At 43.7% G+C, this 57,671-nt stretch carries 47 protein-coding genes and 2 other annotated features; of the genes, 5 read left to right on the top strand and 42 right to left on the bottom strand.

The features are described 5' to 3' along the window. Window positions 1-116: 116 nt before the first annotated feature. From GB992_RS01145 to ezrA, 42 genes are all read right to left on the bottom strand, one after another. On the bottom strand, window positions 117-2,486 hold the full coding sequence (locus GB992_RS01145) for an endonuclease MutS2 (RefSeq protein ID WP_161000906.1): 2,370 nt from the start codon (window positions 2,484-2,486) through the stop codon (window positions 117-119). Window positions 2,487-2,507: 21 nt separating this feature from the next. Beyond that, entirely contained in the window at window positions 2,508-3,035 is a 528-nt protein-coding gene (locus GB992_RS01140; RefSeq protein WP_161000872.1) for a CvpA family protein, read from the bottom strand. Window positions 3,036-3,143: 108 nt separating this feature from the next. Next, a complete protein-coding gene (locus GB992_RS01135; protein WP_017261181.1) occupies window positions 3,144-3,461 on the bottom strand; it encodes a DUF1292 domain-containing protein in 318 nt (105 codons plus the stop codon). A gap of 81 nt (window positions 3,462-3,542) precedes the next feature. Further along, on the bottom strand, window positions 3,543-3,977 hold the full coding sequence (ruvX, locus tag GB992_RS01130; protein WP_161000871.1) for a Holliday junction resolvase RuvX: 435 nt from the start codon (window positions 3,975-3,977) through the stop codon (window positions 3,543-3,545). Beyond that, window positions 3,974-4,240 (bottom strand): IreB family regulatory phosphoprotein, encoded by a 267-nt coding sequence (locus tag GB992_RS01125; protein ID WP_161000870.1) that lies wholly within the window; start codon window positions 4,238-4,240, stop codon window positions 3,974-3,976. The genes ruvX and GB992_RS01125 overlap by 4 nt, the downstream gene beginning before the upstream one ends. Window positions 4,241-4,543: 303 nt before the next feature. Continuing rightward, window positions 4,544-7,189 (bottom strand): alanine--tRNA ligase, encoded by a 2,646-nt coding sequence (gene alaS / locus GB992_RS01120; RefSeq protein WP_161000905.1) that lies wholly within the window; start codon window positions 7,187-7,189, stop codon window positions 4,544-4,546. A gap of 333 nt (window positions 7,190-7,522) precedes the next feature. Beyond that, window positions 7,523-8,899, bottom strand: a complete 1,377-nt coding sequence (locus GB992_RS01115) for a DEAD/DEAH box helicase (protein ID WP_161000869.1) — start codon at window positions 8,897-8,899, stop codon at window positions 7,523-7,525. A gap of 44 nt (window positions 8,900-8,943) precedes the next feature. Continuing rightward, a complete protein-coding gene (locus GB992_RS01110; protein WP_161000868.1) occupies window positions 8,944-9,885 on the bottom strand; it encodes a DHH family phosphoesterase in 942 nt (313 codons plus the stop codon). A gap of 79 nt (window positions 9,886-9,964) precedes the next feature. Next, complete coding sequence (dinB, locus tag GB992_RS01105; RefSeq protein ID WP_161000867.1) at window positions 9,965-11,104, bottom strand: DNA polymerase IV; 1,140 nt, start codon at window positions 11,102-11,104, stop codon at window positions 9,965-9,967. A gap of 151 nt (window positions 11,105-11,255) precedes the next feature. Next, window positions 11,256-11,720, bottom strand: a complete 465-nt coding sequence (gene yajC, locus GB992_RS01100; protein WP_238331018.1) for a preprotein translocase subunit YajC — start codon at window positions 11,718-11,720, stop codon at window positions 11,256-11,258. Between the two features lie 75 nt (window positions 11,721-11,795). Then, window positions 11,796-12,803 carry a Holliday junction branch migration DNA helicase RuvB gene (gene ruvB, locus GB992_RS01095; RefSeq protein ID WP_017261190.1) on the bottom strand — a complete coding sequence of 336 codons (1,008 nt, stop codon included), beginning with the start codon at window positions 12,801-12,803 and terminating at the stop codon, window positions 11,796-11,798. 66 nt (window positions 12,804-12,869) lie between these two features. Beyond that, window positions 12,870-13,472: a Holliday junction branch migration protein RuvA gene (ruvA, locus tag GB992_RS01090; RefSeq protein WP_161000865.1), complete on the bottom strand. Its 603-nt coding sequence runs from the start codon at window positions 13,470-13,472 to the stop codon at window positions 12,870-12,872. An 88-nt stretch (window positions 13,473-13,560) separates the two neighbouring features. Beyond that, window positions 13,561-15,624, bottom strand: coding sequence for a DNA mismatch repair endonuclease MutL (gene mutL / locus GB992_RS01085; RefSeq protein WP_161000864.1), 2,064 nt, complete (start codon window positions 15,622-15,624; stop codon window positions 13,561-13,563). Window positions 15,625-15,677: 53 nt separating this feature from the next. Beyond that, window positions 15,678-18,305, bottom strand: a complete 2,628-nt coding sequence (mutS, locus tag GB992_RS01080; protein ID WP_161000863.1) for a DNA mismatch repair protein MutS — start codon at window positions 18,303-18,305, stop codon at window positions 15,678-15,680. A 242-nt stretch (window positions 18,306-18,547) separates the two neighbouring features. Continuing rightward, on the bottom strand, window positions 18,548-20,110 hold the full coding sequence (rny, locus tag GB992_RS01075; protein ID WP_161000862.1) for a ribonuclease Y: 1,563 nt from the start codon (window positions 20,108-20,110) through the stop codon (window positions 18,548-18,550). 143 nt (window positions 20,111-20,253) lie between these two features. Further along, window positions 20,254-21,042, bottom strand: a complete 789-nt coding sequence (locus GB992_RS01070) for a hypothetical protein (RefSeq protein WP_161000861.1) — start codon at window positions 21,040-21,042, stop codon at window positions 20,254-20,256. Further along, a complete protein-coding gene (locus GB992_RS01065) occupies window positions 21,032-21,889 on the bottom strand; it encodes an ATP-binding cassette domain-containing protein (RefSeq protein WP_161000860.1) in 858 nt (285 codons plus the stop codon). Before GB992_RS01065 ends, GB992_RS01070 begins: the two co-directional genes overlap by 11 nt. Next, window positions 21,861-22,256: a GntR family transcriptional regulator gene (locus GB992_RS01060; RefSeq protein ID WP_161000859.1), complete on the bottom strand. Its 396-nt coding sequence runs from the start codon at window positions 22,254-22,256 to the stop codon at window positions 21,861-21,863. Before GB992_RS01060 ends, GB992_RS01065 begins: the two co-directional genes overlap by 29 nt. Before the next feature lie 109 nt (window positions 22,257-22,365). Further along, complete coding sequence (locus tag GB992_RS01055; RefSeq protein ID WP_161000858.1) at window positions 22,366-24,168, bottom strand: FtsX-like permease family protein; 1,803 nt, start codon at window positions 24,166-24,168, stop codon at window positions 22,366-22,368. Window positions 24,169-24,181: 13 nt separating this feature from the next. Next, window positions 24,182-24,940: an ABC transporter ATP-binding protein gene (locus GB992_RS01050; protein ID WP_161000857.1), complete on the bottom strand. Its 759-nt coding sequence runs from the start codon at window positions 24,938-24,940 to the stop codon at window positions 24,182-24,184. 179 nt (window positions 24,941-25,119) lie between these two features. Continuing rightward, window positions 25,120-26,241, bottom strand: a complete 1,122-nt coding sequence (gene recA, locus GB992_RS01045) for a recombinase RecA (RefSeq protein WP_161000856.1) — start codon at window positions 26,239-26,241, stop codon at window positions 25,120-25,122. Between the two features lie 90 nt (window positions 26,242-26,331). Beyond that, window positions 26,332-27,582 (bottom strand): competence/damage-inducible protein A, encoded by a 1,251-nt coding sequence (locus GB992_RS01040; protein WP_161000855.1) that lies wholly within the window; start codon window positions 27,580-27,582, stop codon window positions 26,332-26,334. Between the two features lie 154 nt (window positions 27,583-27,736). Further along, window positions 27,737-28,321 (bottom strand): CDP-diacylglycerol--glycerol-3-phosphate 3-phosphatidyltransferase, encoded by a 585-nt coding sequence (gene pgsA, locus GB992_RS01035; RefSeq protein ID WP_161000854.1) that lies wholly within the window; start codon window positions 28,319-28,321, stop codon window positions 27,737-27,739. 21 nt (window positions 28,322-28,342) lie between these two features. Beyond that, window positions 28,343-29,287, bottom strand: a complete 945-nt coding sequence (locus GB992_RS01030) for a helix-turn-helix domain-containing protein (RefSeq protein ID WP_161000853.1) — start codon at window positions 29,285-29,287, stop codon at window positions 28,343-28,345. Window positions 29,288-29,391: 104 nt separating this feature from the next. Further along, entirely contained in the window at window positions 29,392-30,714 is a 1,323-nt protein-coding gene (gene yfmH / locus GB992_RS01025) for an EF-P 5-aminopentanol modification-associated protein YfmH (RefSeq protein ID WP_161000852.1), read from the bottom strand. A gap of 56 nt (window positions 30,715-30,770) precedes the next feature. Next, a complete protein-coding gene (gene yfmF / locus GB992_RS01020) occupies window positions 30,771-32,033 on the bottom strand; it encodes an EF-P 5-aminopentanol modification-associated protein YfmF (protein WP_161000851.1) in 1,263 nt (420 codons plus the stop codon). Window positions 32,034-32,460: 427 nt separating this feature from the next. Beyond that, on the bottom strand, window positions 32,461-33,318 hold the full coding sequence (locus tag GB992_RS01015) for an amino acid ABC transporter substrate-binding protein (RefSeq protein ID WP_284142922.1): 858 nt from the start codon (window positions 33,316-33,318) through the stop codon (window positions 32,461-32,463). Between the two features lie 43 nt (window positions 33,319-33,361). Further along, a complete protein-coding gene (locus GB992_RS01010) occupies window positions 33,362-34,000 on the bottom strand; it encodes an amino acid ABC transporter ATP-binding protein (protein WP_161000849.1) in 639 nt (212 codons plus the stop codon). A gap of 12 nt (window positions 34,001-34,012) precedes the next feature. Further along, a complete protein-coding gene (locus tag GB992_RS01005) occupies window positions 34,013-34,660 on the bottom strand; it encodes an amino acid ABC transporter permease (protein ID WP_161000848.1) in 648 nt (215 codons plus the stop codon). 202 nt (window positions 34,661-34,862) lie between these two features. Next, window positions 34,863-35,094: a binding site (T-box leader), on the bottom strand. Between the two features lie 83 nt (window positions 35,095-35,177). Then, window positions 35,178-35,705 (bottom strand): rod shape-determining protein MreD, encoded by a 528-nt coding sequence (gene mreD / locus GB992_RS01000; protein WP_161000847.1) that lies wholly within the window; start codon window positions 35,703-35,705, stop codon window positions 35,178-35,180. Between the two features lie 16 nt (window positions 35,706-35,721). Beyond that, window positions 35,722-36,570 (bottom strand): rod shape-determining protein MreC, encoded by an 849-nt coding sequence (gene mreC / locus GB992_RS00995; protein ID WP_017261210.1) that lies wholly within the window; start codon window positions 36,568-36,570, stop codon window positions 35,722-35,724. Window positions 36,571-36,747: 177 nt separating this feature from the next. Then, complete coding sequence (locus tag GB992_RS00990; protein WP_161000846.1) at window positions 36,748-37,761, bottom strand: rod shape-determining protein; 1,014 nt, start codon at window positions 37,759-37,761, stop codon at window positions 36,748-36,750. A gap of 127 nt (window positions 37,762-37,888) precedes the next feature. Next, a complete protein-coding gene (locus GB992_RS00985; protein ID WP_017261212.1) occupies window positions 37,889-38,365 on the bottom strand; it encodes a JAB domain-containing protein in 477 nt (158 codons plus the stop codon). A gap of 51 nt (window positions 38,366-38,416) precedes the next feature. Further along, entirely contained in the window at window positions 38,417-39,748 is a 1,332-nt protein-coding gene (locus tag GB992_RS00980; RefSeq protein ID WP_161000845.1) for a bifunctional folylpolyglutamate synthase/dihydrofolate synthase, read from the bottom strand. A gap of 180 nt (window positions 39,749-39,928) precedes the next feature. Beyond that, window positions 39,929-42,589: a valine--tRNA ligase gene (locus tag GB992_RS00975; RefSeq protein ID WP_161000844.1), complete on the bottom strand. Its 2,661-nt coding sequence runs from the start codon at window positions 42,587-42,589 to the stop codon at window positions 39,929-39,931. A gap of 114 nt (window positions 42,590-42,703) precedes the next feature. Then, window positions 42,704-42,927, bottom strand: a binding site (T-box leader). Between the two features lie 86 nt (window positions 42,928-43,013). Next, window positions 43,014-43,511 (bottom strand): thiol peroxidase, encoded by a 498-nt coding sequence (tpx, locus tag GB992_RS00970; protein ID WP_017261215.1) that lies wholly within the window; start codon window positions 43,509-43,511, stop codon window positions 43,014-43,016. A 437-nt stretch (window positions 43,512-43,948) separates the two neighbouring features. Next, the gene (locus GB992_RS00965; RefSeq protein WP_161000843.1) at window positions 43,949-46,201 is read right to left on the bottom strand and encodes a glycoside hydrolase family 65 protein; all 2,253 of its coding nucleotides are present in this window, start codon (window positions 46,199-46,201) and stop codon (window positions 43,949-43,951) included. A 67-nt stretch (window positions 46,202-46,268) separates the two neighbouring features. Then, entirely contained in the window at window positions 46,269-47,630 is a 1,362-nt protein-coding gene (locus GB992_RS00960; RefSeq protein ID WP_161000842.1) for an SLC45 family MFS transporter, read from the bottom strand. A gap of 268 nt (window positions 47,631-47,898) precedes the next feature. Next, window positions 47,899-48,876: a LacI family DNA-binding transcriptional regulator gene (locus GB992_RS00955; protein ID WP_161000841.1), complete on the bottom strand. Its 978-nt coding sequence runs from the start codon at window positions 48,874-48,876 to the stop codon at window positions 47,899-47,901. Window positions 48,877-48,912: 36 nt separating this feature from the next. Next, complete coding sequence (gene thiI / locus GB992_RS00950; protein ID WP_161000840.1) at window positions 48,913-50,130, bottom strand: tRNA uracil 4-sulfurtransferase ThiI; 1,218 nt, start codon at window positions 50,128-50,130, stop codon at window positions 48,913-48,915. Between the two features lie 84 nt (window positions 50,131-50,214). Next, window positions 50,215-51,363: a cysteine desulfurase family protein gene (locus tag GB992_RS00945; RefSeq protein ID WP_161000839.1), complete on the bottom strand. Its 1,149-nt coding sequence runs from the start codon at window positions 51,361-51,363 to the stop codon at window positions 50,215-50,217. 260 nt (window positions 51,364-51,623) lie between these two features. Continuing rightward, window positions 51,624-53,345, bottom strand: a complete 1,722-nt coding sequence (ezrA, locus tag GB992_RS00940) for a septation ring formation regulator EzrA (RefSeq protein WP_161000838.1) — start codon at window positions 53,343-53,345, stop codon at window positions 51,624-51,626. Between the two features lie 198 nt (window positions 53,346-53,543). Between ezrA and GB992_RS00935 the strand changes: the two genes are divergently transcribed. From GB992_RS00935 to GB992_RS00915, 5 genes are all read left to right on the top strand, one after another. Beyond that, window positions 53,544-54,014, top strand: a complete 471-nt coding sequence (locus GB992_RS00935; RefSeq protein WP_161000837.1) for a GAF domain-containing protein — start codon at window positions 53,544-53,546, stop codon at window positions 54,012-54,014. A gap of 205 nt (window positions 54,015-54,219) precedes the next feature. Then, a complete protein-coding gene (gene rpsD, locus GB992_RS00930) occupies window positions 54,220-54,828 on the top strand; it encodes a 30S ribosomal protein S4 (protein WP_017261223.1) in 609 nt (202 codons plus the stop codon). 148 nt (window positions 54,829-54,976) lie between these two features. After that, window positions 54,977-55,459: a YueI family protein gene (locus tag GB992_RS00925; RefSeq protein ID WP_161000836.1), complete on the top strand. Its 483-nt coding sequence runs from the start codon at window positions 54,977-54,979 to the stop codon at window positions 55,457-55,459. Between the two features lie 137 nt (window positions 55,460-55,596). Then, complete coding sequence (locus GB992_RS00920; RefSeq protein WP_161000904.1) at window positions 55,597-56,871, top strand: replication-associated recombination protein A; 1,275 nt, start codon at window positions 55,597-55,599, stop codon at window positions 56,869-56,871. 394 nt (window positions 56,872-57,265) lie between these two features. Then, window positions 57,266-57,541, top strand: a complete 276-nt coding sequence (locus tag GB992_RS00915; protein ID WP_161000835.1) for a hypothetical protein — start codon at window positions 57,266-57,268, stop codon at window positions 57,539-57,541. The last annotated feature ends 130 nt before the right edge of the window (window positions 57,542-57,671 follow it).

Raw genomic sequence — 57,671 nt, 5'->3', positions numbered from 1 at the left:
TCACTAACTTTTTGTACGTAAACACAGTGTACTCTTTTTTGGGGAACACGCAATTCTTTTGCTTATCTCTACAAACTGACCACTTCACGCAGTCAATACGCCTTTAGTTGTCTTCACTAACCAAGTTTGACAACGGTTGCGCCATCACCACCGGCGTTTGCTGGTGCAAAACCAAAGCTTTTGACCCGCGGATTAGACCGCAAATACTCTGTTACTCCTTGGCGCAGTGCACCAGTTCCTTTACCATGGACAATCGTCACCTCACCAAGATTAGCCAACAACGCTGAATCGATAAAGCGATCCACTTCACTCATTGCGGCATCGTAACGGTGACCCCGCAAGTCTAATTGTGCCTGCGCGCGTGCACCGATATTACTATGAACTGCTGTACGGCTGGCACGTTGTTCCTTTTCATTGGCGGTTGGTTCATTAGACTTTTCAAGATCTGAATCGTCTACTTTCATCTTAAGCGCACCCATTTGAACTTCCCATTCATGCGCACTCAATTGACGATTGATCGTCCCATGTTGGCCATAAGATTTGACTACCACAGCATCCCCAGGATGGAACGTATGCTTTTTTCTCGCACGTGCCAATACTTTATTGTTAGCCAGTGACGGATCTTGTCTCAACGCATTAAGCTTTCCTTGGGCGTCAATGAGCTCGTTCTCGCGAACGCCAGCTCCCTGCTTCACTTCCATTTGACGCAGGTGATGAATGATCTTGTCGGACTGTTTCTTGGCATCTGCCACAATGTGATTTGCTTCTTGTTTTGCCACATCCAGCTGATGCGTTTTTTGCTCCGTGAATCGATCAAATTGAGCAGTCAACTCGGTCTGTAACTTTGTCGCGTCAGCTAATTGTTCAGCCAACGCAGCTGCCTCATCCGTAGCTTGTTTACGTTGGGCAACAAGATCCCCAATCATCGCATTCAAATCTTGGCTATCTTGACTCGTCAACTCACGCGCCGCCGCGATAATATCTGAACGCAATCCTAATCGCTGCGAAATTTCCAATGCATTTGAACGTCCTGGAATGCCTAATAGTAACCGATAAGTTGGCTGTAATGTCTCCGCGTCAAACTCCATGCTAGCATTCGTTGTCCGTGGCCGATCATAGCCATAAGCCTTTAATTCAGGATAGTGGGTAGTGGCCACCACGTCCGCGCCAATCGTTCCAAATGCATCTAGGATAGCAATCGCTAGCGCGGCGCCTTCTTTAGGATCCGTCCCGGCGCCGATTTCGTCTACCAACACTAAACTGTTTGACGTTGCTTGATTTAGTATCTGAATCAAATTGTCCATATGCGAGCTAAACGTACTTAGCGACTGTTCAATGGACTGCTCGTCACCAATATCAGCAAAAACATTGTCAAACACAGCGACATGACTTCCCTCAAATGCCGGAATAAATAGGCCGGATTGCGCCATTAATTGGCTTAGTCCCAATGTTTTCAAAGTAATCGTTTTACCGCCTGTATTAGGTCCGGTGATAATGATCGCATCGTAATCGTCGCCAAGTGTGATGTCATTAGGTACGGCTGTTTCAGGATCTAATAATGGATGCCGTGCTTGCCTTAAGTTAATGTGTCCATCTATGCTCAATTGTGGCTCTGTCGCATTTAATTGATGCGCATAACGGGCCTTAGCATTTACAAAATCTAGATGTCCCAACACATCCGCATTTGCCAAGATATCTTCACGGTGTGGTGTTAGCACGGCCGATAATTCTTGTAAAATACGGGCCTCTTCATTACGTTCCTGAACCTGGCTCTGTCGCAAACGATTGTTTAAGTCCACCACATCTTCTGGTTCAATATATAAGGTTTGACCGGATTGACTTTCATCATGAACGACACCGCCCAAACGTCCGCGATACTCTGTTTTGACCGGAACAACGTAACGATCATTACGCATCGTGATAATTGGCTCACTCAAATACCGGGCCTGCTTGCCACGAACGTAATTTTGCATACGAGACCGAATTAGGTCTTCGGTGCTCTTAATGCGGCGACGAATTGCGGCCAGTTCCTCACTTGCAGCATCACTAACCCGACCATCTGGCTCAATCGCAGTGTTTAACTGACGCGTTAGGTCAGGCAATGCAACAATTTGTTTGGCCGTCTCATTGAGTTGTCGCAGCTCAGTTCCGTCCTCCGCCAATTGACTGAAGAAAGTTCTGACGCTCATTGCAGTTTGCAAAACACGACCAACTGCAGCTAATTCAGTTCCGTTTAGGGCCGCGTCAATGGCCAATCGTTTCATGTGCGGGGTCAAATCAGCCAGTTCTGGCAACGGAATACCGCCTTTAAGCCTAAGAATGTCCGTGGCATCCTTTGTTTCGTCCAAACGTCGCTGAATGATACTGGGATCCGTTGCCGGCTGTAATTCAGCAAGCTCTCTATGACCAATCGGCGAGCTTAACATACCGGTCATTTTTTCTTTTACTTTATCAAATTCGAGGGTTGTGAGCCCACGTTTATTCATCAATTTATATTCAGTCCTTTTCTACCGAGTCAGCCACCATTGAAAGATCTTTTCTGACAGCAGTGGTGTTTGGTGCAAAATCCAGTGACTTACTGGTGAATGTAATAATTGATCATGTATCCATACTGCCGGCCAGACAGAAGCAATTGCGAGACCAAAAAAGATTAATACATACATCAGTAACCCGGCAATCAACGCACCACTCAGGGCGTTGATACCGTGAATCACCGGGATATTGGTAAATAATTTTAACGATCGCGTTAACCAGCGAAGAAGAAGCAAACCAACAATCATCAATAGCCAAAAGGCCAAACCGGCGGACCAAAAATGATTTACGTGGCTATTCAATAGCTGATCATTAGCGGTTGGTTGATGATTCATCGGCAACAAATGGGCCAGCCAACCCGCCACTGTTGGCGTTAATAGTTTGACAATGATAATGACAAACACATAGCCAACTGTCGTGGCAACTTCAACGACAAAACCACGCCGATACCCTCTGCCCAACGCGATAAGCAGTAATAATATAACAATTAACGATAACACCATACTGTTACGCTCCACCTATTTCTAGATTTAAGTCAGTTAACGCAAGCAGCGCTGCACTCCTCATGAATAGGAATACAGCGCCGTCATTAAACACAAGTCAGTTACAAGTTAATTCGACATGTTTGAGTCATCATCGAGGAAAGTATTTAACATTTCCTCAACCATGTCCCATTCGTCGTCATTCTCAATCGGTGATAGTTCGCCTTCTGTAGAACCATCTTCCTCAGGATCAAATGCATATGCCTGAATGTCCACTTCTTCATCATCTGCCGCGCTGGCTGGATAAAGTAAAATGTATGATTTGCCATAATCGTCTGACTTAAACGTAAATAAAACATTGTAAAGTGTCTCATTGCCATTATCGTCAACTAATGTAATTTGTTGTTCGTCGTTGTCTTCTGCACCACTGTGTTTTGTTTCTGCCATTTTGGTTCCTACTTTCTTTATTGCGATATGAAGAATTTTTACAAAATTAAACGACTGATTGTCACCTTAGACATCCGACAATCATGCCTGTGTCAGTTTACCATGACCGTCTAAATAATTCTGCAAAATTAGAGCAGCAGCTAACTTATCGATTACTTGTTTACGCTTTTTACGTGAGGTATCTGCTTGTTCAACGAGCATTCGTTCTGCCTCAACCGTTGTCAACCGTTCATCGACAAAGTCAACCGGTTGGTGAAAACGCTCAGTGAGTAACTCACCATAATGCTGCGACGCCGCCACACGTGGTCCAAGCGTGTTGTTCATATTTTTCGGTAATCCCAGCACAAAGCCCTGTGTCCCATGAGCCTTGACCAACGCTTCAATTCGATCTAAACCGAATTCACCCTCATCTTCATTGATGCGGACAATTTCAACACCTTGCGCGGTCCAACCAAAAGCGTCACTGACTGCAACACCCACGGTGCGTGAACCAACATCTAATCCCATTAATTTCATTTATTGTTGTTATCCGCCTTTAAATATGAACGTACTAGTTCTTCAATAATTTCGTCGCGCTCATGCTTCCGAATCAAATTGCGAGCATCATTCAAACGCGGAATGTATGCTGGATCCCCCGATAACAAGTATCCGACAATCTGATTGATCGGGTTATAGCCCTTTTCTTCAAGTGCAGCATACACCGTTGTTAACGTATCATGCACGTCTTTTTGTTGCTGATTATTAAAATCAAAGAACATGGTTTTATCTGTCGTACTCATCTGTATCCCTCCATGGTCAATCAACCCAACGGACTTCCGCGTGCAGTTACAGACCATTACCGTGAGCCTTAAAATCTACACACTCCGATTAATAACTATTCTACTGAAACATTAGCCAAATAACAATTATCCAGCCCATTGTAACCGTATTGTCAAATAAACAGCCCCAAACTGAAACAAAAACAGAAACTAACGATGATTTCACCGTTAATTTCCGTTTTCAATAAACACATTATGATCAATAACACCATTAGTTACGCTTAATTACACAAGTAACTTTGAGTGAGCCAATACTTTAATTTATTATTTTTCCAACCAAGTCTTGGCCTGAGCCAAAGCTTCGCTAATACCATCTGGGTTCTTGCCACCGGCCTGAGCCATGTCAGGACGGCCACCGCCACCACCATTAATCGCTGGCGCAATCGCCTTGATAAGATCACCCGCTTTGCGACCGACCTTAACCTGATCCGGTGCCATTGCCACTAACAAGCTGGCTTTACCTTCACTGGCAGTTGCCAATACAAGCACATCTGAAGGTAACTTTTGTTTCCAATCATCGGCTAGTTGCCGTAATTGACCCATGCCAGCAACGCTAACCTGCTGAGCAATTAGGGTTGTTCCGTTGACAGTTTCAATATTGTCAAATGCACTAGCAGCTTGTTGGGCAGCCATCTTAGCTTGCAATGCGCGCTGATCGCTTTCAAGTTGTTTGACTTCACCCTGAAGTGCTTCAACACGATGTGGCACTTCCTTTAGTTGTGGTGCCTTAACCAATGCAGCAGTTTGGCTCAACAAGTTTTCTTCATCGTTTAAGAACTTAAAGGCATCTCCAGCTGTGACAGCCTCGATCCGGCGCACACCTGCACCAACACCAGTTTCTGACACAATCTTGAATAAGCCCAGCTCGTTTGTATTTGAAACATGGTCGCCACCACAGAATTCTGTGTTGAAGTCACCAACAGAAACAACCCGCACCCGTTTGCCATACTTTTCAGAGAACATGGCAATAGCGCCCATCTTCTTGGCCGTTTCGATGTCGGTTTCCACAGTTTTTACAGGGATTTCAGCAAAGATTTGGTCATTAACCATCTGTTCAACCTTATGCAGATCTTCACTGGTAACTTGACCAAAGTGTGTAAAATCAAACCTCAAGTAATGCGGTTCAACCAATGAACCTGCCTGAGCAGTATGCGTTCCCAGTACGTTACGCAGTGACTGGTCTAACAAGTGGGTAGCCGTATGATTTTTTTCGATCTTGCTGTGTCGTGCAGCATCTACCGTTAACGTATAAGTTGCGCCTTTAACCAGCTTGCCAGTCACCTTCACTGTATGCAAGTTCTGACCGTTTGGTGCATGTTGAACATCCGTAACTTTAGCTACTTGATGTCCAGCCTCATCAACAATACTGCCAGTATCGGCAACCTGACCACCCATTTCGGCATAGAACGGTGTCATATCAAAGATAACTTCGGCACTGTCAGCATTTTCATCGGCCTGATCGACTAATTTTTCATCAACAATAATATCAAGCAACTTAGCATTTTCAACCGTTAACTGGTTATAGCCCACGTACTTGCTAACTGACTTAATATCCGTTAACAAGGCACGCTGAACACCCATTGATTTAGCTGATGAACGCGCATTACGAGCCCGGGCACGCTGCTTTTCCATTTCGCTCTTAAAGCCTTCTTGATCAACGCCTAAGCCTTCATCGCCTGCATATTCGGTGGTCAATTCAACGGGGAAACCGTAAGTATCAAATAACTTAAAGGCTTCTGCCCCGTCTAACTGCGTTTTTCCAGCAGCCTTGGTTGCAGCAATCGTATCATTCAACAACGATAAACCAGTGTCCAAGGTCACATTGAACCGATCTTCCTCAGAATGAATGACGCCGGCAATATAATCAGCTTGTTCCAGAACAGCTGGGTAATGACTCTTCATAATTTCGCCAACAACTGGCACAAGCTTGTATAGAAAGGCTTCGTTAATACCTAACTTTTTACCATTCAAAATGGCCCGACGAATCAATCGACGAATGACATAGCCACGGCCTTCATTTGATGGTAATGCGCCGTCACCGATAGCAAACGTAACTGCCCGAGCGTGGTCAGCAATAATTTTGAAGGAAACGTCGTCAGTCTTGTTAGACTCATACTTTTTACCATCAGAAAGCTGTTCTGTCGCCCGAATGATTGGTAAAAACAAATCCGTTTCAAAGTTGGTCCGGGCATGTTGGAACACAGAAACAACCCGTTCCAATCCCATCCCCGTATCAATGTTTTTATGCGGCAATGGTTCGTAAGTACCATCCGGTGTGTGGTTAAACTGTGAGAACACAATGTTCCAAATCTCTAGGTAACGTTCATTTTCACCACCGGGATAATTTTCTGGATCATCCTCGGCAACATTGTTCATCTCTTGACCACGATCATAGAAGATTTCTGAGTCAGGACCTGAAGGACCTTGACCAATATCCCAGAAATTATCCTCTGCCTCCACAATATGGTCTTCTTTAACACCGGCATCAAGCCACTCTACCTTAGCGTCAGTATCCTTTGGATAAACTGTGATGTACAGTTTTTCTGGATTGAAATCAAACCATTGTTCGCTGGTTAATAGTTCCCAAGCCCAGTGAACAGCGTCATGTTTGAAGTAGTCGCCCACGGAAAAGTTTCCCAGCATCTCAAACAACGTGTGATGACGCGCCGTCCGACCAACGTTTTCAATATCATTAGTCCGAATACTCTTTTGTGAACTCGTCATCCGTGGATTATCAGGCACAACGGATCCATCAAAATATTTCTTCATCGTTGCAACACCAGAGTTGATCCATAACAAAGTTGGATCATCCACAGGAACTAGTGAAGCACTAGGCATAATTTTATGACCGTGCTGTTCAAAAAAATCAAGGTACATTTGCCGAACTTGGCTACTTGTTAATTCTTTCATGACTTTCCTTTCATCACCTGTGACAGAAACAAAAAACAACACTGCCGCTTGCAAAGACGGCCAAGGGCCGCGGTACCACTTTGCTTGCAACGATGTTGTCGTTAACCACTCACTCATAACGCTGAGTCGCGTGTTTGTTTTAAAACAAGTGTTTATCAAATTTTATTCAAGGGAGCACAGTCACGCTTACCTCGCCCTTTTCACCGGCCAGAGCGTCGCTTAAAAGTAAGTTCATGCTGCATATCCTTGACTGTTTTTTAGTATAGCATTCACGCTTAGCATGTCAATTTGTTTTCAGAAAATTAACATGCTACACCACAGTTGCTTTCAGAACTAGTGACTTCTATTTGATCGTTGGGATTCACCTTGACGCCGATTTTGACGACGCTGGCTACGAGCCGATTCACGCATTTCAATCCGCTTGTCCGCCTGAGCTTTCCGCTTAATGGCCGTCTTAATCTGATGTTTATAACCAGGCTTAATCTTCTTTTTCTTTTTCTTGACCATCCCCACTAAGGTCGGATCAAGTTTTTCATGAGTAGCCGTTCGCTGGAAACGACGGTTCCGGTCGTATGAATCAACGACTTCACCATGACGAACATCCTTCGGGGCAAACTTCACACCAAGTTTTTCAATCTCAGCAATTTCGTTTTCTTCACCAGGCTTGTACAGCGTAATTGCAATGCCGGGCATTCCGTTTCGACCTGTACGACCCACTCGGTGAATAAAGAAATCAAGATCATGCGGAATATCATCGTTAATAACGTGTGATACCCCTTTAATGTCAATTCCACGGGCCGCTAAATCAGTTGCAACAACATATTGGTAATCTAAGTTTTGAACTTGCTTCATGACCCGTTTACGCTCACGCGCCTGTACGTCACCGGAAATCATGGCAACCTTTAACCCACGTCCCTTAAGGTAAGCAGTAAGTTCAGCCGTTCGTTGTTTTGTATTACAAAATACCAACACTAAGTAGGGTTCCCCCATCGTCAGTAATTCGTAGATTAATTCATCCTTTTGTTTACCCTTAGTCGAAATCAACCAGTTATCAATTGTTGGGCTGATAATTGAAGTTACAGGAATTTCTTCTACCACAGGGTTCGTCAAATACTTTTTCAAAAATGGCTGCAATTTCTGTGGAATTGTCGCAGAAAAAACCATCATTTGAAGATTCTTTGGCAACGCACCAGCTATTTTATCCACGTCCTTTAAAAAGCCCATGTCTAACGTCATATCTGCTTCATCAATTACAAATTGACGAGCCGTATGCAAATCTAGTTCGTGTTCTTCCATGAAATCGCGTAAACGACCGGGCGTTCCAATAACCACTTGTGGCTGATGCTTATCTAATTGGCGTTCTTGACGTGAACGATCAGTACCACCAACATAATTGGCAATTCTAATCTGATCCTTGAAATGACCAGCCAATTGCTTTGCATCCTCATAAATCTGGCTAGCCAGTTCACGTGATGGCGTCGCAATAATCGCCTGTACTTCATCAACGTCTATCTTTAATTGATCAAAAATTGGCAGCAAGAATGCGTGAGTCTTCCCGCTTCCTGTTTGTGACTGACCAACTACAGATCGACCACCTAAAATCACAGGAATAAGCTTAGCCTGTACCGGCGTTGGCTTAACAAAATTAATTTCCTGCAGTGCTTCCAATAATTCCGGTCGCAACTGTAAATCCTTAAATGTTTCCGTCATTGTTTCTCCTTTAACGCGTGAATCATCACGACTCACATTAGCGTTTACTTATCTTTGGCTGTCAGTGCTTCAAGCTTAGTAATCATCAGTTTAACTTCATCAAGATCCTTAGCTTTGGCACCGCTTGCCAGCGGATGTCCACCGCCATTGTGTTCACGAGCCAAGCCACTAATAACAGGCCCCTTGGATCGTAAACGGACCCGATAACTGTGATCATCTTGTTCTTCAAAAATAGCCCATGTCTTGACACTGTCAATCTTGCCGGCCATGGGAACAAGACTAGCAGTTCCCGCATCACCTAAATTAAACGATTTAATCGTGTCTGCGCCCAGAATAACATGCGCGGCACCCGATGCAGAAATCGTGAGGTGCTCATACAAATACGCGGTCAACCGGGCCACTGGCAAGGACATTTCATCTTCCATCTGATTAACGGCAACCGCATCAATACCAGTCTCCATCAACTGTGCCGTTACTGTCATGGTATGAGGCCGCGTATCCGAGTACAAAAATCGGCCAGTATCGCCCACAATCCCCGCGTAAAGGACCCTCGCTGCCTCCTTAGAAACCTTCAGGTCAAAACGATTAGCAAAATCGACAATCATTTCAGACGTACTTGATGCATCCTCTTCCACCCAGCTCAAATCGCCAAACGGATCATCATCAGGATGGTGATCTATTTTGATAACTTCCTGACCGCGGCGCCATCGCTGATCATCCACTCGAGGTTCGTTGGCGGTATCCAACACTAAAATGAGCGCAGAATCGAACTGAGCATTCTCTACTTCATCCATTTCTGCTAACCAAGCTAATCCCGGAATCTGCTTACCAACCGCAAAGATTTTCTTTTCTGGAAAAGCCTGTTGCAGAATTTTAGCTAGACCGACCTGTGAGCCAACAGCATCTGGATCTGGTCGCTGATGGCGGTGAATAATGATTGTCTGTTTACGTTTAATGTCATCAAAAATTGCCTTTTGCACGTCCATCTTTTATTGGACCTCCACTTATCTCGTATCTGCAAGTATAGCGAAAAAAGCCATCAAACACAAAGCAGACTCAATCAATTTAAAATGCCCGATCAGAATTCAATGAATATAGTGGCAAACTTAAGTTTTCAAAAGTTAACGGATCTAAGTTGGTCATGGTAATGCCCAACAACCGAATCCCCTTACTCAAGTCGGCCGTGACATCGAAAATTTCACGGGCCGATTCATAAAGCACCGTGGCGTCATTTTCAAAATATTCAGCCTGCGTTTGACGCTTTGTTATCGTATTAAAATCAGCGTCACGAACCTTTAAAACAATCGTTTTCCCATGACGCTGTTGCTTATTTAGATGACTGACCAAATCTGTAGCAAGCAATTGTAATTGAGTTTCGACATCTGCCTCGTTATCCAACGGTGCATCATACGTTTCTTCGCGACCAATTGACTTGCGCGCTCGTTGCCATTCGACTGGGCGGTCATCACTACCACGCACATGACGATAGAGACTGTACCCTAATTTGCCAAAGTTTTGCATCAGATCTGCCTCCGACCATTTCAGCAAATCAGCTCCGGTCAAAATTCCCAAATCATGCATCTTAGGCACCGTTTTCTTGCCAACACCACGAAATTTTTCAATGGGCAGCGGTGCAAGAAACGCTTCTGCATCGCCGGGTAAGACGACTGTCACACCGACTGGTTTAGCAAAATCAGATGCCAATTTAGCAAGAAATTTATTGTAGGAGATGCCGGTTGAACAAGTTAAATGAACCTTTTCCCAAATCTCGGCCTGTAGCTGATGTGCTAGAGTCACTGCAGAATCAATCTCTTGTTTGTTATTAGTAACATCCAAATAGGCCTCGTCGAATGCAATCGGTTCAATATGATCTGTATATTCGTGAAAAATTTGGTGAATCGTTGCCGAAACATCACGATACTTCGTGAAATCTGGTGTTTTAAAGATTGCCTTGGGTGCCAGTTTCTGCGCTTCCTGCGCGCTCATTGCTGAATGTACACCCAGTTTTCGAGCAACGTAATTGGCCGTTGTCACAACACCGTGACCGCCCGTTTCTCGTGGATTGCGTGCGACAATCAGTGCTTGATGACGAAATTCAGGATGATCACGTTCTTCAATTGACGCATAAAAAGCGTCCATATCCACATGGATGATTTTCCGTTCCGCATTAACTGTGAGCGGAATTTTTAACAACGTATTGGCCACCGATTTCGCCCCCCCTTTTCACCTAGACTGATTTCAACTTGAATTAACTGTATGTCCATTTTAGCAAACGTACGTTCGATTTGCCAGAATAAAAAAGGCCAGCACGGTAACTCCGTGTGACCTGTCTTATTCTGCAGTTTATGCAAAACAATTATTCGCTATCTTTTCCAGTTGCTTCGCTGGCAACACTGTCAGCGCTTTGTGCAACGCTACTAGTAGCTTCGCTAGTTGCACTCGTGGCTTCACTTGTTGAAGCAGTTACACTACTTGTAGCCGCGTCAGTAACTTTAGCGGTGCTTGTTGATTTAGGCGTTTCTACGTGATGAATGGCCTGCAGGTCAAACACAAGGTAAATTCCGTCTGCATCAATTGTAACCGTCTTGTTAGCACTGTCGAGTGAATCAATCACACCGTGCATACCGCCGATGGTAACCACGCGATCGCCCACGTGAAGACCACTCATCATTTCCTTACGTTGATCCTGTTGCTTACGATTAGGACGCATGATGAAAAAGTAAAAGATTGCGACAAACAAAACAATTAGAAGTACTGAACTCCATAAGTTACTTCCTTGAGCAGCCGCACCGACTAAAGTCGTTGTTAAAGAGCTTACCAATTTATCCACCTCATTCATTTATTCTGTAGAGTACTGTAACAGACTTTCCGACGCTTGCCAAACGAATCCAGCAAATTAGTCCCCTTTTGGTTCGGGAATTTTTAAATGTTGGTAAGCTGCCGAAGTCACGGTTCGACCCCGTGGTGTTCGTTTGATCATGCCAATTTGTAGCAGGTATGGCTCATAAACTTCGGCAATCGTATCCGATTCTTCACCGATGTTTGCAGCCAATGTGGTCAAGCCAACCGGTCCGCCATCATAATATTTAATCATGGTTCGAAGCAATTTTAAATCCACTTCGTCTAAGCCGAGATCATCCACGCCTAAGACTTTCAGTGCGTGATCCACGATTTCAGCATCAACGGCATCATGATCACTAACCTCAGCAAAATCGCGCACCCGTTTTAATAGCCGGTTAGCAATTCGGGGGGTGCCACGAGAACGACGGGCAATTTCATGAGCCCCCTCCTTAACGATTTGAGTCGCAAGGATATCGGCAGATCGCAACGTAATTTCTTCCAAGTCAGCAGTCGAATAATAGTTCATATGTTCCACAATCCCGAATCGATCACGCAAAGGTGCTGACAGTAGACCTGCTCGCGTAGTCGCCCCAATCAAAGTAAATGGAGGCAGCGGAAAATGCACTGGATGAGCTGTGGGACCCTGGCCGACAACAATATCAACGAAAAAGTCTTCCATTGCGGAATACAACATTTCTTCGACAATTTTTGGCAAACGATGAATTTCATCGATGAACAAAATATCGCCGGGCTGAAGTTCGTTTAACAGGGCAATTACGTCACCCGGCTTTTCAATTGCTGGACCACTAGTGGTTTTGATATTTACGTGCATTTCATTAGCAATCACCATGGCAAGCGTTGTTTTCCCTAAACCTGGTGGTCCATAGAGGAGCACGTGGTCTAATGATTCTTCACGGGCACTAGCAGCCTGAATATAGACCTCTAACTGATGTTTGACAGTATCTTGACCAATATACTGCGCCAACGTTGCGGGTCGTAAAGAACGCTCTAAAGACTCTTCCTGATCGTCCACAGGCTCGTTTGACATTAACTCGTCGTCCATAACAGTCCCCCTTCTAGTTTATTGCCCGGTTTCTACCCGGGCTTCGGCATCACTCTTTAAATCATACTACGCTTGAGTTAACAAACGTAGGGCTTGACTTAAATAGGCATCCGTACTTGTTGTTTGATTATCATCTAACTTTTTCGCCACCCGTTTAACATCCGCACCGCTGTAGCCTAATGCGCTAAGCGCCGCCAACGCATCACGAAGAGCTGATGAATTAACAGTAGGTCCTGTTTCGACCTCCGTAGCTGACGTAACGATTCCAATATCGCCTAATTTCCCCTGTAAATCCAAAACAATTTGTTGTGCCGTCTTTTTACCAATACCAGGAAACTTCGTCAGATACTTAACATCATTATTTGTAATTGCACTGATCAGGCCGCCATGATCTTCGTTTGCCAAAATGGCCAGTGCACTCTTGGGACCGATACCTGATACATTAAGCAATTTAAGGAATAACTGTTTTTCTTCACTGTCGACAAACCCAAACAAGTTAATGTCAGTATCGCGAACAGCTTGGTAAACGTAGATTTTAACATTCTTTTTAGGATCCTCTTGAAACCGGTACGGGTTCGCTGTTTGTAACAAATAGCCGACCCCGTTTACTTCTAGAACAACATAGGCCGGCGTCACCACCGTCACGAGACCAATTAAATACTCAAACATTCATTTTCCTCCGTTTGCATCGGCCAACTTTAAACTGTCTGAACGAGAGCACGTCATTACTCAAATCCATCCCAAGTCAAACCACACGCTAAAATTCATGCTCATCAAATTCTGCCCACGATTCGTGAGAATCCTGGATTCGCTTAAACATTTTTTCCATATCAGCGTTAGTAAAATGAACCACGACAGGCCGCCCATGTGGGCAATTAAACGGATTTTGTGTCTGAGCCAAATCGTGTAATAACGCTCGGGCCTGCCGTTCATCCAAATGATGATTGGCCTTAATTGACCGTTTACAACTCATCATAATCGCCGTTTTCACACGGAATTTGGCAACCGTTAAATCGTGATCAGTCAGCACCCAGTCAATCATTTCACGAATCGTTGACTCTTCTTGACCTTCTTCAAACCAGGTTGGATGCTGACGCACAATAAAACTGTTGTTGCCAAACGGTTCCAAAAACAATCCCAGTTGTTCGAGCTTATCCTTAGCGTCATTAATCTTTAAGACATCACTAGTCGGATAGTCCAAAACGATCGGTACCAACAGTTTTTGCAAATCTCGACTAACTTCACCAATTTTAACACGGTAGTATTCATACTTGATTCGCTCCTGAGCTGCATGCTGATCAATGAAGTAAAGACCATCTTCAGCTTGAGCAAACAGAAAAGTGCCGTGCATTTGGCCAATGTAAGTTAATTCTGGAAAACGACGTTGGCCATCATTACCGGTTGATTGATCTGGTAACATTTCCGTTTCCTCATTTGGCACTGGTACTTGTGGTGCTTCTTCATCGCCGAATGGTGTCGTGTCATCATGAGCATAGCGCGCATCGAAAGCCGCAACTGAAGCGTCTGCCATGTCGTCCACATGATGCACCACAACAGGCGCCAATGTTTGTATTGGTAAGGCATTTGGCAACGTTGTACCAACGTTACCATCATCCCTGGCCGTCGTTCCAGCATCTGTTTCTGAACCTGAATCCACAACTGCTGAAGATGATTCTACCGGTTGCGTTTGCCGTCCTGCCAACTGTTGTGGCCGCGCGTAATGAACATTCACATCTGCATTCCTGGTGGTCGATGCTTCGCTTAGTCGCTGTGCCAAAGCATTTGAATCCAGACTTGGTTCGCCACGTAAATTTTGATAAGCGTCAGGAATTAAGTTTTCCTGCGCAATCCGGTTATAAACCGCCTTGTCGATTAAATCCGCGAGTTCAGGCTCTTTACTTAGCCTAACTTCCTGCTTAGTTGGATGAACGTTAACGTCAACTAAGAACGGATCCATCGTTAAATTAAGGACGGCGATAGGATAACGGCCTACCATCAGTTTGGAACCATAACCCTTAATAAGAGCCTTCGTCAGTTGGTAATTTTTAATGTAACGTCCATTAATCAGAATCGAAATGTAGTTACGTGAAGCACGCGTCAATTCAGGCAGCGATACATAACCAGTCAGTTTGAAATCAGCGTCCTCATTTTCTATCGCCACCATTTTGCGGGCCGTTTGGACACCGTAGATTCCTGCAACAACCTGCTGACTATCCCCACGTCCTGCTGTCCGCAATAGTTCGCGTCCATTGTGACTTAAGCTAAAGGCGACATCTGGGTGCCCCAGTGCAAGTCTGTCCACAATATCCACAATGTTGGCTAGTTCAGTTTGCGGTGATTTTAAATATTTTAAGCGCGCCGGCGTATTAAAAAATAAATTGCTGACGGTTACTTCAGTTCCTGGTCGTGACTGCGCGGCCGTATGTGTCAGGATTTCGCCGCCTTTGATGTGCACTTCACTTCCCGCACCCTTACCCGTCGCCGTTTTTAGCCAAACATCGGCAACCGATGCGATACTAGGTAACGCTTCACCACGAAATCCCAATGAATGAACACGAAACAAATCTTCGCGCGAGGTTATTTTGCTGGTTGCATGCCGTGAAAAGGCCATTTCGACATCTTCATCCGCAATGCCAACCCCGTCATCAACTACTTGAATCGATTTCAGTCCCGCTTCTTCAACCAGCACATCAATCGTTTTAGCATGCGCATCAACGGCATTTTCAACAAGCTCTTTCACCACTGATGCCGGTCGTTCAACCACTTCCCCAGCAGCAATTTGATCTGCGAGGACAGTGGGTAATTCATGAATTTTTGCCATACTGTTTAATCCTCTTGTTAACCTTCACCGCTTCATTTTGAATAATGGTCAAATTATGACTGTAGTTTTTGTTGAATATCATAAAACTTGTTCATAACATCCATCGGTGTCATGCCCATTAAATTCATCTGTTTTAAATCCTTGATAATGTCTGCAACCTTCGGATCCATCGTCGGTGTTTCAAACAGCGCCAACTGTTTGCTTGTTGCCGTCTGCTTTCGTTTTGACGCAGGTTCCGGTGCTGGCTCTGATAAAGGTTCATCCACATTCACAGGCGTTGGTGTTTCACCCGCATTAGCCTCAAGCTCTTGCAAAATTGTGCTAGCCCTAGACAACAATCCATCCGGCATCCCCGCTAGTTTGGCCACATGAATCCCGTAAGACTTGTCAGCTGGTCCCGGTTGAATTTGATGAAGAAATACCAGTTGACCGTTCTCTTCGACCGCGCCAACGTGAATGTTTTTCAACGCATGCAAAGATTCGTCTAGTGCTGTTAATTCATGGTAGTGCGTACTGAACAGGGTTTTAGCATGAACGTGATCATGAACATACTCGATAATTGCTTGGGCTAATGCCATTCCATCATAGGTCGCAGTGCCTCGGCCGATTTCGTCAAATAAGATTAAACTATTAGCAGTCGCGTGCATCAACGCATCGTTAGCCTCCTGCATTTCAACCATGAACGTTGAATTACCGGAAATTAAATCATCTGCTGCACCAATTCTGGTGAAAATTTGGTCAAACACCGGCATACTAGCGGATTTAGCGGGCACAAAGCAACCCATTTGGGCCATCACGACGGTTAACGCCAGTTGACGCATATAGGTACTTTTCCCAGACATGTTTGGTCCAGTAATAAGCAGCACTGTTGTATCGTCGGCCATTCGGACATCATTAGGCACATATTCCTGTTTTCCGAGTACTTTTTCAACAACAGGATGACGACCATCTTCAATTTCTAAATCATGTCCGTTATTCAATTCAGGGCGGACAAAGCGATAGTTTTCTGAAACGACAGCAAAACTCTGCAATACATCTAGGCTGGCCAATGCTTTAGCCAGTCGTTGCAAACGGCCAATGGCAGCCTTCACAACCTCCCGAACCTTGGTAAAGAGTTGATACTCCAAGGCAGTCGACTTTTCCTGAGCCTCCAGAATCAACGTTTCCTTCTCCTTCAATTCTGGCGTCGAAAACCGTTCCGCGTTAGTCAGTGTTTGCTTACGCTCATAACGATCATCTGGCAACTTGCTAAGGTTTGCCTTGGTAACTTCAATATAGTACCCAAATACCCGGTTATAACCAATTTTAAGGGTACTGATCCCAGTAGCTTGCCGTTCCTTGGCTTCAAGCTCGGCAATCCACTGTTTACCATTTTTCATTGCATCCCGATACTCATCAAGCTGATCATCATAACCATCTTTGATGACACCGCCATCAGTCACTGATATTGGGGAATCGTCGTTGATAGCGCGATCAATCAACTCAGCAACATCATCAACAGGGTCTAATCCGGTCAACATGTCACCAAACACGTTTTGATCCAACTCTTCTAAAACATATTTGATTTTTGGCACCTGTTGCAATGAGGTCTTCAATTGAATCAAATCTCGACCATTCACACTTCCAAACGCCACTCGACCAGCCAACCGCTCTAAATCGTAAACCTTGACCAGTTCATCCTGTAGATTTGAGCGTTCAAAATAATGTTGAAGCAACTCATCCACTTTGTCTTGACGTGCTTTGATTTCATCCAGTGACAACAGTGGTCGATCTAACCACTGCTTTAATAACCGACCACCCATCGCTGTCTTAGTTTCATCTAGCAACCATAAAAGTGTGCCGGATTTTTTGCCAGTACGAATATTAGTTGCCAATTCCAAATTTCGTTTGGCATAATGATCCATTTTAAGATAGTAGGACGGTTCATATGCAATTGCGCGCTGCAAATGAGACAGACTCCGCTTCTGGGTACCTTCCATATAGCTCAACAGCATGGACACCGCAGCCGTTTCAACACCGTCATCCAGGTCTTGTGTTACAAAACTTAATTCTGCCCCAGTTGTGATCTCCGTTTGATGTGAGACCAAAATACCAAGCGGCTTAAACTGATCGGTCAGCTCAGCAGGTACAGTGTCGTCAACAACTACTTCTTTGGCCTCGACAGACATGACTTCATTCATGACTGTATCAAATGTCGATAGATTAGCGGTGCGCAGTTCACCCGTAGAAACATCTGCATATGCAAAGCCAAAATGATCGTCTTGTTTGGTAAAACCTGCCAAATAATTATTTTCCTTCGCGCCACTAACACCGGTTTCCATGCGCGTTCCTGGTGTAATCAACTGAATAACTTGTCGCTTTACCATGCCCTTTGCAAGGGCTGGGTCTTCCATTTGTTCACAAATGGCAACTTTATATCCGTGGTCTACCAGAATATCAATATAATTTTGAACGGCGTGATGTGGCACACCACACATTGGGATTGGATCGGCTGAATTATGGTTACGCGCGGTTAATGTCAATTCGAGCAATTGGGCACCCTTAACTGCATCATCATTAAATAGTTCGTAAAAATCACCAATTCGATAAAACAAAAAGGCATCAGGATACTGATCCTTGATGGACTGATACTGCTTCATCATTGGTGTTTCCATACTCTCTTGTGCTGACTTTTTTGCCATGTAACGTAAACTCCTCACTACTTCAAAAAATTCGTCGTTCATCGTAAGTGGCCTCACCCACTTAGAACTAACAAACAATTTCATCTAAGTCCCAAAAAACGATGGTCTAAGTTTAACATTTTTTACGGTCACTGTCTGGGTTGATTCGAACACGTGGTCCCTACTAAAAATAATGTTTAACAACAAAGAAAAACGACATCAGCCTAATTTCGGCTAAGTGTCGTTTTATGCTATTAAGTCACCTATTTGGCGTACTCGACAGCTCTCGTTTCCCGAATAACGGTCACTTTGATGTGACCAGGATATTCAAGATCATTTTCAATTTCATTCTTTATGTCACGGGCAATGACAGTTGCTTGAAGATCATCGATATCCTGAGGCTTAACGATAACCCGTACTTCACGGCCTGCCTGAATGGCATAACTTTGTGCCACACCATCGTGACGGTTAGCAATTTCTTCCAACTGTTTCAAACGCTGAATGTAATTTTCCAGCGATTCGGAACGTGCGCCTGGTCTTGCTGATGAAATAGCATCCGCAGCACCAACCAAGACAGCGATGATAGATGTCGGTTCAACATCACCATGGTGAGAAGCAATTGTGTTAATAACAACTGGGTTTTCATGGTACTTAGTTGCCAATTCAACCCCTAATTCAACGTGAGATCCTTCAACTTCATGATCCACGGCCTTACCAATATCGTGTAATAATCCTGCGCGCTTAGCTAACGCAACATCCTCACCAAGTTCTGCCGCCATCACAGCGGTCAACTTAGCAACTTCAATAGAGTGGTTCAAAACATTTTGACCATAACTAGTTCTGTAGTTCATTCGCCCAATTGTCTTAATTAAATCAGGATTCATGGCCCGAATGCCTAAATCAAAGACGGTTTGTTCACCAATTTCACGGATTTTATCATCCATTTCCTTGCGTGCTTTTTCAACCATTTCTTCAATTCTAGCCGGATGAATCCGACCATCAGCAATCAATTTTTCCAACGCCAACTTAGCAATTTCACGACGAACGGGATCAAACCCACTCAGCACAACTGCTTCCGGCGTATCGTCAATAATGAGGTCAATTCCAGTTAACGTTTCAAGTGTCCGGATGTTACGACCCTCACGACCAATGATTCGGCCCTTCATGTCATCATTCGGCAATGTAACGACCGTCACCGTATTGTCAGAGACGGTGTCTGCAACACTCCGCTGAATGGCAGCAACAATCAGGTTCTTAGCTTCCTTATCAGCAGAGATCTTGGCCTCTTCTTCACTTTCTTTAATCAGCACAGCTCGTTCATGAGCCAACTGATCCTTTGTTTCCTGAATAACTAAATCACGTGCTTCGTCTTGAGACAAAGCTGCCACTCGTTCAACTTCTTGTTGTCGCTTATCGATGAGGTCTGCTGCTTCTTGCTGTTGCTGTTTCAGTGCATCCCGATCACTAGTTAACTTGTCTTCTTTACGTGTTAATTGAGCTTCACGCTTTTCAAACGTATTATCCTTGCGATCCAGAGCTTCTTCACGTTGCAATAACCGATCTTCTTGCTTTTGAACCTCCGCACGTCGATCCTTTAATTCATTTTCAACGTCCGTTCGGTACTTGTGGTTCTCTTCGCGAGCCTCAAGTAAAGCCTCTTTTTTAGCGGTTTTTGCATCCTGATGAGCTTTCTTTAGGATGGCTGCGGCAGAATTGTTGGCATTGTCAACATCGCGTTCGTGACGCTTCTTGGCAATAGCAAGTCCGCCATACAGACCGGCAATAATAGCGATGAGCACGAGGATTATGGTTACAACGTAAACCATATTTAATTCCCGCCCTTCATCAAAAATGGCTGACCGTTAAGCCAGCCGCAAACTTGTAAGATGTTAAATTGATTATTTACACAATTTCAGTTTACTGATAAACGGGCAAGCTGTCAATAAACGATGGTTAACGTTTGTGTCCATTAAACTCGTCTTAGGCGTAACAAACGGTTAAAGCAGTAACTAACAGCCAAACAGATTGCGCTTAAAATAAAGTTTGTAATAACTAAATTTAATGGATGTTGATAACGAATATAGCCATCAAATCCGTACATCACCCGGAATAGACTTCCCAACCAGGTCGATGTGAATGAAATCGGTTGACCACCATTTGTACCAGCGTACAAAATAAATGTCAGCAGGCCAAGACCAATAATTGGCGCAGCAACAAATGTAATAATCTTCCACCTAGTCGTCATTAGCCCCAACACAGAGCCAACGAGCATACCGAGTGCCAATGCTAATGTCAACGTACTCAGCGCACGAATCCAAAACCAAAAGATATCAATGTTGCCGTGTTGAATGAAATGACCAAATTCTGCGCGACCGGCACTTTCAAAGGTTCGCATCCCCAGCGGTTGTGCTACCAGTAACCGATATAAAACATTAATAAAGGAAATACCAACAGCAATTGTCATCAGACTCAGTAATTTTCCTGTCCAGTAAGTGCGCCTTGAAATGCCATTTTGAATAAATAATTCAAATCCCTGATACACAAGTGCGCCGACTACAAACAGAAACAAGACCATAATCGACTCTAACGCATTAGTTGCAAGATACGGTTTAAGTGGTAACGCTGCTTTAAGGCCACTGGTCATCCATCTGATCAAAAATGGAATGAACCACAAGCCAACAAACGAAGCTAAATAACCCCATCCCAACAGTTTTGCATCACGCTGAAGACGAAATTGATAAACTGGTTTAATCTTCATGACTACCCTCCGTTAATGCCACAAACAGATCCTGCAAGCTCAAAGCTTGTTTAGCAATTCCCGCTGGTAATGCCGGTGAGCCAATCATCGTTACAATCGCCCTCGTTTCATGTCCAAACGAACTTTGTGACAGCACCTTGACATTAGGCAAGAACGTTGCCATCGCATCGCTTGGTCCAGCCAAACGATATGACCGAGCCATCAGTGCCTCGACAGGCTCTGCTAGTTTAATTTGACCTTGATTAATCACAATCACATTATTTAGGATCGTTTCTACTTCCTCAATCAAATGGGTCGCAATAATAAAGGTTCGTGGACGGTTCGCATAAGTAGTTATCAACTCGCGGTAAAACAGTTCACGATGTCCAGCGTCAAGGCCAAGAACTGGTTCGTCTAACATGATGTAATCTGCCGGTACGCAAAGTGCAACAATATCCTTAAATATAGTTCGATAACCTGTCGATAAGCGTCCAAAACTGGTGCGTGTATTTAAGCCAAATGCTTTAGCTAAATATTCAGCATAGTCATCATCAAAGTCGCCGTATAGTTGCTTCGTGATCTTAAATAAGTTATTTACTCGTTCACGAGCAGGATACAGGTTATCTTCGCTGGCCAAAAAAAGTCGTTGTAAAACATGATCATTTTCGTGAACTGATTGGCCGTCAATTGTGATTTCACCACTTGATCGCGGAATTCGGTCGGCAACCATATTTAGTAAAGTGCTTTTGCCAGCCCCGTTACGACCCAGTAGACCATAAATTGTTTCCGGTTCAAACGTTAGGTTGGCACTGTGAAGGAGCATCTTGCGCCCTGCGTGCTTAGTCAATTTGGTGATTGTCAGTGCCATTATCTGCATACCCCCGTTTAATCATCTCTGCCAAAACAGCTTCCGAAAGACCGATTTGCCTTGCGGCGTTAATCAGTGGCTGAATGTTGTCTTCATAAAATTGGGTACGCCGCTTGTCCGTAATCCGCTCACGTGCGCCTTCCAATACAAACATGCCAAGTCCACGACGCTTTTCAATAATCTCGTCATTAACCAAAATATTCATACCCTTTAACACAGTTGCAGGGTTAATGTGAAATTCCCTGGAAATCTCGGTCGTTGACGGCACTTGTTCCCCGGACTTAAAACCATTCGTTAAAATGGCTTCTTCAATTTGTTCTGCCACTTGTAAATAAAGTGGCGTATTGCCATCAAAGTCAAAGTGCATGTTTTTTCTCCAGCCTTAGCTTTCTTTATGTGTTAGCAAGATAAGGATACGCGATTGTCCGTTGCTTCGTCAATCAAGCAATTAACCCTAGAAGCAACTTTTAAATTAATTAGGCGTTCATCTGCTCTTTAGGAATCACTAGCCGTTCATAAATTAATGTTGTGATTCCGTAATAAACACCGTATAAAACACAGAAAATCAAAATCGACCACCCCGTCATGGCATAGGGATGATACATCAGCGGTTTAAACATCTGTAATCCGAATAATACATCGACAATGCCCAAAATACCCGGCAGCGCAAACAGTGTCAAAATTTCGCCACGCACCGCCTGCTTCATCAGCGCCCGTCTTGTTCCAATCCGATTCAGCATATTGTAGCGAACAATATCTTTGTTTGCGCCAGACAAGATCTTGAACATCAGACAACTAGCGAGCATCGCCAAAAAGGCAAATCCGAGGAAAAATCCCATGAATTCTAGGCCACTGAAGAGTGCATTGAACATTTTGTAGGTTTGAAAACCACCCACTGTCGCCATAGTGGGTGCTGGAAAACGTTGCTGTTGAAGTTTTTCTAAACGGTCCAAAATTTTTCGTTGCGCTAGGATATTATTTAAACGAATGATCGTAACTGTGTGAGTAGTTGCCCTATTTAAATTTTCAAAATTGCTTTGAGTTGCAAACTCACTTTTCTGTTGACCATTTTTCGGGACTAGTCCGGTGAAATCCATATCATCCAAGGCTACCTTCTTAAACTGAGAAATAGGTAGCGTCTTGAGTGAACCGTCGTTTAATGCCTGACGGCTATCCAGCATCGGCAGAGGATGATCAACAAATTCTTGTTCGTTATAGTACACCGTGTTGTCAACAATCTTTTGAGAATAGGTCAACGTGTGCGTGTCGTTCAACTGGCTGACCAGATTGTGTTCCTTTTTGTCCATATCGTTAATTGCCATTGTATAGGCACTAGTCGATTTTGCCATCTGCGGTGCTTGTCGTTGAAAACCTGCACCAACACTAATTGCCCCTAACGCTAAAGCAAATAGTAACGATACAATCGTCAGAATCCGCGTATAGCTACGAACTCTAAACATGATCTGAGCTAATGTAAAATTATGCAATTTTTTGTTAGCAAAATTTGTTTGCTTCAGTAATTCAACTGCACCGACAATAACTGCACTAAATAGCAAATAGCTACCAAGTGTGATTGTCACTAACGCTAGTGGAACAGCCAGCAGCTGTAACGTCATGATTTTGGCCATAGCAACGTACCCAATTGCTAGTAACAAAATTCCTGCTACAATTTCCGTTAATTGCACTAATGGCCGCCTTTTCGATAGATAAACCTCATCATCTATGTGTAACAATTTGAGCACTGGTGTTCTGACCAATTTAGCTAAATTAAAAATGCCAGATAAGAGAAACAAACCGACATACAGACAAATTGTGGTCACAATTGCCGGCCAATAGAGGGCATTAAAATGATGCACAGTCAGCCCCAGTTGATTAAATAAAATTTGGGATAGTCCCATACTCATGCCTATTCCTAAAACAATCCCGACGATGGTGGAAATCACACCAATCAGTAGCGTTTCAATAAAAACCAGTTCGCCAATGCGATTCTTTTTAGCACCCAACATCATAAATAAACCATAATCATGTTGTCGCATGCTTAACAAAAATGAATTCGCATAGGCAATGTACACGATCGTAATCAAAATCAGCAAAATCATGCCGAAGATAAAAACTTGTGAAGCCATGGAAATTTGAGTATTGGATTTAACAAATTCACGATTTGTCGCTAAATTGGCAAACATGTAAAAAACAGCTGCTGAGATAATAAGACCGGTAAGTAAAACTAAGTAATCTTTAAACCGATTTTTAATTCCTGCTAATGATAATTTAGTTAACATGTCATTCCCCCGCTTACTGTTCAAAAGTACCCAATTGGTTCAGAATTTCTTGATAAAAAGTTTGACGATTATTGTCAGCTTTTTTTAATTCCTGACCAATTTGACCGTCTTGAATGAACAAGATCCGGTCACAAAAACTGGCTGAAAAAGGATCATGTGTGACCAGTAGGACAGAAACATGTTGGTTTTTATTTATATCTGTCATTAAATCTAGTAAATCACGCGCAGACTTTGAATCTAAGGCACCGGTTGGTTCATCTCCCATAATGATTGCAGGACGATGAACAATCGCTCTAGCGGCCGCTACGCGCTGTTTTTGACCTCCCGACAGTTCTGTAGGGTATTTAGACAACAGATTTTCAATCGACAATGTTGTGGCTACTTCTTTAACCGCCTTTGAAATTTCCGCTTTCTTTACCCCTTGAAGTGATAAGGGCAAGGCAATGTTTTCTTTAGCCGTCAAACTTTCTAGAAGATTGAAGTCCTGAAAGATAAAACCAATTTCTTCTGAACGGAAATCTGACAATGCTTTTCCCTTGAACCCGGTTATATCTTGACCATTCACCTCAACACTGCCACTTGTTGGCGTATCGAGTGTAGATAGTAAGTTGAGGAGCGTTGTTTTACCCGACCCTGAAGCTCCCATAATGCCAACAAATTCGCCTTCATCAATCGTAAAGTCAATTCCTTTTAAAGCTTCATATTGTCGTTCATTCTTACGCCCGTAAATTTTGTGTAACCCACTGACTGAAACTACTGGTGTTTTTTGCATGATATCTCCTTCATCGCTTATGTGGTTAATTACTTGTGTAACTAACTGTATAAGCAATGAAGACAAAAGTCAACTTTTTTCTGCAAAAAAAAGACGCTAACATAGTATCAGCGTCTTTTGAAAATTGATTGATTTGATTATTTTTTAAAGCGTTTCATTCCTGAGCACAAAACATCCAGTTAAACATCTAACGTTGTTTCACTGCCCTTTGCTGAAGACTTAGCCGCTTTAGTGGATGATGCTTTTGCTGTCTTAGCGTCTTTCGTATCGTTTTCAGTAGATTCCGAATCTTCATCGTCTGCGTTTCCATCCATGTTATATGCCTTACGCACTTTATCATAGATTTCTTGACGCATTGCTTGATGCTCATCTGCCTCTAGATAAGCCTTAACATTTTCACGGCCTTGACCGATCCGCTCACCATCATACGAATACCAAGCACCAGACTTGTCGACAATATCCTTGTCAACCGCCATATCCAGCAACTCACCCGATTGAGAAATGCCGTGTCCGTACATAATGTCGACTTCCGCAACACGGAATGGTGAAGCTACCTTGTTCTTAACAACCTTAATCCTAGTACGGTTTCCCTTCACTTCAGTGCCATCTTTAATCTGCTCAGCACGACGTACTTCCAGGCGAATTGTGGCATAAAACTTAAGTGCCCGTCCACCCGGTGTCGTTTCTGGATTACCAAACATCACACCAACTTTTTCACGAATCTGATTGATAAAGATTGCGATGGTCTTCGTTTTGTTAATGGTTCCAGAAAGTTTCCGCAAAGCCTGTGACATCAATCGTGCTTGAAGGCCGACATGAGCATCACCCATTTCACCTTCAATTTCAGCACGAGGAACTAAAGCAGCTACTGAATCAATGACAACAATGTCAATCGCACCGGAGGAAACTAACGCATCCGTAATTTCCAATCCCTGCTCACCAGTGTCTGGTTGAGACAATAATAAATCATCAACTTTGACACCTAGGGCTTCAGCATATTGGGCATCTAACGCGTTTTCGGCATCGATGTACGCCGCCGTACCACCCATCTTTTGAACTTCAGCAACAGCGTGTAACGCAATTGTTGTCTTACCTGATGATTCAGGTCCATAAACTTCAACGATTCGCCCGCGCGGGTAACCACCCACTCCCAGTGCATCGTCTAGTTTCAGAGAGCCGGAAGGAATCGTGGAAATTTGAGTGTTTACATTTTCACCCAAACGCATAATGGATCCCTTACCAAAGTTTTTTTCAATTTTTTTTAACGCAGCATCTAAGGCTGCCTGACGTGCATCTGCCAAGGGCAAATCCTCCTTCAATCACATAACCTAATGTCATTATGATACCGAGTAATAGAACAAAAAGCAAGGAAAATCGAACAAAAGTTCGCATCAGTTATGATCGTTGATGGCACGACGAATCAGATCCAATCCGTTTAGTACAGATCGCCAACGATTTAATTGGCGATCATCCGCAAAGTGATATTCATGTGCAACTACTGGTTCGTCACGATATGCTAAGCCAATCCAAACTGTGCCAGCCGGATGACCTTCTAACTCGTCTGGACCTGCAACCCCAGTAAATGAAACCGCGATATCTGTATGCAACAATTTCTTCGATTGCTGTGCCATCCAAATAGCTGTCTGCTCACTGACCACGCCAAATTGATCAATCACAGACTGTGGAACAGCAATCAGCTCATGTTTCGCAGAAGCCGCATACGTTACAAAACCGCCTGGAAAAACAGCTGAAACGCCAGGAACTGATCCAATCGTACTTTGAAATAAACCAGCAGTTAAACTTTCAGCTGCCGTAATACTTAAATGATGCGCAATGAGCTGATTAACAACTACAGTGGCCAAATCGTTATCGTCGCCGTAGCCGTAAAAGTACTGCCCAATGCGATCTTGAACGGTCTTCTCCATTTTATCTAACAGAGCATTAGCAACCTGGTCGTCTTTGGCGTTAGCGGTCAAACGCAACGTGACTTCACCGCTTTTAGCATAGGTGGCTAACGTCGGATTCGTCTGATTATCAATTAAATCATCTAATTGACGCGCCAAATCTGCTTCACCAATCCCAAAATACCTTAATACACGGGACTTTAGCCGCTCTTCAATTTGATACGTGTCCCTTAAGACCGGCACGACTGTTCGATCAAACATATCGATTAATTCACGTGGCGGTCCTGGCAGGACTAAAAAGTCTGTCCAGTTTGCCTGATGAATAAAGTCACCAACAGCCATACCATTTTCGTTAGGTAATGAACGACCACCGTCCACATACAACGCCTGCAATCGATCGTTATCACCTAGCGACCGGCCAGTCGTTTTATAATGCGTAACAATCTTATTGAGCGCCTGCTCATCAACCACTAATTTTCGGCCTAAATGCCTTGCAACAACTTGCTTGGTTAAATCATCTCGTGTAGGTCCGAGACCACCCATCACAACAACGAGATCACTTCGCTGCTCCGCCAATGCAATGGCATCATCCAAACGTTCCGGATTGTCACCAACTACCTGTTGATGAAATACATTGATGCCCAGTCCGGCTAGTCCACGGGCAACATAACTCGCATTCGTATTGTCGATCTGTCCTAATAAAATTTCCGTACCAACGGCGATAATTTCTGCTTGCAAACGATGTTCACTCCTAACATACGCATTTTAGTCACAAATGTTCGTGCAGTTTTAATTATAAAACAGTTTGCACATAACCGTAGCCCTGAAAAATTGAAAAGAGTATTTAAAAAGACACCTTCACAGTTTGCAAAGGTGTCCTAAAAATCGTTATTTATTTAAACCCATCGCTGAAGACACTCCGGTTTTGAACGAAGTAATCAATTCCTGAATAGAGCGTGAAGAATAAGCAGACATAAAGCAGAATGCCAGCCATCGGTACATGAATGTTATTAAAGAACACATTATTCAAGAATAACAGAATAATTGATAACATTTGCGTGGTTGTTTTGATTTTACCTGGATAAGCCGCAGCCATCACAGTGCCATCGTTTTCAACAATTAATAACCGCAAACCAGTGATTGCAAGTTCACGACACACGATAATTGCAACAACCCAAGCTGGTGCCTTTCCCATCTCAACTAAAATGACAAAAGCAGTCATTACCAGCATTTTATCAGCAAGTGGATCGGCAAACTTACCAAAGTTTGTGACCAAATGTTGTCCGCGAGCAATTCGACCGTCCAAGAAATCAGTTAACGACGCAACAATAAAAATAATCGTACCAATCAAACTCGTGACCGGAATATTCGTTCCGGCCCACGTAACAACTCCCCAATTAAAGGGAATTGCCATAATGATCAAGAAAATTGGAATCAAAATGATTCGAAAAACCGTTAATTTATTAGGTAAATTCACAATGTGACCTCTGCTTATACGTTATTTCGCTTTACTAGTAGCTGCCTGTAATTGAATCGTCAGGACACCAGTATTGCCAGTCCCTTTACTAATATCAACATCTTTACCGTTGATTTGAATCTTAGTCGCTGTCCGATTACCAAATGAAACTGCGACCGAAGTTGCGCCGTTAGGTAAGGTGACCGTTTGTGACTTACCGCTCTGCATTGTTCCGACATAAAGTGCAGAACTACCTGCCGGTGTAACTTGCATCCAAGATGCAGCATTGTCAGCAGCAATAGTAATTTTGTTCGTAGCAGGGGCATTTTCCAAACGATAGGTGCTGTTACCGCCCGTCGTAGAAACAGAGACTAACTTTGCCTTACTGTTTTTCTTCGACTTATCTGAACTAGAGTCGCTACTTGAACTGCTCGAACTTGAGCTACTGGATGAGCTGCTGGAACTTGAACTGGCGCTGCTTGAGCTACTCGATTCAGTATCTTTCGAAGAGCTTACCTTAACTGCACTGCTGGAAATCTGACTATTGTTGCTGGACTTATTCCCATTACGCACCGCAAACACCCAAATGGCACCAAGAATAACCACAACTAGCAACGTTACTAGTGCAATTGGCAAGATTGATCGTAACCGTTCCAATGTTCCGTTACTTTCGCGCACTTGAGGTGTCTTTTCCCGTGTTGCCGGGGCCTCATCAGCTGGCATGACATGTGTTGCAGCCGCCTGTGGCAACTGATCGTTATAATCTTTTAATAACTCATCGCCGTTCAAATCAACCGCCTGGGCGTATTGCTTAATAAATGCCCGCACGTAAAAATCGCCTGGCAACTCATCAAACTTGCCGTCTTCAATGGCGATGAGGTAGCGACGTTGAATTTTTGTGCTTTGTTGAACGTCATCAATTGTTAAACCCTTTGCGTTGCGGGCTTCCTGCAACTTTTGACCAATAGTTGGTGTTTCCTCACTCATAAGATAAAGACTCCATCTTTATAGAATACGTTAATGACACGTTGAATTTAAGTATAGCATAACAGCCTGTTCCTGTTATTGAATTACAAAAACGGTGAATTTTTTTAAGAATTTTCAAGATCTTCCGTATCTTCAGTTGGCAAAACATCAAACACACTAATTCCTTCAGATCGAATTAAGGCTTCTGCTAAAGACTGAACGTCCGCTAAAGTTAGTGACTCTAACAGCTGTGTCTCATCAAGTAAATTAGCATTATCAAACAGCTTGCCTTCATATGCGTTGGCAATGGCTTCCACTGAATTCAGCATCATTATGTGATGGCCGATTGCTTCACGCTTAACCAATTCAAAGTTTTCAATAGCCGGCTGACCGGATAAGTAATCACTGACATGCTCTAACACATTAATAATTGCTTCTGAAAAGCTGTTTGGATCATCGGTATCACTGCTGACGGTCAAAAAGTGGAATCCACGCTCTAAGGAAAAATCATAGTCAAAACTGTCATCAATAATGCCAGCATCATACAGCTTCAGATACGTCTCACTGGTATCTGCAAACAACATATCTAGCAACAAGGATGCAGCCAAACTATATTTTAATCCATCACGCCCACTGGGCACATCGTCTAAACCACGAAGCCCCACAATTGACTTCGGCATTGTAACGTCCAAATGGCGACTTCGATAAGGAAGTATCTCCGTTTGATCATGATTTTCAATGATCGTTCGGTCAATCGCAGCCGGTTGTTCAAACGTCTTGTCGGCCTGATTTTCTTTAATCCAAGTCATTACTGAATCAGGCTCAAATGCCCCCACGATAAATAAATTCATATTACTTGGATGGTAAAACGTTTGATACGTCGACATTAATTGCTCTGCCGTAATCTGACTAATTGAATCGACCGTTCCGGCAATATCAATATGAACGGGTTCTGTTGGATATAAGTTACCCACAATACCCATAAATAACTGCCAGCTTGGGTCATCGTCATACATTTGAATTTCTTGTCCGATAATCCCTTTTTCCTTAGCTACAGTAGCCTCGGTAAAGTAAGGATCTTGAACAAAATCCAAAAGAATATCTAAATTCTCTTTGAGATGACGACTTGCAGCAAACAAATAACTGGTTCGTGTAAAACTCGTATAAGCATTTGCATCTGCACCATATTGTCCAAACAGATCGAACGCGTCGTGATCTGCTTTTTCAAACATCTTATGTTCCAAAAAATGGGCAACCCCATCTGGAATGGTCACTGCTTCATCAGCCCCACGTGGTGTAAACGTTCGATCCGTTGAACCGAAGTCAGTTGTCATTAAGGCATATGTCTTATGAAAACCTGCCTTTGGCAGCAACTGCACCAGTAAGCCATTGGGCAGCGTTTCTTCATAAATAGTTTCGCCTAACTGCTGATAATCGTGTTTTTCCACAGTTGTCTCCTTATCAATCAGATACTTTGTAAATTGGCAATTTGAATTTTAGCTGGCTATTTACTAAGTAAATAACTCGTTGCCAAACTCGTTTGCTGTGCAATTACGGCAACATCCTGGGCTGTGACAGCATTGATTCCATCAATCCAGTCACTTACAGTCATTGGTCTAGCCGTTAAGTCACCCAATAATTCAGAACCAACTACCAATCGTGGCGCATCCTGAGCTGCTTCACGTTGATTAATCAACGTTTCCTTAACCTGACTCATGCGATCCACACTAAACTTTCCCGCCGCCAGATCAGCCAGTTGCTCACCAATGATCTGCTGCACAGTCACCGCTTGCTCTCCATCGATACCGGCCTGTACCAATAACGTTTGATTAAAGAAATTAACGCCTGAATTAGCATAGTAGGCTAGGCTCTTCTTTTCGCGAACGTTAGTAAACAACAATGATAGCGGCGTTCCGCCAAACAGTCCGTTAAAAACCTGCGCCGCAAAATACTGATTGTCACCATAATGAACCGGCAGATGATAAATCAGGTCAAGCTTAGCTTGGGTTATCGGCTGATGTTCCACTTTGCTGGTGACACCCGAAGGAGCTTCCTGTGGTATCGTAATTTGTCGTGACATCGATGGGCGATCCGTTAAATCAAATGAATCAAGCAACGTTGCCACTTCATCAGCATCAACGTCACCCATAACATAAATAAACACTTCATCTTCAGTCAAAATACGTCGATATTCATTATAAACTGACTGTGCCGTTAGACTTTCGACGTCAGCTAACCGACCTGCACTGGGATAAGCAGCCGCAGTGTCGCCAAAGTGCAAATGCTGTGCCTGTAAACGTGCGTACAGCATCTTATCATCGCTGACGGCGCGTAAGGCAATGGCCAAATTTTCTTTTTGTCGATCAAACGTTTGCTGATCAAAACCGGTAATACCATTCTGCGTGCTAACCAGTGGATTTAACATCACTTCGTTGAGGAAATGAAATCCGTCAGCTAATAAATTAGGTTGTCCTTCTAGATAGCGACCGTTGGCTAGGGTCAGTGCAAACTGAAACTGAGCTAAGTTGCCCATTTTAGTGACATTCGTATTAAAATTTGCACCATACATATTGCTCAGCACTGCGGCCAACGCCGTTTGTGTCGGGTACATCGCCGAACTGGTCTCTAATAGATCGGCCAGAAGTGAACGCGTCGTTAACGTTGCTAATTGAACTGGCGAGCAAAATGATACCAGGACGCTAACTGTTTTAAATTGTGTGGTTGGGAGAACGGTTAAATGAACACCGTTTGCTAAATCCTGTTTCAATTCCAGCCGCCTCCGTTAAAATAAATTTGTGTAGTCATCATTGCTTTATACTAGCTGAAAAGCCCCTTAAAAACAATCCTCTCGACTAGAACCGCTATCGAAAAAAACGTAAAAAAATCGTATGACACAAATTCTCATAATCTCAAAATTTGTGTCATACGACTTTTTAATATTTATTATGCTTGAATTTACACTTTAAGTGCAACACTAATTAAATAAAGAATGGCCCATGGCCAAATTTCTGTAAAATGATGTTTGCGAAAACAATCATGAAAGGAACAGAACAAATGAATAATCGTCCCCGTAAATGTCTCGGATGGAAAACGCCTTATGAAATATTCTTTAATGTAGTGTTGCACTTAATTTGACAATTCAAGTGACTAAAAAATTTAACTGAACGTTGAAAACCGCGAATATTCCATAAAAGCTACTTCTGAATTAATGAATCTGAATCCTGCCCGAACCATTTGTGATTAATCTGACTGAGTTGCCCATTCTTAGCAAGTTTAACAAAGGCCTGGTTGATCTTTTTGCGTAAAGTGACATCCCCCTTACGTAAGCCAACCGCGTAGTCTTCCCCGGCAAAATCGCCAACAATCGTTCGATAAGCAGACGGATTGGGTTCGTGCTTAACGTAATAGCCTGCATATACTTGATCGATCAATAATCCCTGAATACGGTTAACGTTCAGATCAATAAAGGCATCATTAAACGTATCGTAGGTTATCGGCGATCCTTTGATATATTGTTTCAATAGCTTAGGCTTTTGATTAACTAACGTTTGAGCTGATGATCCGGTTTGCAAGCCTAAGATTTTGCCCTTCATATCCGAAAACTGCCGGATATTTTGCTTTCTCTTAGTTACCAACACCTGACGATTTCTGAGGTATGGTCGGGAAAAGGCCACTTTGGCTGCCCGCTGAGGTGTTATGGTATAACCATTCCAAATCGCATCAATCGTCCCATTACGCAATTCCGTTTCCTTCATGGACCAGTCGATCGTTTGAAAATCCACTTTGAGACCATACTGGGCAAACGTTGCCTTCGCTAAGTCCACATCGTAACCAACCAATTTCCCATTTTTTTCGCGAAAGCCCATCGGCACAAAGCTATCATCAACACCAATAACGACCGTTCCACGGCGTTTTATATGTTGCCAAGTATCTTGATGATCCGCACGGGTAGCAACGCTCTCGCACCCACTCAAAACTAAAATGCCCATTAGCATGACGGCAACTAATGCCGCTAATCGTCGATACCTGCTTATTGTTCGTTTTCGAATCATTATCTTCATCCTCCCCACTATCCCTGGTCAAACTAACATGACCTTAGGCATTCAGTGGTTTAACTGTCACAACCTGATCGGCAATTTTTTCCGCAAACTGCTGATCATGCGTGACAACAATCTGGGTAATTCCTCGTTTTTTGAGATCTAAAATGAGTTGGCCGACCGTATCGCGAAGCGTTGGGTCCAATGCTGACGTTGGCTCGTCATAACATAAAATAGCTGGTTCCATAGCCAAAGCTCGCGCAATTGCAACACGCTGTTTTTGACCACCTGATAACTGAAATGGATACTGTTTAACGACTTGAGCCAATCCAAGTGATTCAACCAACGGTTCGACTTGTTCACGGGCCTGTTTTGTCGTCTGACCTGTTACCATTTTGGGTGCCAACATGATGTTGTCAAACACACTTAGATTAGGAAACAAATTAAAGTCTTGAAATACAACACCGATTTTACGTTCACTTCCACGATCCTCAACTGGATCGAACGGTTGACCGTCTAAAAGAAAGCTGCCTGAGTCTGGTCGTTCTAATCCAGCAATGCACCGTAACAAGGTCGTTTTGCCGGCACCAGAGGGACCGACGATACTAACAATTTGTTGGTCAGGAACAACCATTGAAAAGTTGTTTAAAATTTTGCGTTGTGCAAATGATTTGTTAATGTTTTTTAATTCCAGCATAGTTTGTCCCTCCTATCGGTAGTAACTGTAGTGTTTCTCTAATCCACGTAAGGCGTAAGTACAAACCAACGTCAACAAAAGATAAATAATCCCCACTAAGATCAGTGGAACCAATGTGACATCTCTAGCAGATGCCACATTGCCGGCACGCAGCAGATCACCTAACCCAATAACATAAACCAGCGATGAATCTTTGACCAAGTTGATCACTTCATTACCAACAGCGGGGATAACGCTTTTAACCACTTGTGGCAGTATGATCTTTCGCAATGTTTGGGTATAAGTTAGTCCGAGCACTTGAGCACCCTCATACTGACCGTGGTCAATACCGGCAAAGCCACCACGGAAAATTTCAGCAAAATAAGCTGCGTAGTTTAAGATAAAGGCGAACAGAGCTGCGGGATAACGGGCAAACACAATATTAACGTCTGGAAGTCCGTAAAAGACAAACATCAATTGAAGCAATAGCGGCGTCCCCCGCATAAGCCAAACGTAAAAGTTTAACACCCAACGAATCGGTGAAAAGCGTGACCGCAGTCCCATACTAACTAATACACCCAGTGGTAAGGCACCAACCAACGTCCAAAAGAAAATACGAATGGTCATCCATGCCCCACTAAATAATGATGGCAAAATCTGATTGACGTATGTTAACGACATGTTAACCCCTCCTATGATGAACAACTTTTTAAAATAATGACAACATGTAGCGGCTTGACACAAAAAAATCCCCTAACTAGCCTAATTGCTAGTTAGAGGACGCTGGTTAACGTGGTGCCACCTCATTTTTCTACCGCCTCACGACGATAAACTCACGGAGTTTATAAACAAAAACACGCCCTCTTTAGTCATCCTAGTGACTAAAGAGGGCGTGTTCGCGCGGTTCCACCTCAAGCTTTCAATTACTTCACAGTAACTGACTCAACGAGTTTGTTTATAAACTCCTTGGGGTAACGGACCGACCGGTTTAACCTACTTCATAAATTCAGTCAAACGACTCACAGATGTGTTTCAACAACAGTCATGGTAATCATCACAGCAGCGATTACTTTCTGGACAAGCCTGTCATCTACTCTTCTGTTCAATGTCATTTCATTCATATTTTTAAGTTAGCAACACTATAGTGTTCTTTACACGCTCTGTCAACCCTATTAAATACGCCACACAGTAAAAAAATTTACTGAACACGTGCACCACGCAAATAAAGTTGGCGTAATGGCACATACAAGATCAACAGAATCACTTCATTTAGGGCCAACGTTGGTGCCAGATCGATTACCATAAAATCAGCGAATGACGTACCAGTGCCACCAATCATTTGTAAGGCCGACCAACTCAATAATGGTTGAATGGTAAAACCTAAAAAACCGCCCAGCAATGTCGCAAATAAATTAACGGGAAGCACTTGTCGTAAAGTACGAGCTAACCATACGATAACTGGGAAAATAAACAGGTATACGCCCCAATAGCCACTGTAAAAGAGGTCAAAAACCACGCCAGCGAAAACTGCAAACCAATATGTTGGCATATGATATTGATCTTCAAAGAAAGACGCGCAAAGCAACCACAGCGTAGTAATCTCTGGCACAGCCGTCGCCGAACTGCGGAATAAATGGCCAGCGAACTGCTGGCTGATCGTGCCATCCAAAAACACACTCAACAGAAGGCCAATAATAAACGTCCAGCGTAAGCTTGATTCACGCATGTCATCATCCCCCTATTTATTGTTTTGCGGCAACTGTAACAACGTTAACCGTTCCAAGATTGCCCGCCGGCTTGATGTAAACCTTGTTTGCCAAGCCATAATCGTCAGAGCTGGTTGAGACAATCGTGCCAACAAACAGTCCCTTAGGGGTTATGCCGCCGAGTCCACTAGTTGTCACTTTATCGCCCTTTTTAATGGCAACCTTAGTCGTGATCTGACCCATTTCTAACAGATTTTTGTCTTTATCATAGCCAGTCACAATGCCATTAACCGTCTCACCACCGGCATTAGTGACCTGAATAGCAAACCGGTTAGCGGTGTCAGTATCATCAGAAATCAACTCAACCTTACTGTTGGTTTGATTGACCTCAATCACGCGGCCAATCAATCCCTTGCCCGCAAGAACAGGCATGTTTTTCTTGATGCCACTGGTTTTACCTTTGCCGATAACCAATTGATTCTGCCATGCCGATGGTGTTCGAGCAATAACACCAGCCGTAATTGGCTGGTAATCAATCAAGCTATTGTTTAACTTGGCTTCGCTACGTAATTCTTTATTTTCATTTTCAGTTGTTTGCAAACGAACCTTGTCCTGGGCCATTTGATCAACTTGTTGTTTTAACTTCTGATTTTCATCATACGTGCTTAACAACTGAGAGATCGAATTGACCCCAGCACCGACGCCACCAACAGGTACACTTACCACTCGGTCAGCAAAACCAGCCACATCATTCCCAAATTGTTGAATGATCGGTGGTGTATTTCGACGATTACGAACCGTCACCGATAACGTCAATAGTCCCAGGCATGTAATGATTCCCACGGCGATGATTACGAGTCGTCGGTTTGAAAAGAATCTATGCATTGTTACCTCCAAGTCTAAAAACATCACAATCAAAAAGTGCGACACAAACGCGTTGGCGTCGCGGTTATCTAACCACTTTCAACGTCCGTTGACGCGGTCTGGACAAAAACAATGTCGTTTTCACACATTATTTTTGTCGACCAAGACCAATGCTTTGTGCCACACATTTTCGAATTATTAACGGTTGTTGCGCCGTTTCATGACGTCAATACTCTTCAACGATTCACCAGTACCAATAGCCACACAGTCGAGTGGTTCATTGGCAATGAACACTGGCACCTTGGTTGCTTCAGAAATAACATCCTGAAGATTCTTCAGTAATGCACCACCACCGGTCAAGACAATCCCATGATCGATAACGTCTGCCGCAATTTCAGGTGAGGTTTCTTCCAGTGTTTCCTTAATGGCAGCAATCACTTCAACAATGGTGTCGTGAATTGCTTTGGCAACATCTTCAGCAGTAACATCAATGGTCTTTGGCAAACCAGAAATCAAATCACGGCCTCGGATTGATGCGCCATCCATGCTTTCAGAAGCTTCAACAGAAGCAGAACCAATTTGAATCTTTAAGTTTTCCGCTGTCGTTTCACCAATCAATAAATTGTACTTTTGACGAACGAAAGCAACAATTGACTCATCGAGCTTGTCGCCAGCCATACGAATGGACCGACTGGATACAATCCCACCGAGTGAGATCGTGGCAACATCGGTAGTCCCACCACCAATGTCAACAACCATACTACCAGTTGGATCCATGACAGGAAGACCGGCACCGATGGCGGCTGCAAAAGGTTCCTCAATGACGTATGCATCACGGGCACCAGCCACACGAGTAGCATCAATCACTGCCCGCTTTTCAACTTCAGTAATCCCACTTGGCACACATACCATGATGTATGGTTTTTCAGAAGACCGACCGAGGGCCTTTTGAATGTAATACTTCATCATGGCTACCGTCGTATCATAATCGGCAATAACCCCGTTTTTCATTGGTCGAATAGCTGAAATGCTACCGGGGGTACGACCCAGCATCTTACGTGCTTCTTGACCAACTGCAACCACTTCACCTGTATTCGTGTTACGTGCAACAACAGAAGGCTCGCGTACAACGATGCCCTTGCCGTCAATATATACAAGTGTGTTGGCAGTTCCCAAGTCGATGCCGATGTTTTTTTGTCCTAATCCAAACACAGTATTTCTTCCCTTCAAAAGACCCTTAGGCCAAATCATATCGGAAAAAGTATACCATAGAAAAAACAGTGAAAACAGGTCGTTTCCACTGTTATCAAGATTTTTATTCTTCCTTAAACAAACCGAATTACGACGTAGCCGTATCTTTTTCAGCCAAAATTTCCGGTAACGTCACGGCATTAAAGAGATCATGCTCGCCGAAACTGAAATAACTATGACGACCGACGATAAAACAATCTAGTAGCTCAATGCCGAGCAACTGACCAGCCAACCACAGGCGCTGACCAAATTCTTGATCACTTGGTGAGGGCTTGGCCAGACCACTCGGATGGTTATGTGCAACGATTACCCTCGCCGCATTAGCGACAATCGCCTGATAAAAAACATCACGCGGATGGGCAACGCACGCGTCCACTGTCCCACGGAAAACTTCGCAACGGGCAACAACCTGATTTTTAACATTCAGTGCCAGTAGCAATAACGTTTCCTGACGTAAATCACTCATTTCATCGCTCAACGCAATCCCGACTGTGCGGCTGGACCCCGCTTGAGTACCAATTGTTAATTTTGTCTGCCCTTCTGTTTTTGTACCAATTTGTTTCATGTTTGCCAACCTCCAAATTATGACGTTGACTTAACATACGCAAATTGAGGGTCAGTTGTTCGCCACTTCATCATTATCTGTAAATAAATGACGCACATCAGAAATAAAATACAACGACCCTGTAATAATCAGAACATCATCTGCGGACAAACCGCCTGCAGTTTGTGCGATTGCCACCTGCCAATTGTCAAACTTGGGTACAGGCTGTTTTAAACTAGCTTCCAACGCATCCAAATCTGCCGCATTTCGTTTTGCATTAGGGCCTGCGAAATGTGTTAGCACCAAATGCACGTTTGGCAATGCCGCTAGCTTTGGCAACATTTTTTCGTAAGCTTTGTCCGCCAAAACCGCAAAAATAATGGTCACACTTTGTTGTCCAAAATGAGTTTTGATTAGCTTAGCAAGTTCATCCACGGCTGGCTCATTATGTGCACCGTCGATCACCACCAAAGGCTGGTCGTTTAACTTCTCGAAACGCCCTGCCCAGAAAGCAGTGTTGAGGCCATCACGAATACTTTTAACTGACACTGGCAGTTGTTGTAATTGATGCAATTTTAGATAAGTTGCTAGTGCTGTGGCCGCGTTGTCACTTTGATAACGACCCAACATGCTAATTGTCAGATCCTTTAAATGTTGATCAAAACCATCAAAACTAAACCGTTCCTGCCAGCCCTGAGCCGACTGATAGTGAATCTGATAATCACGGTTCATGGCAAACCAAGGCGTGTCCGTACGTGTAGTGACCTCACGAATAACGGACAACGCGCCGTCATCAGTGATGTTTCCAGTAATCATCGGGACATCGGGTTTCGCAATGCCAGCTTTCTGCCAAGCAATTTTGCTAACCGTGTCACCCAACATTTTCATATGGTCCAAACCAATGGTTGTGATAACTGACAAGAGCGGTGTAATCACATTGGTAGAGTCAAAGCGACCGCCAAGACCGGCTTCTACCAGAACGATATCAGCGTGCCCTTCAGCAAAGTACAGCAACATCATGGCGGTCAACGTTTCAAACTCTGTTGGTCCACCCTCAGGCAGTTCTTCGTCTAACGTTGCTTCAACTGGTTGAATAATTTGAACCAGTCGCAGAATATCTGCATCACTGATAGGTTCACCATCCACACTGATTCGCTCATTGAAACGGACCAAATATGGTGACGTGAAACTGCCCACGGTCAACCCATCTGCCTGTAATAGATTGCGCAAAAAGGTTAGTGTAGAGCCCTTTCCGTTTGTTCCGACAATATGAACCATCTGGATATCCGTTTCGGGATGGTTTAACCGCTCCAGAAACAATCTCATACGATCTAATGTTGGTGATTTTTTAAACTTTGATCGGCCGTGAATATAGGCCACAGCCTCTTCATACGTTTTAACCATGTCAGTGCCCCACTCATTCTCAATTTGTCTACTTGCTATCATACATCAACGACTATGTTAGCCATGCAAAAAGCATACAAAAACGCCGTTCCGTTAACTTATTGTCTTGGTTCAAGTTAACAGAACGGCGCTTTTTCAATTGACTATTTTTCAAGCCAACGTTTGTAACAGAGCGTTCATTTAATTACGGCTCGCTTTAACCTCTGCCAAACGGCTAGTGGCTGCTGTTAGTTTTTGTTGCCAATCAGCTTGCTTACTTCGCTCTTCTGCGACAACTGCTTCTGGCGCATTAGCAACGAAGCGTTCATTACCCAGTTTCTTTTCGGAACGGGTTACTTCATTCTGCAAATTAGCGACTTCTTTTTCAAGACGCGCAATTTCATCATCCAAGTTAATCAATTCAGCTAACGGGATGTAAACTTCCGCATCAGAAATGATGGCTGACATGGCCAGTTTTGGTGCCACAACATCTGGTCCAATCTGCAAGTCACTCGGGTGACAGAACCGATCCACAAAATCACGGTTCGTTTCAAACAGTGTCTTCAATTCTGGATTATTGGTCTTAATCAGCAGTTCAACGGCACTACTCATCGGTGCATTGGCTTCACCACGAATATTACGAACCGCAGTGATCAACTCAATTAAGCGACCCATGTCAGTTTCAGCTTTGGCATCATCAAAGTCATCGTGAACAACTGGGTAGTCCGCCACCATGATGGATTCACCTTCATGCGGCATGTCTTGCCATAGTTCTTCCGTTACGAACGGCATCAGTGGATGCATCAAACGCAACGTCTGGTCAAGAACATAACCCAAGACATTTTGTGTGTTCTTCTTAGCGGCTTCGTCATCCCCGTTAAGCACTTCCTTGGTCATTTCAATGTACCAGTCACACAGGTCATTCCAGATGAAATTATAAAGTGCACGACCAACTTCACCAAATTCAAACTTATCGAACAGGCGATGAACGTCAGCGACCGTTTGGTTCAACCGACTCAAAATCCACCGGTCCGCCAAATTCCAGTTTGCTTTGTCTGGCAATACTGGTTTCTCCATGTCGCCTAAATTCATAATGACGTAACGGCTAGCATTCCAAATCTTGTTAATGAAATTCCACGCCGCATCAAGTTTGGTCGTATCATAACGAACATCTTGACCTGGCGTTGAACCGTTAGCCAAGAACCAGCGCATGGCATCGACACCGTACTTATCGATGACATCCATTGGGTCAATCCCGTTGCCGAGTGACTTACTCATTTTACGGCCTTGATTGTCCCGCATCAAACCATGCATCAGCACGTTCTTAAACGGCCGTTTGCCAGTAAATTCAACCGATTCAAACATCATTCTGGATACCCAGAAGAAAATGATATCGTAACCAGTAACCAAATCATCAGTTGGGAAATACCGTTTGAAATCTGGATTATCAGTGTCTGGCCAGCCCATAGTCGTCATCGGCCACAAGCCGGAACTAAACCACGTATCCAAAACATCTGGATCTTGAGTCCAGTTTTCTTCGTCCTTCGGTGCTTCCATGCCAACATACGTTTCACCAGTTTGCTTATTGTACCAAGCTGGAATCCGGTGACCCCACCATAGTTGACGGGAAATAACCCAGTCATGAACGTTATTCATCCACTGTTCATAGGTATCTTCAAACCGTGAAGGCCAGAACGTGACCTTGTCATCTGTCTTTTGGTGATCCAATGCTTGCTCTGCCAATGGCTTCATCTTAACAAACCACTGGGTTGAAAGACGGGCTTCAACCTGCACACCGGTCCGTTCTGAGTGACCAACTGAGTGCACGATTGGGTCAATCTTTAGCATCCAGCCACCGTCCTGCAAGTCTTGAACAATGGCCTTACGAGCGTCAAAACGATCCATCCCGTTATACTTACCGGCATTTTCGTTTAACGTTGCGTCCTCATTCATGGTATTGATCCGTTTCAGATTATGACGGTTACCTACCAGAAAGTCGTTTGGGTCATGAGCTGGCGTGATTTTAACCATCCCCGTTCCAAACTCAGGGTCAACGTATTCGTCCGCAATAATCGGAATCTCGCGGTCAACCAATGGTACCTTGATGTGCTTGCCGACTAATTCCTTATACCGTTCGTCACTCGGGTGAACAGCAACAGCAACGTCACCAAACATTGTTTCGGGACGAGTCGTAGCAATTTCAATGTAATCCTTGCCTTCATACGTCGTGCCATCCGTGAATGGATACTTAACGTGGTAGAAAGCACCCTTATCGTCCTTGTGGATAACTTCAATATCGGACAACGCTGTGCGGGCTTGTGGATCCCAGTTAATAATGTATTCACCACGATAGATCAAACCCTTGTTATACAAATCAACGAAGACCTTACGAACAGCCTTAGAAAGGCCTTCGTCAAGTGTAAACCGTTCGCGACTGTAATCCATGGACAGACCTAATTTAGCCCACTGCTTATGAATAGTAGCGGCATATTCGTCCTTCCAGTCCCAAACTTGTTCCACGAACTTCTCGCGGCCAAGATCGTAACGAGAAATGCCTTGTTCACGCAAGCGTGCTTCAACCTTTGCTTGCGTGGCAATGCCAGCGTGATCCATACCAGGAACCCACAATGTATCGTAGCCTTCCATTCGTTTGTAACGAACTAGCATATCTTGCAAGGCGGTATCCCAAGCGTGTCCTAAATGAAGCTTCCCCGTAACGTTTGGTGGTGGCAAAACAATCGAATAAGGCTTGGCCTTTTTATCGCCAGATGGTTTAAATAATCCTGCATCCAGCCATTTTTGATAGCGACCATTTTCAACGGCACGTGGATCATATTTCGTCGGTAAATCTTTAGTTGCCATGTAATCATTCCTTTCAACTCATCATAATTTTTAAGTAATGTTATCAACGTGTGTGGTGAAAGCAGCGTGTTGTGCCTCCAAACGACAAAAAATCGTCCTAATTTCCATACAGAAAATTAGGACGATTAATCGCGGTACCACCTAAATTGGGTATTGCTACCCCACTCAAGCACGGTTTAACGGACGTGACCCGAATTCACCTACTAACGCTCAGCACTCAAGCGTATTCAGCAAACCTGCCAACAAGCTACTTTCGCTACACGTCGTTTACCGGCCTTCCATCAACACCAGCTTGCTATAAAACCACGATTCACTACTCTCTTGTTCAATGCATTATTCGTTTTCAAACATCTTTAATATTTTTTATCATAGACTGTCCAGCATTGACCGTCAAGATGGTTTTCCATCTCACAATTAAAGCGGATTATTTTTCAAACTGTTCTAAGGCGTCTAAAGCGGCCAAATAATCAGGCTCCTGACCAATATTAGGCACCACTTGGCGATAAACGACTTTGCCCTCTGCGTCCATTACGTAAACGGCTCGCGCAAGCACGTCTAAATCAGGAACCAACAGATTTGTCGCGTAACCGAACGATTCTTCTTCATCCGACAACACGGATAAATTCGTCACACCTTCAGCCGCACACCAGTTTTTTTGTTCCAACGGTGTATTCTTCGAAACAGTCACAAAACGAACATTTTGATGATAGTCGGCCTGCTGATTAAATTTCTTGGTTTGCACTGAACATACCGGCGTGTTCAAATCTGGTACCACGCTAATGACCAGTGGTTTGCCTAACAATTCAGCCATTTTGACCTTATTGCCATCTTCGTCAAATAATTTAAAATGCGGTAACGCATCCCCAACGGCCAGCGGTTCACCGACCAGCTGTACTTTATTGTCATCTGCAACGATTTCCACAAGAACCACTCCTGTCTATTTAAATTCACTCACAAAACACCACAAATTACGGTCATAAGGTGTTCGTTGAGCCTTATTCTAAACCATTTCCCCGTTAAGTAAAGGACTGGCACTTTAAATTTCAGTCTCGATTTATAAAGATTAATAAATAGTGCTGACCTGATTTTAGCAATTGTCGTAAGAAGGAGCTGTGACACAAGTCCGATTTGAGAACGAGCATTAACGTAAAACTGACCTATTCCCGAACTTTGGGAATGGGTCAGTTTTGGGTTAAGCAGAATTCTCAGGACCTTGGAGCGCGATATTACTCACATTATTCGTCCCAAATAAACTTATGTCCCAATTTCTTTAACACTAGATCAGATTTGTAACAGTTTAATTTGAAGTTTAAACGTCAACTAATAGCAACTATCCCTGCTAAAGGGCGTTAAAGCTGACTACAAATTAACTTCCTTGTCATTAACCGAAACCGTAAGTGGATCACCCGAAATCAGTTTGACGTTTGTTCCGTTTGCATCCACATGAACTTCAATCAGACGACCACGGAACAGTTGACGGAATTGGTAACTGGTCCATTTCTTCGGTAGGAATGGTGCAAAATGTAACTCATCATTGCGAACCCGCATGCCGGCAAAGCCTTGAACAATCGCTAACCAACTACCAGTCATTGATGTAATATGCAAACCATCGACCGTATCGTTATTGTAGTTATCCAAATCCAAGCGTGATGTGCGTTCGTACATTTCAACGGCCTTATCTTCATAATGCAGATCAGCTGCCAAAATTGAATGGATGGCTGCGGATAGGCTGGATTCATGAACCGTTAATGGCTCGTAGAAATCAAAGTTGGCCTTCTTTTGGGCAGGTGTAAAGTCATCAATAAAGTCCCAAACACCCTGTAAGACATCCCCTTGCTTAATGTAAGGGGACCGTAAGATTTTGTCCCATGACCAGTGTTGGTTAATTGGCAATTGATCAGCAGGAATCGCACTGACTGGTTCGATATCCTTGTCAAGGAAGCCATCATGCTGAACAAAAATGCCAAGTTTGTCATCGTGTGGCAGATACATCTTGTCGACGATATCTTGCCATTGCTTCTTCTCTTCATCGCTAACAGCTAAATCAGCGGCCTGTTTTGCGTCAACCTCTTGTAATACCTGCAACGTGTACTTCAACGTCCATTGAGCCAAGTAGTTGGTGTACCAGTTGTTGTCGACGTTATTTTCGTATTCATCTGGACCTGTGACACCATGAATCATGTACTGTTGATTACGTTTGGAGAAGTGAACACGGTCGGCCCAGAAGCGGGAAATTTCCGTCAACACTTTACTACCTTCGTGTAAGACATAACTCTTGTCGCCCGTATAACGCGTGTAGTTGTATATCGCAAACGCAATGTCACCATTACGATGAATTTCTTCAAACGTGATTTCCCATTCGTTGTGTGATTCAATACCGTCAAATGTGACCATCGGGAACAAGGCACCTTTAAGTCCCTGCATCTTTGCATTATGGTAAGCGCCATCCAATTGTTGATAACGATACATCAACAGATTGCGAGTAACTTTTTGATCCGTTACGCCAAGATAAACGGGTACTGCAAAGGCATCTGTGTCCCAGTAAGTAGCACCACCATACTTTTCACCAGTGAAGCCCTTTGGTCCGATATTTAACCGTGAATCTTCACCATAGTAGGTCGAGAACAGCTGGAACAGATTAAAACGAATCCCCTGTTGAGCACCAACGTCCCCTTCAATGGAAACATCACTCTTCGTCCAGCGGTCAGCCCAAACGGCCGTGTGTGCTTGGTAAAGATCATCAAATGATTGCTTGTTAACATCTGCCGTCAAGTCATGCATTCCTGCTGTTAAGGCAATTTGGTCATCATAATCACGTGATGTTACCACAATCACACGCTTTTCCAACTGAGCGGTTTCACCGGCAGCCAATTCACCACCAAATTCATTCGTGACTTCAGTTGCTGTTTGCACACCGTTTTCAACAGCTGGCAACGTGCTCTTATTGGTCATTTGCATCCCAACGGTAAATTGAGGCGTGCCAAAATTATTCGGCTTGGTCTTGGTGACCACTTCACCTTGGTCACTGGTACCGTCAATATTCAACACATCCCAGAACCGTTCGTCGTAGTTAGCGTCTTCGTTTTGAACATCAGCATCCAACGATGAGTTTAATTCTAGCTTAACAGCCTGATCGCCCACGTTTTTAACACTAACTCGAATAACCGCTAACTCTTTTTGTGCAGCGCTGACAAACCGTTCAAACGTGAAAGCCAACTTAGCTGCACCCTTCGTCACGGTGAATGTCCGGGTCAACAAAGCATGTTGCATGTCCAAATCAAGTTTAAAATCACTCACTTGATCTTTGGCCAAATCAAGCTTTTCGCCATTAATCACCGCATTGACCTTAATAAAGTTGACCGCGTTGATAACTTTACCAAAGTAAGCAGGATAACCATTCTTCCACCAACCAACACGTGTCTTATCTGGGAACCACACGCCCCCAAGGTAAATACCAGGTAAAGTATCGCCACTGTAATCTTCTTCAAAGAAGCCACGGAGCCCCATGTTACCGTTACCAAGACTGGTCATTGATTCCTGTAGGCGCTTGTCCTCTGGATCAAATTTTCGGGTAACAACGTTCCATGGTTCGATGTCAAACGTTTGTTTCATAGTTTTATTCGTCCCTTCTCACATATATTGTTCTCTGCTCAGTGCAAACTGGGCTTCGGCATCACTCTTATTCCGCATACGTTTCGTGAACGATACCAACGGAAAGCGCACCGACTAATAATAGAATACCGGAAAGTAAAATCATAACAGGCATGGATGAACCCAAAAGTGGGAACAAACCAAAACTAAGCACACTGGCAACAATCTGTGGCAAACAAATTGACCCGTTGAATAAGCCAAGATAGGTTCCCATGTTGGCACCAGAAAGTGCGTTTGTCAGGATCGTGAATGGGAATGCCATCATTGAAGCCCAAGCAATACCAATTAAAATAAATGAAACAATTAATAACCAGCGGTTGTGGATAAAGAATACTGAACCAAAACCAACGGCCCCTAAGGCCAGTCCTAAAGAGTACGCCTGTTTGTGCAAGTTGTTTGGTACCCGTGCAATAACAAGTGACCACACAACAGCAGCAAGTGATTGAACTGCTGACATTAAACCAAACCAGTTACCAGCGGCCTGATACCCTGCACTTGCTGGGTTAACTGCCTGCCAAACATTTTTAGAAATCGCACCAGTACCGTATGTCCATAGATACTGGAAACCCATCCAGCAGAAGAATTGGACGACCGTAACAGTCCAGAATACTTTTGGCGCGTGTGCTAACAACTTGAACATGTTTTCGCTCTTCTTGTTCGCATTTTCATCAATGTTATGATACTGCGCGTATGTAGCAGGATCGTATTCCTTCACACGGAAAACCGTGAATAAGCTACAAATGATCAGGATAACCGCACCAACATAGAATGAAATGATAACAGATTGTGGTACAACACCCTTTTTAGCTGTGTTGGCAACACCAAGTGCTGTCAGTAAAAACGGAAAGACAGAAGCTAAAACGGCACCTGTGTTAGAAAGAAAACTTTGAACACCGTATGCAAAACCTTTTTGGTCATCGTTGACCATGTCACCAACCATCATTTTGAATGGTTGCATCGCAACGTTACTGGATAAATCCATGAACAAAATGGTAATAGCACCAAACCAAAGGGCTGTCAGCGATGCATAACCAAATCCAAAACTACCAGCGTTTGGTAATAACATCATGACAATAACCGCCACAATGGCACCAATTAACAAGTAAGGAATCCGGCGACCAAGTTTAGGCATCCAGGTCCGGTCTGAGTAATAACCAACTAATGGTTGAACAACCAACCCAGCTAACGGCGGTAAGATGAAGAACGCCCCTAACTTGGTTGGATCTGCCCCAATCGTTTGGAAAATCCGACCCATGTTTGAGCTCTGTAACGAAAAGGCCATTTGGACCCCAAGAAAACCAAAACTGATCATCCAAATAACACTAGCAGGTAATGTCGGTAATTTATGCTTTTTATCGACGCTCTGCGATGACGACTTATTCTCTGCCATGCTGCTTCCTCCATTTCAAAAATCAAACCAATAATTGCAAACGCGTTGTTATTGAGCAACGTTGATTAATCGATATTTATTATGCAACCGCTTACAATAAAAAGCAACCGTTTGCACAAAAGTTTTTTAAACTTTTTTACTTACTTGTCTTAATTGGCCAAACTGTCTAGCAATTCCACTTTATCAGTCACAAATAAAAGCCATCGCTAACGTAACACCTGTTTGCGGTGTCACCATAGCGATGGCTTTCAATTTTTTAGCGCATTAATTAGTTCAACTGCTCAAACGGCAGAATGATCCGATTCTCATGACCTGCTTCCGTTGAATGCTTACGAAAAACGAGTTCAGCCGCAGCGGCACCCAAGCGTTCGGGATACAAATCAATTGAATGGAAATTGACGTTTGGCAACGGTAACGAAATCGATCGGTTGTAGCTGACCAATGGCACCTGTGCGTCCGGATGAACATGTTGCCATCGTTGATAAAACGACAGCCCAATCAGATCATCCGTGGCCAAAATACCATCAATGTTAGGATGCTTTTCAAGCCATTCGGTTATCGAAGCAATTGGTGCGTCAGCACGGGGTAACTGCGTTTCAACAGTCGGTACACCACGCTTAGCAGCAATTTGTTTAAATCCTTGACGACGATTTTGCTCGTATGGCCAATCTACTGCAGAACTAACAAATACAGGTCGGTTAGCATGAAGCTTATCAAGCAGATACGTTGCCCCCGCCTCACCAGCAGCCACATTGTCATTGTCAACATAGTCATCATCGTGGCTAACACTTGGTTGACCAACAATGACAAACCGTAGTCCAGCCAACCGCAAATAATCGGCAACAGGATCATCTTCGTGGGAATACAGTAAAACAAAGCGTTTAACCTTGGCCTGATCAACCATCGCTGACACATTGGCCAATACATCATCAGACGTTTCACCAATCGCAACAGATAGCACATACTGCCGTTGTGTCAACACCCTATTGATGCCACGCATGGCATCAATGAAGAATGGATTGCCCTGCGTGCTACTTTGACTAGGTGGAAACACGACACCAACCACGTTTGCTTCACCACGGGTTAAACTCTTCGCGTTATAGTTGGGGACGTATCCCAAACGTGCTGCTAGCGACTGAATGCGTCGTCTCGTAGCCGCCGAAATCCGCGGATTATCGTTCAAAGCTCGCGACGCCGTTGAAACCGACACCCCCGCTTGATTTGCAATATCCCTGATCGTTATCATGCCTGCACCTGACTTTTCAAAATAATCTTTTTATCATTATAGCAGTTCGGCGAATACGTCCTCTTGTTGATTCAAGAAAGTTTCACCGGGATGAATCTCTGTCATTTTGACACCAGCCAGTGCTTCCTCAAGCAAACCTTCGACATCAATTCGCTGTTCAAACTCGCGCGTCCGATCCAGGTTAGGCTTTGTCTTAGGTGCTGGCGGTGCAAAAATCGTACAACAATCCTCAAACGGTAACACTGACAGATCAAATGTATCAATCTTCTTGGCTACATCAATGATTTCATTCTTATCCATTGAAACCACTGGCCGTAAGATTGGCATAGTTGTCACATCATTAATAGCCAGCATGCTTTCCATCGTTTGAGACGCGACCTGACCTAGAGACTCGCCGTTGAAAATGCCTAATCCGTGGCGTTTTTCTGCTAAAGCAACGGTCAAACGCAACATCATCCGACGTTGTACCGTCATCAGATAGCCTTCAGGAACCTTCTCTTTGATTTCTTCCTGAATCTTGGTAAATGGCACCTGAATAAATCGAATCTTGCCAGTATAGGCCGTTAACTTAGCCGTTAATTCCATGGCCTTATCCAGTGCCTGTTGACTCGTGTATGGCGGGCTAAAGAAATGCACCATTTCGACTTGAACGCCACGTTTCATCGCTAGGTAAGCCGCGACTGGTGAGTCAATGCCCCCTGACAACATCATCATCCCTTTACCAGCGGTTCCCACAGGCATTCCCATGGCGCCAGCAAACGTTTGACTAGACAGAAAGATCCCGTTGTTACGTACTTCAACCCGCAGCGTTAAATCAGGTTGCTTCATTTGGACATGAATATCCTCAAAAGCGTTTAAAATGACACCACCCAGATGATCATTCATTTCATACGTGCTCAAACCAAAATGATGATTAGACCGGCGCGTATCGATTTTAAACGTCATGCCTGGCTTGTATTGCTCTTTAACCATGTCAATGGCCTGTTGGTCAACCAATGCTTGATCCAGATCCACCTTGACAGATGGTGAATAGTTTTCGATTCCGAAAACGTTGCTCAACCGTTTCATCACTAACGCTGAGTCCGCACCATTAAGTGTTAAGTGCATTCTGTCATGATCAGGATGAACCTTTACGTCGGGAATATCATGAAGCACGCCACGGACATTATTGCCTAAACGGTCAATAAACGACTTACGGTTTTTCCCCTTTGTTGATAATTCGCCATAGCGAACCATAATTTCATCATATTGCATTAACGAGCCTCCCTTATTTGTCTTCAATTACTTTATTAGCAGTTGATTACCTGCCGATCGTTTGTCACAAATTCGCTCAATCGCCTAGCTATTAATTTTCTTAAACTGCTCATATAGCTGATCAAACACTTGATTAAATGTGTCTGCTTCAGCTAACATATTATTTTCATCCAAGCTCACACGAACAGCACTGGTTGAAATTTGGTCTGGCACCTTCATTGCTTTAAGCGTGCTTGAGGCCAAATGTTTCTTGGAAGAACAAGCGCTCGTTGTCGAAATGTAGATATCATGATCTTCAAAAGCATGCACAATCGTTTCACCACGAACACCTTCAATAGCAAAGCATAAAATATGCGGTGCAAAATGGTCATTATCTTGTGAAAACAACGTGACTTTCGGAAAATCTTTGATGTGATTCAAGATTCGACCGCGAACCGCCCGCTCATTTGCAACGTTGGTCTCTTCATTTGTCAGTAACAAACGTAGAGCACGCGCCATCCCCGCGATTGCAGGTAGATTCTCTGTCCCACTACGCAAATTACGTTCTTGACCACCACCGGTCATCAACGGCGCAATTCGTTTGCCTGAGCGAGCGTAAATAAAGCCGATGCCACGAGGGGCATGGAACTTATGACCGGAAAAGGTAATAAAGTCAACGCGATCGTTAAAAATTAAATCCGAGATGCCTTTACCAATGCCCTGAACGGCGTCAATGTGGAAGTGAATCGTCGGATAATCCTGTAAAACAGCTGCGATATCCTTTAATGGCTGAATACTGCCAACTTCGTTATTAACTGCCATCACAGAGACTAAAATCGTATCCGGTCGAATTGCTGCCTTCACATCGGCCGCACTGACGCGTCCCTCTTCATCAACAGGTAGATACGTAATCTCATAACCAAGTTGTGCTAATTGCTCCATAGAGTTATGCACTGCAGGGTGTTCCACAGAAGAAGTAATAATGTGGCGACCAAACGCCCGTTTTTCCATCGCTGTACCTTTAACGACCCAGTTGTCGCCTTCAGTACCCCCACTGGTAAACAAAATTTCACTCAACTTAACGCCTAATAAATCCGCAATCTGTTGACGAGATTGCTCTAGCAAGTTATAGGCTTGTTCACCAAAATTATGCAAAGACGACGGATTGCCCCAAATGGTTTGACTGACTTTGGAGTACGTCTCCAAAACAGATGGTGCCACCTTTGTCGTTGCGCTGTTATCAAAGTAAATCATGTTGTCCCTTCCTCGTTTTAAATTCGGTTCGACTCGAGTTAAAAACTTGAATCAGTATATCACGTTTGCCCGCCCTCATGCGAACATCTGTCCATTCACGACAACATTCATCACATAACGAGCGTGCCATTGTTAGCAACCATATGTTCCTATTGCGGTTGTAACGAAAAAACGATCATCCATGCATACTTCACACAGACAATCGGCATTTTCAATTAACGCTCACGAAACAATTTATCTTATTTGAAGAGAAAACCTAGCTACGCCTGTGAAGTCGGTGTTTCTGGTTGATTACCATAGTAACTATCTTCAATTCGTTTGTATGCGCCTGGCTCAATCTTTTCAAGTGCATTAGCAATTGTCTCTAATGACTCGGAATACTTATAATCGCGATCAAACAGTTGTTGAGCGCGTTGGCTGGCCGCAACCATTTCTTCATCCGAATTACGATAACGATTAGCATATTGAAGCAATTGCTCAGCCAGCACGGCACTGTCACGAACATCGTTACTCTTTTCCGTTAAGGTAGCCAAATCGGCCTGAATCATCACTAACTGCTTGGTCACATCTTCCATATTAATCTGAGTTTGGCTCAGAGCACCACCCAGCTTCTCTACTTCATCGCTGACAACGTAGAAATAATCCAAGTAGTCCTTGGGCAAACCAGGCAGGTTCAGACTCTCTAACTGACGTTTGATGGTGTGCATCTGGTTATCAAACTGTTGGAAACGTTGGCGTGCTTTTTGTTCCTGTGCGCCCAATCCTTTGATGCCATCATTGATTTGACGCTGTTGCTGCTCAATCTGCGTCAAAGCTTGTAGCTGATCTAACTGATGTTGTTGAATGTTGGAATAGCTATCGGTATGCGTCGCTAATGCATTGACATCCGTACGATAGTACTCTTCTATTTTTTCAATTTCTGTTGCCAGTGTTTGTGCATTGTCGAGCTCACCATGATTCAATACATAGCTTTGTCCAAGTCGATCCAATTCGACCTGCAGGGCGCGGTTTTGCTGTTTGGCATGTGCTAAGAAAGCTTGCAACTCTTCATTTTGATCATCAACTTCAGGCTTAGCCTTAACTTCTTTTTCAAGGACTGCATATAAATCATCAATTTGAACTTCAATATTATGATTATCGGCGGTCGTTGTAGCAACATCCAAATCGGATAAATGTTGATTGGCTGTCTGAATTTCACCCTTAATCCGGTTTACTTGACCGGGAATATCCACGTTGCCAAACACAAAATTTTGCGACGTCATCTGTTGGTAACCATCAACAATGTCGTTCAGTTGATCACTGAAGCCACTCTTCAGATCACGATATAACGGTGGAATGGTATCAATCAAATGATCCAAGTCATCTGTGCCCTCAGTCAACTGATCCAATACCTTCTGGGCAGCAACATGATCGCCCTGTTGAGATAAGTTTGTAAACTCATCAAACTGATCTTCGAGTTCAGCAAGGTTGTGTTCTAACTTATCTATACTAGGACCGAAACTTAAATTCTGAGACAAGAGCACCTTTCGTAAATCTTGGTACTTCTTTTCCAATTGATTAACAGCAGCTCGGTGATCACTGTCGACTTTTTTTAGCGCTTCAAGGCCGCCCTGCACATGCATCAACTTGTCCGTTGCTTCGTCCAGTAAGTCAGTTGCCTGCTGCAACTCGTTACGGGTTTTAACAAAATTAATACCCCGTGCATCAACCATCAGCTGATTAATCACCTGGTCAACTCGTGGTAACGTCTTTGTTTCCACACTCTGGTATTCATCGGTTAAGCCATTGAAAGCAGTCAACGATTGACCCGTCAAACTCAACTGATGACCAGTTTCAACTTGTTTGTCTACATGAAGTTGACGCAGATCCTCGCGTCGATCCTTCAACGCTTGAATTCTCCGACCAGTTATTTTTTGGAACGCAAAGACCGCTCCAAACAAGATAATTGCTAGAATGATGATGCCAATTAAAACTTGAACCATTTTGCACGTCCATCCCCGTTTGCAAGCCATTGATTGCTTGCTTTTTTGAAATAAATCATTAAAATGTACGTCATCAAATTGAAATCTCACTAATTGAAACGTAACTAACTAATGAAAAGTATAGCATAGCCAGTTTTTCGCTTTAGATTACGTTTCTGTGACTTTATACTTTTTTAGTTCTTACCCAAGGAGGATCACATGTCTGAAACAACGAAATCCCTATTAAATCAGCAATTAGACGCCCTCTTAACTGATGAGCACGATTTAATTGCAAATTTAGCAAATGCCTCTGCTTTATTGAAGCAAACAGTTCCCGATCTTAACTGGGCCGGTTTCTACCTATACCACCGTGCCGACGATGAACTTATGCTTGGCCCATTCCAGGGAAATGTCGCCTGCGTGCACATTAAACCAGGCCGTGGTGTCTGTGGCACAGCTTTAACCACTCAAGAGGTACAAGTTGTGCCAAATGTTCATGAGTTTGCCGACCACATTGCATGTGATTCTGCCAGCAATGCAGAACTTGTGGTTCCATTAACGAAAAATGACGTTAAAATTGGTGTCATGGATTTAGACTCGCCAACATTAAATCGGTTTAGCAATGAAGACGTGGCTGAACTAACCGCATTCGCACAGGCTCTCGTAAGCCATCTTGACATTACCGCCTAAATCACGGTATACTATTTCAGTTGTAAAATTTGCAGCAGTAGGTGGTAAGCTCGTCAACAGATTGGTGCCGGCGATTGCCTAGTGCCATCGTTGGTTCAACTAGTATCCGGGGCTGCTCCGGTGAACATTGCAAAACAACCTGCACGAATACCGAGCCTACACTTCGCATATTTTACTCCAAACAAATTATTTGGAGGACATTTAAATGTCACGTTATACAGGTCCTTCCTGGAAATTGTCACGTCGTTTAGGCGTTTCACTTTCAGGAACAGGTAAAGAATTAGCTCGTCGTCCATACGCCCCTGGTGATCATGGTCAAGGTCGTCGTGGTAAGGTTTCAGAATATGGTACGCAATTACGTGAAAAGCAAAAGTTGCGTTTCACCTACGGCATGACTGAACGTCAATTTGCTAACTTGTTCATTAAAGCTGGTAAAATTCGTAAGGGCACGCATGGTACTAACTTCCTCGTTCTGTTGGAACGTCGTTTGGACAACATGGTTTACCGTTTAGGTTTGGCTACTACTCGTCGTCAAGCTCGTCAATTGGTTAACCATGGTCACATCACTGTTGATGGCAAACGTGTTGACATTCCTTCATACGAAGTTAAAGTTGGCCAAGAAATTGCCGTTCGTGACAAGTCAAAGAAATTAGTTATTATCCAAGCCGCTGTTGAAGCCGTTGTTGGTCGCCCAGCTTACGTTGAGTTCGATGCTGACAACTTAAAGGGTTCATTAGTTCGCTTGCCAGAACGTGAAGATCTGGATGCTGATATTGACGAATCATTAATCGTTGAATACTACAACAAGTTGTAATTTTCTTACTTCTTGTTCTCGAAACCGATGGGCTCGCCCATCGGTTTTTCTATGTTCTTTTTTAATCAGTAACAAGTCCCAAATGCGCAGTCACATATAATGGTTATGTTATACTAGCCAGTGAGAAATCAACTGGGGAGGTATTGATATGGCTGATAATCATGGCACAGATGGTGATACGAACCAACGCCTTTCAAATGCAATTTATGGTACTCCAAAAATCAACCCGGACGAACAGCGTCATTATCTGGGAACATTTCGTGAACGCGTTGCACTGACCATGACCGTTGCTCAACTTAGGAGTGGCGATTACCTCACTGCGTTCGGCAACGACCTCAGTCAACGAGACGAAGTTAATAATACCGTGTTGATGAACGGAAATTTAGGTCAGGACGTTTTAGGACCCTACATTCGAACCACAACCATGCATGCGGTCTCATTTACAATTAAAAATGATCCTGAATATAAAATTGGTGACGATGACTTAGCGTTGGTGGTCACTGCCAAAACGGCCATTGACGTTAATCCTGTTGACATCGCCAAAAAATATGCCGACCAAACTTCATCTAATAGTGATCAGCCAAAGCCAGTGAAAAAAACAAGCTTTTGGCAACGGTTATTCAATAAATGAAAACTATTACTGAATTCAATCTATAAACGCACTGGCTTCCCTCCCTAGGAACTCAGTGCGTTTATGTCACTAGATCTCACACGCAACTTACCATTTCTTTTAACCGGAGGAACACCTTGCAACCTTTAGCTTATCGCATGCGTCCTAAACGCATTGAAGATATCGTGGGCCAACAACATCTTGTTGGTCCTGGAAAAATCATTAATCGCATGGTTAAAGCGAAACTGCTTTCTTCCATGATTCTTTATGGTCCACCTGGTACCGGTAAAACAAGTATTGCAAGTGCTATTGCCGGATCAACTAAATATGCTTTCCGAATGCTTAACGCGGCGACTGACGGCAAAAAAGAACTTCAAATCGTCGCCGAAGAAGCTAAAATGAGTGGCACTGTCGTTTTATTACTAGACGAAATTCACCGTTTGGACAAAGTTAAACAGGATTTTTTGCTACCACTGTTAGAAAGCGGCGCCATTATTCTTATCGGAGCGACCACTGAAAATCCGTATATCAACATCAATCCTGCCATTCGTAGCCGTACCCAAATCTTCGAAGTTTATCCCCTCACTCCTGAAGATATTGAAACTGCCATCGATCGCGCACTCGCGGACGAGTCAAACGGTTTAGGTAAGATTAAGGTCAATCTAGATGAAAATGCCCGTCATCACCTGGCCAGTGCCACCAATGGTGACCTGCGTAGTGCGCTTAATGCACTAGAATTGGCCGTTCAATCTACTGATCCTGACAATGATAAAACTGTCCACATTACACTCCCGGTCGTTGAAGAATGTTTACAGCGCAAAGCCTTGTCCGCGGATAAAGATGGTGACGCACACTATGATGTTATTTCTGCTTTTCAAAAATCCATTCGGGGTTCAGACACTAATGCCGCCCTACACTACATGAGCCGTTTAATTGCCGCTGGTGACCTAACTATCATCTGCCGTCGACTTCTTGTCATCGCCTATGAAGATATTGGACTGGCAAATCCCCCTGCCACCGCCCACACCGTTTCAGCTGTCACGGCAGCTCAACAGTTAGGCCTGCCAGAAGGACGAATTCCTCTAGCAGACGCCGTGATTGAGCTTTGTTTGTCTCCTAAATCAGACTCCGGCATCAGCGCAGTCGACAGTGCACTGGCTGATGTCAATGCCGGTAAAAGCGGTGATATTCCTGCTCACTTAAAGGATGCCCATTATAAAGGCGCTGCTAAGCTGGGCCACGGCGTAAACTATCAATTTCCACATGACTTCCCTAATGACTGGATAAAGCAGCAATATTTGCCGGATAATTTGGCGAATGCAACCTATTATCATCCTAAGGACAATGGGCGCTATGAATCTGCACTCGGTGAACAATACGCCCGACTAATGGCGGCTAGTGGGCATCCATTACCACCTAGGAACAAAAAATAATGTTTTTCAAACAACCAACGCTAATAATTGCGTCTTTAAAAAAATCATGCTATGTTCGATATGAATTCTAAGATGTACGCAAGGCTCAACTTACAGTGTTGCCTTACAGTCTTTTTACTTAGGGTGTGACTCTAGTATCGCCTATGATAGGCCTTTTCTCTTGGTAATCAGAAGCCTTAACAGCCACGCCCACCTGCCTTGTCGCGGGTCAACTCTGAAGAGCCGGTTGTCGGCATCACTAGTTTTCATCAAAGTGCATACTTTGGAACGTCAGTCTCCTAGAGGCTGGCGTTTTTCTTTTATTTGAATCGCCAAATTTTAACTTCGATGAAAACAATTCGCCCTATCGTTTTAGGAAAGAGTCATTTATAATTAACTCTCATGAGGTAAGAATATGTTAATAAAAATTTTAATCTGCATTTTTGCAGTCATCTTCTTTTTCATCAGTGGTTATCTTTGGTTTCACCGCCAAACAGGCTTTTTATTGTTTACACCTGATCGTCACCCACAAATTGGCACACTGCTCACTTTTTGGGCCATCGAATTGTTCATCGTTGGACTGTTGGCTATCGCAGGTTTATTTAGTCTCGTTGTGATGGTCATCGCTTTGATTGTCGGCTGTCTATCAGGGATGCTGCTCGGATTAACACTCGTCCGCTTTATGAACTAGTAGCCATAGCAGTTAGTGAATTTTCCTTAACAGGTAGATTGCAAATTTAATCCGAATTTTTGGACAAATTTGTCAGCATAACCTGATACGGTGTTTGCCAGTCGAGTATTTTAAGCGGTCGCTGGTTAAT

The organism is Furfurilactobacillus milii (assembly GCF_009863985.1).
Taxonomy (GTDB): domain Bacteria; phylum Bacillota; class Bacilli; order Lactobacillales; family Lactobacillaceae; genus Furfurilactobacillus; species Furfurilactobacillus milii_A.
Note: the sequence above shows the minus strand (reverse complement) of the source record. Positions and strands in the feature narration are given on the sequence as shown.

What these genes read in the sequence shown, in the direction of transcription:
- ruvA (WP_161000865.1), bottom strand. Translation starts at nt 13,472, where the DNA reads ATGTTTGAGTATTTAATTGGTCTCGTGACGGTGGTGACGCCGGCCTAT.
- GB992_RS01050 (WP_161000857.1), bottom strand. Translation starts at nt 24,940, where the DNA reads ATGCAAAAAACACCAGTAGTTTCAGTCAGTGGGTTACACAAAATTTAC.
- GB992_RS00985 (WP_017261212.1), bottom strand. Translation starts at nt 38,365, where the DNA reads ATGAAACAAATTGGTACAAAAACAGAAGGGCAGACAAAATTAACAATT.
- GB992_RS00920 (WP_161000904.1), top strand. Translation starts at nt 55,597, where the DNA reads ATGCGTCCTAAACGCATTGAAGATATCGTGGGCCAACAACATCTTGTT.
- ruvB (WP_017261190.1), bottom strand. Translation starts at nt 12,803, where the DNA reads ATGGACGACGAGTTAATGTCAAACGAGCCTGTGGACGATCAGGAAGAG.
- GB992_RS00980 (WP_161000845.1), bottom strand. Translation starts at nt 39,748, where the DNA reads ATGGTTAAAACGTATGAAGAGGCTGTGGCCTATATTCACGGCCGATCA.
- GB992_RS01005 (WP_161000848.1), bottom strand. Translation starts at nt 34,660, where the DNA reads ATGTCGTTAACATACGTCAATCAGATTTTGCCATCATTATTTAGTGGG.
- ruvX (WP_161000871.1), bottom strand. Translation starts at nt 3,977, where the DNA reads ATGAAATTAATGGGATTAGATGTTGGTTCACGCACCGTGGGTGTTGCA.
- GB992_RS00915 (WP_161000835.1), top strand. Translation starts at nt 57,266, where the DNA reads ATGTTAATAAAAATTTTAATCTGCATTTTTGCAGTCATCTTCTTTTTC.
- thiI (WP_161000840.1), bottom strand. Translation starts at nt 50,130, where the DNA reads ATGCAATATGATGAAATTATGGTTCGCTATGGCGAATTATCAACAAAG.
- GB992_RS01145 (WP_161000906.1), bottom strand. Translation starts at nt 2,486, where the DNA reads ATGAATAAACGTGGGCTCACAACCCTCGAATTTGATAAAGTAAAAGAA.
- mutS (WP_161000863.1), bottom strand. Translation starts at nt 18,305, where the DNA reads ATGGCAAAAAAGTCAGCACAAGAGAGTATGGAAACACCAATGATGAAG.
- GB992_RS00955 (WP_161000841.1), bottom strand. Translation starts at nt 48,876, where the DNA reads ATGATAACGATCAGGGATATTGCAAATCAAGCGGGGGTGTCGGTTTCA.
- GB992_RS01110 (WP_161000868.1), bottom strand. Translation starts at nt 9,885, where the DNA reads ATGGACGTGCAAAAGGCAATTTTTGATGACATTAAACGTAAACAGACA.
- GB992_RS01140 (WP_161000872.1), bottom strand. Translation starts at nt 3,035, where the DNA reads ATGGTGTTATCGTTAATTGTTATATTATTACTGCTTATCGCGTTGGGC.
- GB992_RS00965 (WP_161000843.1), bottom strand. Translation starts at nt 46,201, where the DNA reads ATGAAACAAACGTTTGACATCGAACCATGGAACGTTGTTACCCGAAAA.
- GB992_RS01125 (WP_161000870.1), bottom strand. Translation starts at nt 4,240, where the DNA reads ATGAGTACGACAGATAAAACCATGTTCTTTGATTTTAATAATCAGCAA.
- mreC (WP_017261210.1), bottom strand. Translation starts at nt 36,570, where the DNA reads ATGCATAGATTCTTTTCAAACCGACGACTCGTAATCATCGCCGTGGGA.
- alaS (WP_161000905.1), bottom strand. Translation starts at nt 7,189, where the DNA reads ATGAAAGAATTAACAAGTAGCCAAGTTCGGCAAATGTACCTTGATTTT.
- GB992_RS01065 (WP_161000860.1), bottom strand. Translation starts at nt 21,889, where the DNA reads ATGGCACTGACAATCACCAAATTGACTAAGCACGCAGGGCGCAAGATG.
- GB992_RS01010 (WP_161000849.1), bottom strand. Translation starts at nt 34,000, where the DNA reads ATGCTGGAATTAAAAAACATTAACAAATCATTTGCACAACGCAAAATT.
- GB992_RS00945 (WP_161000839.1), bottom strand. Translation starts at nt 51,363, where the DNA reads ATGATTTACTTTGATAACAGCGCAACGACAAAGGTGGCACCATCTGTT.
- GB992_RS00975 (WP_161000844.1), bottom strand. Translation starts at nt 42,589, where the DNA reads ATGGCAACTAAAGATTTACCGACGAAATATGATCCACGTGCCGTTGAA.
- GB992_RS01115 (WP_161000869.1), bottom strand. Translation starts at nt 8,899, where the DNA reads ATGACGGAAACATTTAAGGATTTACAGTTGCGACCGGAATTATTGGAA.
- ezrA (WP_161000838.1), bottom strand. Translation starts at nt 53,345, where the DNA reads ATGGTTCAAGTTTTAATTGGCATCATCATTCTAGCAATTATCTTGTTT.
- GB992_RS01070 (WP_161000861.1), bottom strand. Translation starts at nt 21,042, where the DNA reads ATGAAGATTAAACCAGTTTATCAATTTCGTCTTCAGCGTGATGCAAAA.
- GB992_RS01030 (WP_161000853.1), bottom strand. Translation starts at nt 29,287, where the DNA reads ATGAGTGAGGAAACACCAACTATTGGTCAAAAGTTGCAGGAAGCCCGC.
- mutL (WP_161000864.1), bottom strand. Translation starts at nt 15,624, where the DNA reads ATGGCAAAAATTCATGAATTACCCACTGTCCTCGCAGATCAAATTGCT.
- GB992_RS01060 (WP_161000859.1), bottom strand. Translation starts at nt 22,256, where the DNA reads ATGCACTTTGACTTTGATGGCAATACGCCACTTTATTTACAAGTGGCA.
- rny (WP_161000862.1), bottom strand. Translation starts at nt 20,110, where the DNA reads ATGGTTTACGTTGTAACCATAATCCTCGTGCTCATCGCTATTATTGCC.
- GB992_RS01015 (WP_284142922.1), bottom strand. Translation starts at nt 33,318, where the DNA reads ATGATTCGAAAACGAACAATAAGCAGGTATCGACGATTAGCGGCATTA.
- mreD (WP_161000847.1), bottom strand. Translation starts at nt 35,705, where the DNA reads ATGCGTGAATCAAGCTTACGCTGGACGTTTATTATTGGCCTTCTGTTG.
- rpsD (WP_017261223.1), top strand. Translation starts at nt 54,220, where the DNA reads ATGTCACGTTATACAGGTCCTTCCTGGAAATTGTCACGTCGTTTAGGC.
- GB992_RS00925 (WP_161000836.1), top strand. Translation starts at nt 54,977, where the DNA reads ATGGCTGATAATCATGGCACAGATGGTGATACGAACCAACGCCTTTCA.
- GB992_RS00935 (WP_161000837.1), top strand. Translation starts at nt 53,544, where the DNA reads ATGTCTGAAACAACGAAATCCCTATTAAATCAGCAATTAGACGCCCTC.
- GB992_RS01135 (WP_017261181.1), bottom strand. Translation starts at nt 3,461, where the DNA reads ATGGCAGAAACAAAACACAGTGGTGCAGAAGACAACGACGAACAACAA.
- GB992_RS00960 (WP_161000842.1), bottom strand. Translation starts at nt 47,630, where the DNA reads ATGGCAGAGAATAAGTCGTCATCGCAGAGCGTCGATAAAAAGCATAAA.
- GB992_RS01055 (WP_161000858.1), bottom strand. Translation starts at nt 24,168, where the DNA reads ATGTTAACTAAATTATCATTAGCAGGAATTAAAAATCGGTTTAAAGAT.